This window comes from Paracoccus sp. PAR01, from assembly GCF_014851995.1.
Lineage (GTDB): Bacteria > Pseudomonadota > Alphaproteobacteria > Rhodobacterales > Rhodobacteraceae > Paracoccus > Paracoccus litorisediminis.
The window spans coordinates 1-56043 of record NZ_JACVAW010000019.1 but is presented as its reverse complement, the minus strand read 5'-3'; the positions used below and the strand labels follow the sequence as shown (position 1 = coordinate 56043).

Annotated in this window: 55 protein-coding genes, 1 tRNA gene and 2 pseudogenes (1 of these 58 only partly in view); 41 read left to right on the top strand and 17 right to left on the bottom strand. The window is 63.0% G+C overall.

The window, feature by feature from the left end:
* The 3 genes in view from IB235_RS20355 to IB235_RS20345 are tightly spaced (each overlapping or abutting the next) and all read left to right on the top strand, a layout consistent with a single transcriptional unit that may run on beyond the window.
* Window positions 1–910: the 3' portion of a DUF4118 domain-containing protein gene (locus IB235_RS20355; RefSeq protein WP_192338285.1), read on the top strand. It extends 614 nt beyond the left edge of the window; the window shows 910 of its 1524 coding nt (coding positions 615–1524); its start codon lies off the left edge, out of view; it ends in the stop codon at window positions 908–910.
* Complete coding sequence (locus IB235_RS20350; protein WP_192338284.1) at window positions 907–1605, top strand: response regulator; 699 nt, start codon at window positions 907–909, stop codon at window positions 1603–1605. Before IB235_RS20355 ends, IB235_RS20350 begins: the two co-directional genes overlap by 4 nt.
* Window positions 1602–2156, top strand: coding sequence for a HutD family protein (locus IB235_RS20345; protein WP_225612504.1), 555 nt, complete (start codon window positions 1602–1604; stop codon window positions 2154–2156). Before IB235_RS20350 ends, IB235_RS20345 begins: the two co-directional genes overlap by 4 nt.
* On the opposite strand, the gene IB235_RS20340 is transcribed toward IB235_RS20345, so the two are convergent.
* Together IB235_RS20340 and IB235_RS20335 are read right to left on the bottom strand one after the other, a co-directional pair.
* On the bottom strand, window positions 2153–3172 hold the full coding sequence (locus IB235_RS20340) for an LLM class flavin-dependent oxidoreductase (protein WP_192338283.1): 1020 nt from the start codon (window positions 3170–3172) through the stop codon (window positions 2153–2155). The genes IB235_RS20345 and IB235_RS20340 overlap by 4 nt on opposite strands.
* Complete coding sequence (locus tag IB235_RS20335) at window positions 3169–4101, bottom strand: LysR family transcriptional regulator (RefSeq protein ID WP_192338282.1); 933 nt, start codon at window positions 4099–4101, stop codon at window positions 3169–3171. Before IB235_RS20335 ends, IB235_RS20340 begins: the two co-directional genes overlap by 4 nt.
* A gap of 137 nt (window positions 4102–4238) precedes the next feature.
* Here IB235_RS20335 and IB235_RS20330 point away from each other — a divergent pair, with 137 nt between their 5' ends.
* Window positions 4239–5183 carry a ring-cleaving dioxygenase gene (locus tag IB235_RS20330; RefSeq protein ID WP_192338281.1) on the top strand — a complete coding sequence of 315 codons (945 nt, stop codon included), beginning with the start codon at window positions 4239–4241 and terminating at the stop codon, window positions 5181–5183.
* A gap of 33 nt (window positions 5184–5216) precedes the next feature.
* Here the strand turns inward: IB235_RS20330 and IB235_RS20325 are convergent, their stop codons facing one another.
* The 4 genes from IB235_RS20325 to IB235_RS20310 form a co-directional block, all read right to left on the bottom strand.
* Window positions 5217–5957, bottom strand: coding sequence for a gamma-glutamylcyclotransferase (locus IB235_RS20325; RefSeq protein ID WP_225612503.1), 741 nt, complete (start codon window positions 5955–5957; stop codon window positions 5217–5219).
* Window positions 5958–6581: 624 nt separating this feature from the next.
* On the bottom strand, window positions 6582–7922 hold the full coding sequence (locus IB235_RS20320; protein ID WP_192338280.1) for an antitoxin Xre/MbcA/ParS toxin-binding domain-containing protein: 1341 nt from the start codon (window positions 7920–7922) through the stop codon (window positions 6582–6584).
* Window positions 7923–8364: 442 nt separating this feature from the next.
* On the bottom strand, window positions 8365–9024 hold the full coding sequence (locus IB235_RS20315) for a hypothetical protein (RefSeq protein WP_192338279.1): 660 nt from the start codon (window positions 9022–9024) through the stop codon (window positions 8365–8367).
* Window positions 9025–9925: 901 nt separating this feature from the next.
* Window positions 9926–10738 (bottom strand): aminoglycoside phosphotransferase family protein, encoded by an 813-nt coding sequence (locus IB235_RS20310; RefSeq protein WP_192338278.1) that lies wholly within the window; start codon window positions 10736–10738, stop codon window positions 9926–9928.
* Window positions 10739–11147: 409 nt separating this feature from the next.
* Between IB235_RS20310 and IB235_RS20305 the strand changes: the two genes are divergently transcribed.
* Window positions 11148–11747: a hypothetical protein gene (locus tag IB235_RS20305; protein ID WP_192338277.1), complete on the top strand. Its 600-nt coding sequence runs from the start codon at window positions 11148–11150 to the stop codon at window positions 11745–11747.
* Between the two features lie 16 nt (window positions 11748–11763).
* On the opposite strand, the gene IB235_RS20300 is transcribed toward IB235_RS20305, so the two are convergent.
* Entirely contained in the window at window positions 11764–13029 is a 1266-nt protein-coding gene (locus IB235_RS20300) for a site-specific integrase (protein ID WP_192338276.1), read from the bottom strand.
* 571 nt (window positions 13030–13600) lie between these two features.
* Here IB235_RS20300 and IB235_RS20295 point away from each other — a divergent pair.
* From IB235_RS20295 to IB235_RS20235, 13 genes and pseudogenes are all read left to right on the top strand, one after another.
* Complete coding sequence (locus tag IB235_RS20295) at window positions 13601–13858, top strand: AlpA family transcriptional regulator (protein ID WP_192338275.1); 258 nt, start codon at window positions 13601–13603, stop codon at window positions 13856–13858.
* On the top strand, window positions 13858–14094 hold the full coding sequence (locus IB235_RS20290) for a hypothetical protein (protein WP_192338274.1): 237 nt from the start codon (window positions 13858–13860) through the stop codon (window positions 14092–14094). Before IB235_RS20295 ends, IB235_RS20290 begins: the two co-directional genes overlap by 1 nt.
* The gene (locus IB235_RS20285) at window positions 14091–14486 is read left to right on the top strand and encodes a VRR-NUC domain-containing protein (RefSeq protein WP_192338273.1); all 396 of its coding nucleotides are present in this window, start codon (window positions 14091–14093) and stop codon (window positions 14484–14486) included. The genes IB235_RS20290 and IB235_RS20285 overlap by 4 nt, the downstream gene beginning before the upstream one ends.
* Complete coding sequence (locus tag IB235_RS20280) at window positions 14483–15433, top strand: helix-turn-helix domain-containing protein (protein ID WP_192338272.1); 951 nt, start codon at window positions 14483–14485, stop codon at window positions 15431–15433. Before IB235_RS20285 ends, IB235_RS20280 begins: the two co-directional genes overlap by 4 nt.
* Entirely contained in the window at window positions 15430–16110 is a 681-nt protein-coding gene (locus tag IB235_RS20275; protein ID WP_192338271.1) for a hypothetical protein, read from the top strand. The genes IB235_RS20280 and IB235_RS20275 overlap by 4 nt, the downstream gene beginning before the upstream one ends.
* 111 nt (window positions 16111–16221) lie before the next feature.
* Window positions 16222–16431, top strand: a complete 210-nt coding sequence (locus IB235_RS20270; protein WP_192338270.1) for a helix-turn-helix domain-containing protein — start codon at window positions 16222–16224, stop codon at window positions 16429–16431.
* The gene (locus IB235_RS20265; protein WP_192338269.1) at window positions 16424–19486 is read left to right on the top strand and encodes a BPTD_3080 family restriction endonuclease; all 3063 of its coding nucleotides are present in this window, start codon (window positions 16424–16426) and stop codon (window positions 19484–19486) included. Before IB235_RS20270 ends, IB235_RS20265 begins: the two co-directional genes overlap by 8 nt.
* Entirely contained in the window at window positions 19483–19821 is a 339-nt protein-coding gene (locus IB235_RS20260; protein WP_192338268.1) for a hypothetical protein, read from the top strand. Before IB235_RS20265 ends, IB235_RS20260 begins: the two co-directional genes overlap by 4 nt.
* A 4-nt stretch (window positions 19822–19825) precedes the next feature.
* Window positions 19826–22732, top strand: coding sequence for a site-specific DNA-methyltransferase (locus tag IB235_RS20255; protein ID WP_192338267.1), 2907 nt, complete (start codon window positions 19826–19828; stop codon window positions 22730–22732).
* 11 nt (window positions 22733–22743) lie between these two features.
* A complete protein-coding gene (locus IB235_RS20250) occupies window positions 22744–23694 on the top strand; it encodes a hypothetical protein (protein WP_192338266.1) in 951 nt (316 codons plus the stop codon).
* Window positions 23695–23697: 3 nt separating this feature from the next.
* Window positions 23698–25788: a 3'-5' exonuclease gene (locus IB235_RS20245; RefSeq protein WP_192338265.1), complete on the top strand. Its 2091-nt coding sequence runs from the start codon at window positions 23698–23700 to the stop codon at window positions 25786–25788.
* Window positions 25789–26254: 466 nt separating this feature from the next.
* Window positions 26255–27514, top strand: a complete 1260-nt coding sequence (locus IB235_RS20240; RefSeq protein ID WP_192338264.1) for a site-specific DNA-methyltransferase — start codon at window positions 26255–26257, stop codon at window positions 27512–27514.
* Window positions 27515–27523: 9 nt separating this feature from the next.
* Window positions 27524–28048, top strand: a pseudogene (locus tag IB235_RS20235) (ParB/Srx family N-terminal domain-containing protein); the annotation flags it as partial.
* 50 nt (window positions 28049–28098) lie between these two features.
* Here the strand turns inward: IB235_RS20235 and IB235_RS20230 are convergent.
* Genes IB235_RS20230 through IB235_RS20215 form a run of 4 tightly spaced genes read right to left on the bottom strand, consistent with a single transcriptional unit; the run spans window position 28099 to window position 29614 of the window.
* Window positions 28099–28551 (bottom strand): hypothetical protein, encoded by a 453-nt coding sequence (locus IB235_RS20230; RefSeq protein ID WP_192338298.1) that lies wholly within the window; start codon window positions 28549–28551, stop codon window positions 28099–28101.
* 54 nt (window positions 28552–28605) lie between these two features.
* Entirely contained in the window at window positions 28606–29160 is a 555-nt protein-coding gene (locus IB235_RS20225; RefSeq protein ID WP_192338263.1) for a DUF3489 domain-containing protein, read from the bottom strand.
* Window positions 29161–29172: 12 nt separating this feature from the next.
* The gene (locus IB235_RS20220; protein ID WP_192338262.1) at window positions 29173–29397 is read right to left on the bottom strand and encodes a hypothetical protein; all 225 of its coding nucleotides are present in this window, start codon (window positions 29395–29397) and stop codon (window positions 29173–29175) included.
* Complete coding sequence (locus IB235_RS20215) at window positions 29387–29614, bottom strand: hypothetical protein (protein ID WP_192338294.1); 228 nt, start codon at window positions 29612–29614, stop codon at window positions 29387–29389. Before IB235_RS20215 ends, IB235_RS20220 begins: the two co-directional genes overlap by 11 nt.
* A gap of 118 nt (window positions 29615–29732) precedes the next feature.
* Between IB235_RS20215 and IB235_RS20210 the strand changes: the two genes are divergently transcribed.
* From IB235_RS20210 to IB235_RS20170, 9 genes and pseudogenes are all read left to right on the top strand, one after another.
* Window positions 29733–30269, top strand: coding sequence for a hypothetical protein (locus IB235_RS20210; RefSeq protein ID WP_192338261.1), 537 nt, complete (start codon window positions 29733–29735; stop codon window positions 30267–30269).
* Window positions 30217–32256, top strand: a complete 2040-nt coding sequence (locus IB235_RS20205) for a phage terminase large subunit family protein (RefSeq protein WP_192338260.1) — start codon at window positions 30217–30219, stop codon at window positions 32254–32256. The genes IB235_RS20210 and IB235_RS20205 overlap by 53 nt, the downstream gene beginning before the upstream one ends.
* 1 nt (window position 32257) lies before the next feature.
* A complete protein-coding gene (locus IB235_RS20200) occupies window positions 32258–32473 on the top strand; it encodes a phage head-tail joining protein (protein ID WP_192338259.1) in 216 nt (71 codons plus the stop codon).
* A gap of 3 nt (window positions 32474–32476) precedes the next feature.
* Window positions 32477–33973, top strand: coding sequence for a phage portal protein (locus IB235_RS20195; RefSeq protein WP_192338258.1), 1497 nt, complete (start codon window positions 32477–32479; stop codon window positions 33971–33973).
* The gene (locus IB235_RS20190; RefSeq protein WP_192338293.1) at window positions 33973–35301 is read left to right on the top strand and encodes a S49 family peptidase; all 1329 of its coding nucleotides are present in this window, start codon (window positions 33973–33975) and stop codon (window positions 35299–35301) included. The genes IB235_RS20195 and IB235_RS20190 overlap by 1 nt, the downstream gene beginning before the upstream one ends.
* A 41-nt stretch (window positions 35302–35342) precedes the next feature.
* Window positions 35343–35723, top strand: coding sequence for a head decoration protein (locus IB235_RS20185; RefSeq protein WP_192338257.1), 381 nt, complete (start codon window positions 35343–35345; stop codon window positions 35721–35723).
* 44 nt (window positions 35724–35767) lie between these two features.
* Window positions 35768–36790: pseudogene (locus tag IB235_RS20180) on the top strand (major capsid protein).
* A 10-nt stretch (window positions 36791–36800) separates the two neighbouring features.
* Window positions 36801–37115 carry a hypothetical protein gene (locus tag IB235_RS20175; protein WP_192338256.1) on the top strand — a complete coding sequence of 105 codons (315 nt, stop codon included), beginning with the start codon at window positions 36801–36803 and terminating at the stop codon, window positions 37113–37115.
* On the top strand, window positions 37112–37741 hold the full coding sequence (locus IB235_RS20170; protein WP_192338255.1) for a DUF6441 family protein: 630 nt from the start codon (window positions 37112–37114) through the stop codon (window positions 37739–37741). Before IB235_RS20175 ends, IB235_RS20170 begins: the two co-directional genes overlap by 4 nt.
* Window positions 37742–37753: 12 nt before the next feature.
* On the opposite strand, the gene IB235_RS20165 is transcribed toward IB235_RS20170, so the two are convergent.
* Entirely contained in the window at window positions 37754–38044 is a 291-nt protein-coding gene (locus tag IB235_RS20165) for a type II toxin-antitoxin system RelE/ParE family toxin (RefSeq protein WP_192338254.1), read from the bottom strand.
* Complete coding sequence (locus IB235_RS20160; RefSeq protein ID WP_192338253.1) at window positions 38032–38316, bottom strand: CopG family ribbon-helix-helix protein; 285 nt, start codon at window positions 38314–38316, stop codon at window positions 38032–38034. The genes IB235_RS20165 and IB235_RS20160 overlap by 13 nt, the downstream gene beginning before the upstream one ends.
* A gap of 89 nt (window positions 38317–38405) precedes the next feature.
* Between IB235_RS20160 and IB235_RS20155 the strand changes: the two genes are divergently transcribed.
* The gene (locus IB235_RS20155; RefSeq protein WP_192338252.1) at window positions 38406–38828 is read left to right on the top strand and encodes an acyl-CoA transferase; all 423 of its coding nucleotides are present in this window, start codon (window positions 38406–38408) and stop codon (window positions 38826–38828) included.
* Between the two features lie 19 nt (window positions 38829–38847).
* On the opposite strand, the gene IB235_RS20150 is transcribed toward IB235_RS20155, so the two are convergent.
* Window positions 38848–39264: a thermonuclease family protein gene (locus IB235_RS20150; RefSeq protein WP_192338251.1), complete on the bottom strand. Its 417-nt coding sequence runs from the start codon at window positions 39262–39264 to the stop codon at window positions 38848–38850.
* A 75-nt stretch (window positions 39265–39339) separates the two neighbouring features.
* Between IB235_RS20150 and IB235_RS20145 the strand changes: the two genes are divergently transcribed.
* The 12 genes from IB235_RS20145 (at window position 39340) to IB235_RS20090 (ending at window position 51326) form a co-directional block, all read left to right on the top strand.
* On the top strand, window positions 39340–40278 hold the full coding sequence (locus tag IB235_RS20145; RefSeq protein ID WP_192338250.1) for a phage tail tube protein: 939 nt from the start codon (window positions 39340–39342) through the stop codon (window positions 40276–40278).
* Window positions 40279–40280: 2 nt separating this feature from the next.
* Entirely contained in the window at window positions 40281–40718 is a 438-nt protein-coding gene (locus IB235_RS20140; RefSeq protein WP_192338249.1) for a hypothetical protein, read from the top strand.
* Complete coding sequence (locus tag IB235_RS20135; RefSeq protein ID WP_370576958.1) at window positions 40715–40951, top strand: hypothetical protein; 237 nt, start codon at window positions 40715–40717, stop codon at window positions 40949–40951. The genes IB235_RS20140 and IB235_RS20135 overlap by 4 nt, the downstream gene beginning before the upstream one ends.
* Window positions 40944–43373 (top strand): phage tail tape measure C-terminal domain-containing protein, encoded by a 2430-nt coding sequence (locus IB235_RS20130; RefSeq protein WP_192338248.1) that lies wholly within the window; start codon window positions 40944–40946, stop codon window positions 43371–43373. The genes IB235_RS20135 and IB235_RS20130 overlap by 8 nt, the downstream gene beginning before the upstream one ends.
* 59 nt (window positions 43374–43432) lie before the next feature.
* Complete coding sequence (locus IB235_RS20125) at window positions 43433–44059, top strand: DUF2460 domain-containing protein (RefSeq protein ID WP_192338247.1); 627 nt, start codon at window positions 43433–43435, stop codon at window positions 44057–44059.
* A complete protein-coding gene (locus tag IB235_RS20120) occupies window positions 44056–44940 on the top strand; it encodes a DUF2163 domain-containing protein (RefSeq protein WP_192338246.1) in 885 nt (294 codons plus the stop codon). Before IB235_RS20125 ends, IB235_RS20120 begins: the two co-directional genes overlap by 4 nt.
* Complete coding sequence (locus IB235_RS20115; protein WP_192338245.1) at window positions 44937–45398, top strand: NlpC/P60 family protein; 462 nt, start codon at window positions 44937–44939, stop codon at window positions 45396–45398. Before IB235_RS20120 ends, IB235_RS20115 begins: the two co-directional genes overlap by 4 nt.
* A 3-nt stretch (window positions 45399–45401) precedes the next feature.
* Window positions 45402–49358, top strand: coding sequence for a glycoside hydrolase/phage tail family protein (locus IB235_RS20110; RefSeq protein ID WP_192338244.1), 3957 nt, complete (start codon window positions 45402–45404; stop codon window positions 49356–49358).
* Between the two features lie 13 nt (window positions 49359–49371).
* On the top strand, window positions 49372–50115 hold the full coding sequence (locus tag IB235_RS20105) for a DUF2793 domain-containing protein (protein WP_192338243.1): 744 nt from the start codon (window positions 49372–49374) through the stop codon (window positions 50113–50115).
* Window positions 50115–50354 (top strand): hypothetical protein, encoded by a 240-nt coding sequence (locus IB235_RS20100; protein WP_192338242.1) that lies wholly within the window; start codon window positions 50115–50117, stop codon window positions 50352–50354. Before IB235_RS20105 ends, IB235_RS20100 begins: the two co-directional genes overlap by 1 nt.
* 67 nt (window positions 50355–50421) lie before the next feature.
* Window positions 50422–51090: a D-Ala-D-Ala carboxypeptidase family metallohydrolase gene (locus IB235_RS20095; protein ID WP_192338241.1), complete on the top strand. Its 669-nt coding sequence runs from the start codon at window positions 50422–50424 to the stop codon at window positions 51088–51090.
* Window positions 51087–51326 (top strand): hypothetical protein, encoded by a 240-nt coding sequence (locus IB235_RS20090; RefSeq protein ID WP_192338240.1) that lies wholly within the window; start codon window positions 51087–51089, stop codon window positions 51324–51326. The genes IB235_RS20095 and IB235_RS20090 overlap by 4 nt, the downstream gene beginning before the upstream one ends.
* A 197-nt stretch (window positions 51327–51523) precedes the next feature.
* On the opposite strand, the gene IB235_RS20085 is transcribed toward IB235_RS20090, so the two are convergent.
* Window positions 51524–53614: an inositol monophosphatase family protein gene (locus tag IB235_RS20085; protein WP_225612502.1), complete on the bottom strand. Its 2091-nt coding sequence runs from the start codon at window positions 53612–53614 to the stop codon at window positions 51524–51526.
* 97 nt (window positions 53615–53711) lie between these two features.
* On the opposite strand from IB235_RS20085, the gene IB235_RS20080 reads away from it, so the two are divergent.
* Window positions 53712–54356 carry a hypothetical protein gene (locus tag IB235_RS20080; protein WP_192338239.1) on the top strand — a complete coding sequence of 215 codons (645 nt, stop codon included), beginning with the start codon at window positions 53712–53714 and terminating at the stop codon, window positions 54354–54356.
* Between the two features lie 241 nt (window positions 54357–54597).
* On the opposite strand, the gene IB235_RS20075 is transcribed toward IB235_RS20080, so the two are convergent.
* Both IB235_RS20075 and IB235_RS20070 read right to left on the bottom strand, forming a co-directional pair.
* Window positions 54598–55560 carry a hypothetical protein gene (locus tag IB235_RS20075; RefSeq protein WP_192338238.1) on the bottom strand — a complete coding sequence of 321 codons (963 nt, stop codon included), beginning with the start codon at window positions 55558–55560 and terminating at the stop codon, window positions 54598–54600.
* Window positions 55561–55917: 357 nt separating this feature from the next.
* Window positions 55918–55994, bottom strand: a tRNA-Met gene (locus IB235_RS20070).
* Window positions 55995–56043: the final 49 nt, after the last annotated feature.

Genomic DNA, 56043 nt, shown 5'->3' with positions numbered 1-56043 from the left:
GGGACGGCCGGAATTTGCGGCGGCCCATGGCTGGAACGGATCGCGCCTGACCTTTTATCCACTGTCGGGCGATGGCGGGAAAAGCGCGACCCCGGTTCTGGGTCATGCCCGCATCTCGCCCGACCGGCGGGATCACGGCTGGCGCGAACAGGCGATTGACGTTGTCCTGCAACAATCCGGGCAGGCAATGCAGCGTCTGTCGCTGAGCGAGGCCGCCGAAAACGAACGCCGCCGCGCCACCAGCGAACAGATGCGAGCGGCGCTGCTGGCCTCGCTGTCGCATGACCTGCGCACGCCCTTAGCGACAATTCTGGGGTCGGTGACCACCTTGCGGGAACTGGGCGACACGCTGGCCCCGGCGGCGCAGGACGACCTGCTGGCCGCGATCGAGGAAGAAACCGGGCGACTGGGCCGCTACGTCGAAAAGCTGCTGCAACTGACCCGCCTGCAATCGGGCATGGAAGTGCATCTGGCTTGGGTCGATGCGGGTGATGCGGCGTTGGCCTCGGTCAACCGGGCGCGGCGGGCTTGGCCCAATGCCCGGATCGAGATCGCGATGCCGACGCTGCCGATGATCCGGGCCGAAGCCGGGCTGCTGGAACAGGCCGTCTTCAACCTGATCGAGAATGCGGTGAAATACGCCCCCGGCGTGATCCGGGTGACTGGCGCGCTGGATGACCGGACGCTGGTCCTGTCGGTCGAGGATCGCGGGCGCGGGTTGCCGCAGCCGATCACGGAATGGCTGTCCTCGGACAGCATGACGCGTGCGCCGCAGGGATCCGGCCTGGGTCTGCCGATCAGCAAGGGGATCGCCCGTTCGCTGGGCGGGACCATCGCCGCCCACCGCAACCCGCAGGGCGGCACCGTGATCGAGATCCGCCTGCCGGTCCCCGAGGATCACGGCGCATGAGCGCAAGACAGCGCATCCTGATCGTCGACGACGAGCCCCAGATCCAGCGTTTTCTTGGCCATGCCCTGAACGCGGCGGGCTATGACACGCTGCTGGCCGCCAATGGCCATGAGGCGCTGGCCAGCATCACCGCGCAGGAACCCGACCTGATGATCCTTGACCTTGGCCTGCCGGACATGAACGGCAAGGAGGTGATCGAGCGGTTGCGCCTGCGCTCGGATCTGCCGGTCATCGTGCTGTCGGCCCATGATCAGGAAATGGAAAAGATCATGGCGCTGGATCTGGGCGCGGATGACTTCGTGGCCAAGCCCTTTGGCATCGGTGAATTGCTGGCCCGGCTGCGCGTCAGCCTGCGTCCGCGTCGGGCCGCGCGGGTGGATGTGATCCGGCAGGACGGGCTGACCATCGATCTGGACGCGCATCAGGTCAGCCGAGGCAGCGACCTGCTGAAGCTGACGCCCAAGGAGTTCGACCTGCTGGCGGCGCTGGCCTCGAATGCGGGGCGGGTGATGACGCATCGCAAGCTGTTGCAGCAGGTCTGGGGGCCCGCGCATGTCGATGACGTGCCCTATCTGCGGGTCTTCATCGGGCAATTGCGGCAAAAGCTGGAACTGGACCCGGCGCGCCCGATGCTGATCCTGACCGAACCCGGCATCGGCTATCGCTGGGCGCAGCCCGAAGGGGGACTGACATGAGCATCCGCGTTTTGCGCGCATCCGACCACCGCCGCATGCCGTGGAAGAATGGCCGTGGTGAGACGGTCGAGATCGCGGTTTTCCCCGAGGCTGCGGGCCTGGACGACTTCCAATGGCGCGTCAGCATGGCCGGCGTGACCGAAGATGGTGAGTTTTCGATCTTTCCGGGGATCGACCGAACGCTGGCGGTGCTGAGCGGCGAGGGCATCGAGCTGCATGTCGCGGGACGCGGCCCGCAGCGGCTGACGCGCGACTCCGACCCGCTGGCATTTCCGGCCGATGCGCCGACGGCGGCGCGTCTGGTTCAGGGTCCGATCACCGACCTGAACGTGATGACCCGGCGCGGGCAGTATATGCATCGGCTGGCGCGCGATGCCGGGCCTTGCGAGCTGCGGCTGATCCTTGCCACTGCCCCCCTGACCCTGTCCCTTGCCGGGCAGGTTCACGCGCTTGGCCCTTTGGATGTGCTTTATTGCGACGGCCCCGAGGCAGCGTTGCCGCCGGGGCCGATCACCAATGCCTGGCTGATTGAGATCAGCCGCGCGACCTAGCTCCAGCCAAGCGCCGGGGCGACATGCTTCAGGATGCCCTCCAGCACATGGACGTTGTAATCAACGCCCAACTGGTTCGGGATGGTCAGCAGCAGGGTATCCGCCTCGGCAATGCCCTCGTCGGCGCTGAGCTCCTTGATCAGCTGATCCGGCTCGGCGGCATAGCCCCGGCCAAAGATCGAACGGGTCTGGTCGATGAAACCGATCTGGTCTGCCTCCTTGCCGCCGCGCCCGAAATACATCCGGTCACGGTCGTCAAGCAGCGGAAAGATCGAACGGCTGACCGAGACGCGCGGCACACGCTCATGCCCGATCTCGGCCCAAGTCTCGCGATACAGGCGGATCTGTTCGGCCTGCTGGACATGGAAGGGCTTGCCGTTTTCATCGTCCTTGAGCGTCGAGCTTTGCAGGTTCATCCCCAAAGTCGCCGCCCATTTCGCCGTCGCATTCGAGGCCGCGCCCCACCAGATGCGATCACGCAGACCCGGCGAATGCGGTTCAAGCCGCAGCAGACCGGGCGGATTGGGGAACATCGGGCGCGGATTGGGCTTGGCGAAGCCATGACCCTGAATGACGTTCAAAAACACCTCGGCATGGCGACGGGCCATATCGGCGTCGGTCTCACCCTCAGTAGGGGCATAGCCGAAATGCCGCCAGCCATCGATGACCTGCTCGGGAGAGCCCCGGCTGATCCCCAGTTGCAACCTGCCCTGAGAGATCAGGTCCGCCGCGCCCGCGTCCTCGGCCATGTAAAGCGGGTTTTCATAGCGCATGTCGATGACGGCGGTGCCGATCTCGATCGACTTGGTGCGCGCACCCACCGCAGCCAGCAGCGGGAAAGGCGAGCCAAGCTGGCGGGCAAAGTGATGCACGCGGAAATAGGCACCGTCCACGCCCAATTCCTCGGCGGCGACGGCAAGATCGATGGATTGCAGCAGCACGTCTTGCGCGCTTTGGGTCTGCGAGCCGGAATCCGGCGTCCAATGACCGAAGGAAAGAAAACCGATCTTCTTCATGTTGTCCTTTCTAGGGCGGCTCTGTGCCACGGCGGATCGCGAAGTTCGGCCGCAACATGGTCGATGAAGCGGCGAAGCTTTGCGGGCATCGGATTGACGGGCGGCCAGACGGCCACGATGGGCAGGGCCTTGGTCGGATGGGCGGCAAGGATGCGCTCCAGCCGGCCATCGGCCAGCGCGGCGGCGACGATGAAGCCCGGCAGCATCGCCAGACCCAGACCGGCAATGGCCATGTCGCGGATCGCCTCGCCATTGTTCAGCGACAGCCGCCCCTCGACCAAGGGCGAGACATAGCGGTCACGATCCTGAAACTGCCACAACTGACTGTTCGGGATATGGCTGTAGCCGATCACCTGATGGTCGCGCAGATCGGTCAGGGTTTCAGGTCGGCCGTGCCGATCCAGATAGGCGGGGCTGGCGCAGGCGATGCTGTCATCCTCGCACAGCTTGCGCTGCATCAGCGCATTGTCACGGGACTTGCCGATGCGGATGCCGATATCGAACCCCTCGCGCGCCAGATCGCGGCTGCGGTCGTCATAGCTGACATTGATCGCCAGATCCGGGTTCTGCGCCGCAAACCCGGCGATGATCGGTCCCAGATGCATGATCCCGAAGCTCATCGGGGCCGAGATCGACAGGCTGCCGCGCAAGGGCGCGACCCCGTCCATGTCCCATGCCGTGCTTTCGGCGGCGGCAACCAGTTCGTTCAGCGCCGGGCGCAGCCGTTCGGCCAGTCGCAACGCTGCCTCGGTCGGCGTAATCCGGCCCGCATTGCGGCGAAATAGTGCCGCGCCCAAGGTCGCCTCAAGGTCGGTGATGCGTTTGCTGACCACGGATTTCGACAGGTTCAGCCGCGCTGCCGCGGCGGTGACCGTGCCCAGTTCAAGCACGGTCAGGAAAGTCTCAAGGTCGTTCAGATCATAGCGCATGCGCCACAAGATAGGCGAGCGACGCTTCCCCGGCTAGACCAAGATGTTCGGCTGTAGCGAACACGAGGTTCGCAACTGCGTCAGTGGCGGAAACGACCGGACCCGCCGATATTCGACCCAACGAAAGGAGGCCCGTCATGGAGCTCACCGGAATTCACCACCTGACGGCGATCACCGCCAAGGCCCGCGAGAACAAGCAGTTCTATACCGATGCGTTGGGTCTGCGGCTGGTCAAGAAAACCGTCAACCAGGACGACACCAGCGCCTACCACCTGTTCTATGCCGACGGGCTGGCCAGTCCCGGCAGCGACCTGACCTTCTTTGACTGGCCGGCAGCGCCCGAACGTCGCGGCACCCATTCGATCAGCCGTACCGGGTTGCGTATCGGCAAGGACAGCTTCGATTTCTGGGCCGCACGGTTGAAGGATCGCGGCTTGAGCGCAGGTGAGATCACCGAACTCGACGGCCGCGCCAGCCTTGATTTTGACGACCCCGAAGGCCAGCGCTTCCGCCTGACCGAGGATGTCGCCGGCATCACCGCCAACGCATGGGCTAAAAGCCCGGTCCCGGCGCAGCATCAGATCAACGGGCTTGGTCCGATCACCATCTCGGTCCCCGATCTGGCGCCGACCGAAATCGTGCTGACCCATGTGCTGAACATACGCAAGACCCGCGAATATGCCAGCCCCGACGGGCAGGGCAGCGTCCATGTCTATGAAATGGGCGCGGGCGGTCCCTCGGCGGAACTGCATGTCGCGGTCCAGCCGGATCTGCCGGTGGCGCGTCAGGGCGCGGGCGGTGTCCACCACGTCGCGTTCCGCGTGCCGAACCAGCCCGCGATCCATGACTGGGCGCAGCGCCTGAACGAACTGCGCATCCCGAGTTCCGGCGAGGTCGAGCGCTACTATTTCCGCTCGCTCTATTTCCGCGAGCCGGGCGGCAACCTGTTCGAGCTGGCCTCGGATGATCCGGGCTTCGCCGTCGATGAGCCGCTGGAGACCTTGGGCGAATCCCTGTCGCTGCCGCCCTTCCTTGAAGGTCGCCGCGAACAGATCGAAGCCCGACTGAAACCTCTGGATTGACGAAAGGGCCGCCGGCATCCCCGGCGGCCTTTATCATTCGGCAGCCTTGTCCTGGCACGGGCCGTGAATATCCTCGATCTCGCGCGCCACCAACTCCTGCAGCCGCCACAGGTTGCGGTCATGGATGCCGAATTCCTGCAAATGCAGAACGGTATTGAACAAATATTCCGCACAAGAGCCCACCGGTCCGCAGGCCCGCGCCAGCACATGGGCGACCTGTTCCAACGGCAGCTTGCTGAGGATGCGCGGACCCGTCGGACCCGCCCAAAAGACCAGCGCCCGCATCCGACCCTTAGGCGTGTGCACCGGAATCCAGCGCACCATGCCAATATTCTCGCGAAAGCGGATCTCGCGTACGATCATGCGGCGGATCTGGGCCAGCCGATCACCCTCGCGCACGCGATAGATGACCCCATCGCAGCGCCCGCCCCGCTCCAGCGCCATCATCAGCCCCAATTGCTGCGGCGAGCCGCGCCAGCGATGCATCTTGAGACAAAAGGAACGGTGCCAGCCATAGGCACTGGCCCGCACATGCTCGACCGCGTCGAAATCCGGCTTCCAGATCAGCGAGCCATAGGCAAAGACCCAAAGCGGTGCCTCACCCAGATCGGTGTGATAGTGCCGCGCCAGTTCCTCGATCCCGTCATCACCCAGCGGCGTCCAACCCGGCTCGGGCCCAAGATCGGGCTCGTCGCGCAGCGTCAGGGCGACATGGTCGGCGGTCAGAGCCATCCGTCGCAGCGCGTCGCTATCCGGTGTTGGAACGATTACCATTCGTCTCTCGAAGGGCTGCAGTCTGATGCTTCAAGGGAAGAACAAACTTGGCTTCGATGCAACCCGTTAGGCAGTCTAGCTCCCACGCTGGACAGTTCGAGTAGGTTTTCGATGCCGATTGAGCCCAAATCAAACGCTCTTGATGTCGATTTGCGCTCATCATCTACAAGTCTGGGCTGAAGTCTCTAACGCCTTTAGCAGGGTTCTGACGAACTCGGACCAAGCGTCATTTTCTGGCGATGTGCCTGGTTGTTTCCGGGCTTTTGGGTTCAGGATTGGTAATTTGTGTGGGGTTTTCTGTCCAGCATTGGGGTTTTCGGGAGCTGGAATGCAGAAAGCCGCCCTTGGGCGGCTTGGTGTTTTGGATTGGTTGCGGGGGCAGGATTTGAACCTGCGACCTTCAGGTTATGAGCCGAAAGCCTAGCGATTACAATAAGTTAAAAAAAGCAGCTACTTAGAAGACATGTCTTTGTTTAAGCGGAATTTTCGTCTCCGCGCACCTCCGCGTTCACAGACATTCACATGCAAAACAGGCGTTAAGCGCACAGTCGCAGGTTGATGTGGCGTTGATGTAGCCAGCGCACCCTCCCGGCAGATCATCATCTTGAAGCTTCACGTCGGCCTTCATTTCCGATGCGCATGAAGCCCAAGCTCGGCCCACATCCAGCCGAAATCGTACTCGGCAATCGGACTCTCCCCATGCCCGGCACTGCGGTTTTCAAGCATCTTCAGCCAATCGATGACCTTCTCGCGCCCCGCAGCCGTCCGGACCGCTTGGCGAGGTGATTTGCCGCCCAGTGCCGGGATCGGCGTGTCCAGGGTTTCGCGGTAGTGCTTGTCGAGGTAATCCCGCAGGAGCTGGCGCGCAATCTCGGGCGGGATTTCGTCGGCTGCCTCGCGTGGCTCGTCACGCTGCTGGTCGACCCGCATCTGCTCCACCGTCCGGATCGTGATCAAAGGCGACCTCAACAGGTCTCCGGCGGCCGCGCCGATCAACGCCTGGACCTTGGCCGCTCGCTCGGCCGAGTTGACGGCCATGTGCAGCGTCTTGCCTTTCAGTTCCACGGAGCCCAGAACGGTCGCCCCCTCCATCTGCGTGTCCAGCATGATGCCAGCAGGCTCTTTGCCGTCACGCCCCTTCCGCGTGGCCAGCCAGTTCCAGAACTTGGCGCCCTCGGGAAAGAAGCCCTTCACCCGGTCCAGCCGCTCCGCCACAGCTTTCTGCGTGACGCCACTGGCAAGCGGGTAACGCAGGTCGTGGAACAGCACATCGTCGCCGTCAGAATTGGTGAACTTCGGCTGCGCCCGGGTGAGGGCGCGGTCGATCTCGATGAACAGCCAGGCGGAGGTGAAGATTGGTGCGCAGCCCAGGAGCTGGTCGCGGGTGAGCCGCAGCACATCTCGCTTCTTCAGCTTCAGGGCGTCGCGCAGCCCCGCAAACAAAAAATCCACCGCCTCGGCGCGAAAGGGCAACAGCGCCCCGGAGATGACGTGATGATCCCGCTCGGGTACCACCCGCACGGCGATCCGATCCCATTGCTTCAGCGTGCGCGTGGACGATTTCTCCCTCACCGTGACCGGCGCGGCATCCGACAGCAGATCGCGCAGGACCATTGAGGTGCCGGGCTGAATCTCGCTGACTTCATACAGGCTGACCGGTGCATCCCGCAACGCGGCGAAATACTCCCGATTCAGGGCCGTTTCCTTCCAGCCGCGCCGCTTCAGGTAAAGATCGACCATGTTGCCGTCCTCATACCGCTGGCCAAGGAAATCCTCGAACCCACACCCCCAGAGGACCCCTGACCACTGCTCACCCAGCAGGTCGGCCAAACCGTCCTGGTCGATCTCGAATTCCTCCAGCGCCGGCATGAGATGTTCGGCAATCACATCCTGCAACCGCTCCCGCCAGTCGCCTTCCCGGCCAATGAATGCCAGAATATCCGAGATGTCGTTGCGTTCGGCCATTACCTGTGCGCTCTCCGTCTGCCTAGTGACCGATCTCCGCTGGATGTCATCGCGCTGGACGGTCATTGCCTCAGCGCGCCCATCCCCTGCATCGAATTGGCCGGCCTCGTAAAGTCGGCCGGTGAGCCGCATTGCGACCATTATATACTCTGCTGTTTGAAAGCGTGCCACCCCCCGGGCGGCGGCCAAAATAGTCCCCGAGGCCGTTCATGCGGATATGATGTTGCAAAGCCGCCACCCAGGATGTTGGCCACTGATTATGATGGGAAACCGCCACCCTGACAGTGCGACGGGAAATCGGTCATGCGTGACAGACGCAGCGATTGACAGGTCAGAGCCCAAGGCTGCCATTCGAAGCTTGCCGATGCTGCGCGGCGACACTCCATTCCGGCCGCTAGTCTAGGATGCGCCGAGGCTTGGCGCTGCCCGTTTACGATAAAGACTAGAACTGATTCAGCGCTATCTCCACGCGCGACAGGTCGAAGACAGAGACGCCTCTGCTCTGCGCCAACCCCGCGGCGTCGTTCCAAATCGGGTTCGCTTGGAGCTTTACCGGCTGAATCAGTGGGATGCCGACAAGCATCGCTGGTTCTTCATCCCCCTTTCGGATTCGCTCCTGCAAACGAAGCAGCGTATCAACTTCGGCTTGGGTGCGAACCTGGAGAAGGCCGAACTTCGTAACCGCGACGGCGATGAACGCGCTGGAGAACAAAGCCGTTTGACCTTTATGTGGATGAAGCAGTCGGCCATCCTCATATGGGGACGCCTCTTTCAATGGTTGCTCCCGATCTTCGGCACCTTCTAACTTCGCCTTATCTGTCGGATTTGTAGCCAGTTCGGAAACGGTGTCGTTGGAAGGTTTAACCACACTGTCGTCTGCCTCTGGCAACTGATCGCTCCAGCCAAGCTGTTCTTCAGACAAATCGACGTCCATGCCGCCCGGCTCTGCAAGGATCACCAATGCTCGCTGCGCGCTTCTTTCTAGTGTAAAATCACTGGCGCTTGTCAACGCAAACCCGGGTGCGATGCTCGTCAACCAAGCCTGATGCATCGCTTGCTGATGCAGCATCGCCTCGCGGGGCGAGAAGGGAACGTCATCCACAGGGGGATCCCAGAGGACAGTGACGGGTTCCTCCGCTCGAACGTCCGTTACCCATCGCGTTGCGGCTACCCATTGTAGCGGCCGCACTTGCTTCGATCCTGCGAAAACTTGCACGCGACCGAATTGCCTTTTGCCTTCGGTCACGCAACTCGGGACTCCGGTGCCGAGAAAGTCCTTTCCCGTCAGCGAACCCTTAGCCTCGGCCAGTACATGCCTTTGGCGCGTGGGGCACCACGCGAGCCAGTCCGGTATGTCGCCCGGCCCTGATCGTCTGACGTCAACCGAGCCCCGAACGGTAAGACCGTGCCGCTTTAGTGAGAGGAAGCTGGTAAAGCCCAGATGCTGTTGAAGCAAAGCCCGAGCAAAGAAGCGCCCATACAGCCCGGAATAGGCGCGACGCAATTCGGCGCTCTCGGCGAGGTCCCCAGCCCACCTAAGCCAGTGCCCGTCGCTCGTGCTGAGCTGAGATCGAAAGAGTCCGAGCCAAGCCGTTGCCAATGGTGACCCTTGAAGCGTTTCCTCAGCGGCTGCGGCCGCGATCCACAGAAGATTTATCGGAATTTTGCCCCGATAGGAGCGCCCCAGGCCGTCGTTGAAGCGATGGTGGGTCCATCGGTGGTATCGCATCCAAAGAACCCCAATATTCGAACAACATAGCCGCCAGAACATCATAGAAAACTGAACAAGGTGCAACCTGTTGGTCACACTGCATCGCCGAAGCCCGTCATCTTTCCGCCCAGTGCCAGTTGAAGTGCGGTGTCGTCTCTGCGAGAGGCGTGAATGATCAATCTATAAGGTTGCCGCGACCGTTCTGTCGCAACGCTATCCGTTCGCTTGCCGTGACCGCGAGCTGCTTTCGACTGGCAGGTTTGTCCGCTTGCCGGTCATTCCTTCCCCCAGTTCACCGGGCAAGCTCCGATGCAGCGATCGCTGCAATCTCCAGGTCAACTTTTGCTAGCGGATCGTCGTCCTCCAGAAACCAAGCTGCCGGCAATCCCGTCCACGCGAGAATCCACTGCAGCAAGCGGTAGCGTTCCAGACCTGCAGCTTCCGCCACCACATTCAGCCTTTTATGGAAGCGTCCCGGCTTAGTGGCGACCGGGCGGTCAGGATCGCTAAGATCCGGATTGGTAAAGATATTGGCAAAGTCGAAGCCGCGTTCACCGATCAGACCGTGCGGGTCGATTGCGCGCCAGCCGCGATCACGGAAGTCGAGCACATTGTCGTGGTGGAGGTCACCATGAAGGACGGACTGCTCTCCTGGATCAGCAAGCAAGGTCTGTGCTGTCTGGAAGCTTTGGACCAGAATGCCCCCATGCCTTGCAGCGGCGGTTGCAAGGTCATGGAACCAAAGGTGCAGAGGAACCAGATCGGGCAATGTGCCGGGACGCTGGCGATGCAGCCGGTCAGCGGTCGCACAAAGAATGCAGCAGGCGTCATCGTCCTCACCAGAACGAGCCATATCGGCCAATGACCGCGTGCCCGTGGCACGTTCGATCAGAACGGCATACTTGTCGCGTGCAAAGACCTCGGCCGCGCCATCGCCGGCCCACCACTCCATCAGGGCCGCTCCTCGCTGCTGATCCGGCTGCGATGACAGTTTCAACATCGCAGGCGCGCCCCGCCGCAGCACCGGAAGAAGGTGGGCAGTCGGGGTGATAATCGGTTTGCCATCGGCAACCAGACCCCAGCGCTGCAAGTAGGGCTCAAACATGACGTTCTCTATAAGCCGTCATGGGTGCGGGCGCCATGTGAGCAATGGCTGAGGCTCACATTTGTCGGCCTGGTATACCTACCGTGCCGCCGGCCGGATTCATGAGGGGTGGCAGATTTCAGCATAGTATCCCAGTTCATGAACGCGCCCCAGACCGGCCTCCCTACTTGCAACTTACCGAATGTTCCTGACTTGTTCTCACCGGCAGGAACGTGCAGAACTCCGCGCAAGAGGAGAATCGAACTCAACCAGAAGTAGCGTCACCGGAATAAAGTTGACTGCCAGGAACTCGGGCGCGACGATGCGCCCTGCCCTATTTGCCGCCAATTCCACTTCTCCCGCGCCGTCTTGGCGCGGGCTACGTCGGGTTTGAGCAAAGACGATCCTCTTATCACGAGAGGAGAGTTTCATGGCCCTGCCACCCCGCACACATTATACGCTGCACGAAGTCACCGCCCGCTGGGGCTGCAATATTGCGGACATTGCCGGTTGGGCCGACTCGGGCCGATTCAGAATTGTGACCGGCATTACCTTGGTGCAATGCGGAACCGAGATCGTGGCGGGAAAGGTTGTGCTTTCGCCCATGGAATTGCTGCCGTTGTTCAGACGGTGCGGCACAGGCCCCACCGAAGGTTCTGTGCGGAGAATTCAACTACCTGGCAGATCGGACTGGTTGCAGATCACCGATCCGGCGGGTGGAGTGACGGTGGCCATCGCAGACATGCTGGTCCTGGCCGAGGAGGTGCATGCCTTCGAGGATGAGAATGACATGGTGCGCCGGGTGACTTCCGGCCCGGGTGCTACGACGCCCTATGATTGGGAAGGAATGAACGTCGCGCTGATCCGACGCATCCATGATGACGGCCTGCCGGGCACACAGGCCGAACTGGTAGCCGAGATGCAGGACTGGTTCGCCGATCAGTCGGACGGCGAGAGGATCCCTGACAGCCGCACCATCCGCCGTCGGATTACACCAGTCTGGAAGGCGCTGCGGCGCGAGGTGGAATAAGCCACTTTGGACGAAATCAGGCCGTCCTGCGATCACCCTGATCGTCAGCATCATGGACCAGCCGTGGCTTCGGCCGCAACGCGATGGCGACCGCGTCGACGCCAGCGCGCAGGGGTGAGTCCATCAAGTGGGCATAGCGTAAGGTGGTCTGTATCTGGCTGTGGCCCAGCAGCTTGCCGATCATTTCCAAAGATGCTCCGCCGCTGACCAAGAGCGAAGCGAAGGTGTGACGCAGGTCGTGGATGCGGACGTCCTGCAACCCGCATCGCTTCTGGACCTGCGCCCAAAACCGGCGCACCTCCTGCACCGGCTGGCCGGGGGTGTCGCCGGGAAAAAGCCATGGCGTGCCCCTTGGCACCTGCAGCATCCGCCGGCGTACCACGGCGGCAGTCTCGTCGGAAATCGGCACGCGATGCGCGCGACGCTGTTTCGTCATGGTGGGCGGTTTCGACCAGCTCATATGTTCGAGGTTGAACTGCTCAAACCGGGCCTGCCGCACCTCGCCCAGCCGGGCGCCGGTCAGCATGCACATCCGGATGATGTCGGCCGCGCGCCGGTCTTCAGCCGCATCCAGCGCCTCGCCGAGGCTGGCGATTTCTTGCTTTGACAGGAACCGTTCGCGCGGGGTTTCCGTGCGGCGGTGAAAGCGCTGGGCAGGGTTGTCCTCGCACCAGCCCCATTGGACCGCCAGCGTGAACATCTTGCGCAGGATTTCCCCGATGCGGTTTGCACGCACCGGCGTCGGTTTTGCCCCTTGCAGCTTGCGGGCCCGGTTGTTGGGCTTGGCCTTGTGCGGCCGCGCCCGGCCCTCGGCCACACGGTTGAGGAACTTGTCGACATCGCTGGCGGTGATTTCGGTCACAAGCTTCCGGCCCCATACCGGCGCGACCATCTTGCCCATCACCGATCGCTGGTCTGCCGCGCTGCGTTCCGACAGTTTTGGCAGGTGCTCGGCACAATAACGTTCGATCAGGTCGTTCACCCGTGGCGCATCACGCTTTGCTTCGCGCAGAGCAAGCGGGTCGGACCCGGCATCGATCTCGCGCCGGAGCTCCTTGGCCCGCTCCCGTGCCGCCGCCACCGACCATTCGGGCCAGCGGCCGAAGGTCATTCGACGCTGCCGGCCGGAATGCCGATAGTCGATCGTAAAGGCCCGTCCGCCACCGCGATAGATGCAGACGGCAAAGCCCCGCAGGTCGGTGTCGAAGATCTGAAAGTCCCGTCCGGGCACGGGCTCCGCGTCCCGCATTACTTTTTCCGTCAGTTTGATGCGTTCGGGCATGAGTTGGATCCTTCTTGCATCCGACATGAGGCGTGGTTTCGCCTGGTTATCAAGCCAAGCATGGGACCTCGGGTGGCGGCGAGGCGGAGGGTGGCACGACGGACGCCAGAGCTGCGCCACCCCTCGTTTTGTTGGGGTTCGTGCGCTGGGCGGAGCGATCGGCAACAGGGGACGACACGCGTCATAGGCAGTCATGAGCTGCAGGCCCGTGCGTCGCGTTGCAAATCCAGCCTGCAAGGGCCCGCAGACAGTGAATCTCCAGGAAAATATGGGGTGGCGCTAGCGCCGTGCCGGGTGCCACCCCCTCTTTGCCCGTCAATGCCGGTCAAACCGGGTAGATCCGTCTGTTCGCGAGTGGGTGCGGCCTTGGCGTCCGTTTCGCCCCTCTGCTCGACTCGGGCCCTGCGATCGGGAGCGGCCCGGTTGCCTCTTGATAATCCAATAAAACAAGGGTGGCACAAAGGTGGCGCCCTTTCCGCCACTCTCCGCCTCGCCGCCACATACCCGGCTCTGCGCTCACTGGTCCCTGCGAGATACCCCGGATCATCGGGGCCAGGACCAGGAGACACCGATGCAGCATCTCGGATCGATGCCAGACCCCAACGAGAAACCCCGCACACTTCTGGTCGGCTGGATCAGTCGCCTTGACCTTGCACTGGAACTCGACCTCTCGGTCGACACCCTCCGGCGCTGGGAGGCGATGCGGACGGGACCGCCCTGCGTGCGCGCCGGGCGCAAGGTCTTTTACCGCCGTGCTGCCGTCGAAGAATGGCTGGAGGAACAGGAGCAAAACGCCCCACGCCGCCGCCGTGCCGGAGGACGCCGGTGATGCAGAACCGTTTCCCCTCCGACTGGCCCGCCGACCGCGTGGCCGAGGCGCGCGCCGTCATCGCTGATGTCGTGCATCACAGCGACCAAATGATCAGGCTCGCCTGCATTCTGCTCGCCCGGCACGGCGAAACCGCTGAGGAACGCGCTGACGCGCAGCGGCTTCTGGCGGTGGTTGACGCGCGACGCCCGGTTCAACGCGCCCAGCGCGAGGACCAGGGGAGGGCCGAGCGATGAAGCGGCGCGGCACCCCCGAGGCCGATCTGCAGCGTGCCGTCGTGCAAGCGCTGCGCATCGCCCTGCCCCGCTCAGCCATCATCCATCACTGCGCCAACGAGGTGACCGAACCCGGCCCCCGCGGTGCCAAGCGCCAGGCGATCCTTGTCGGCATGGGTGTCCACGCGGGCTTCGCCGATCTGATGATCCTCTGTGATGGCCGCATCCTGTTCCTCGAGTTGAAATCGCCCAAGGGGCGATTGCGACCGACACAAGAGGCGTTCCGCGACACGGTGCAGGTGCAGGGGTTCGGCTGGGCGCTGGTGCGCAGTCTCGACGATGCGATAGGCGCGCTGGCCGATCACGGGTTCACCACGCGTATCGCCCCTCCCCTGCGGAGGCCCGCACCATGAGCCATCGTGCAACTATCTGGGCCATACAGCAGCGTGGCTTGAAACCGGCGACCAAGATCGTGCTCTGGTTTCTCTGTGATCGGCACAACCCGGATTTCGGCTGTTTTCCGACGCAGGCCAGGCTGGCCGAGGATGCGGAAATGTCGGTCTCGGCATTGAACGAACACCTCGCCCGGCTCGAGGAATTGCGGTTGATCCGCCGCGTTCGCAGCCATGATCCACGCACACACAAGCGGCAGGCGACCCGCTACATCCTGGGGTTCGAAGAAGGCTTCTCACAAGAACCGACTCCGGAAAGCGGAGATGGTTTTGCAAGAGCAGAAAGCGAACTTCCGGATAACCCAACTCCGGAATCCGTACATGGAGCCATCTCCGGATTTCCGGCAAACCCATCTCCGGATTTTCCCGATATCCATCTCCGGAATCCGGAGACTAACCTTGTAAGAGAACCTCTAAGGGAACCAGTAAAGGAGGAGGAGGACACGCAGGCACGCGTGCCTATTTCCGAAGACAGCTTTGGCGATCTTCTCACCGCGCTGGGCCTCGAACCCGCTGCCCTCCCCAGCTGGTGGCAGGGCTGGCCGCCCCGGCTGCACGCCCAGCGCTGGCGCGACGAGCTCGGCCTGACCGAGGCGGAAATCATCGCCACGGCCAGGGCCTCCCGCAACGGCCACCCCCAGCCTCCCGATGGGCCAAAAGCACTGGACCGAGCCATGCAACGGGCCGCCCAGCGCAAGGTCGAGGATGCAGCCGGGAAGCGGCGAAATTCGAGGGCCGCCCCTGCCCCTGCCGCCGCGCCAACCACCGACCTACCCGCCTTCTATGCCGACCTCGTCAATTCGGACCGTTTCCTGCCCACCAGCATGATCTCCAACAGCATGCGCGACGCGATGCTTGCCCGGGGACTGGTGACGGCCGAGCGCCTCAGAAAGCGGGGCGTGCAATGACCCTGCCTCGACCGGTTAGCCGCGCCGGCGGTACGAAAGTCAAACGGGCGCTGGGCGTTCAGGCAGCCTTGGAATGGGCGTTCCGGGTCGAGAAGGCCCAACTCGAACTTCCACTCCGCCAGGACATGAACGAGGAAGGGTCTGGCTTTGGCTTGGAGTATGTTCTGCTGCAACGCGCCGCGCTGGGCTGCAAGATCGACGGCGGGCAGCACAAAATTGGCGGCTACACCCACGAGGACGCCGAGGTGATCGCCGCCACTGTAGCCGGACTTCCCGACAGCCTCGGCGGCAAGCGCATGGCGATCCGCGTGGCGGAACTGGCGCGTGCTGGGCTAACCCCGGACTGGATGCCCAGCGCCGTTCCTCGCTGCGTGCCAACCATCGTCAAGAAGAACCAGCACGGCACGCATGCCGGGACGGTCGTCGTCGGCACCGTGCGCATCCGAACCCGCAGCCCGAGAACGCGCGACAACTGGAAAACCGTTGAAATCCTCGCCTGCCCTGTCACGTTTTCGCCCCACCCCAAGCAAATCGAAGCAGCGCGGCGCGACTACGACACCTGGCGGCAAGCGCTGGGCTGCGTCCGAGACGGGCTGATCGCGGGCGGGATGCTGCGGGAGGTCGATGTGACAGAGACGATGCCGAGGGACCGGCCTTGGCAGAGACGGTGTGCGTAGAAGGTCGCAGAAATTGTCTGAACTGAGTACAGGCAGCAGAAACCGTATCCTAGTAATGTCTAGCAAACTCTGGCAGGGTCACCCCAAACATATTCGAGAGGGAGCAAGTCCATGACCGACCCCATTCTCACTTTGCCAGAGGTCGCCCTTTTGCTGAAGGTTGCAGAGAAGACAGTCTATACAATGGCGCAGACCGGCCAGATCCCGGCATTCAAAGTTCGGGGCCAATGGCGGTTCAAGCACGACGACATTGATCGGTGGATCGACGAGCAGAAGGCTGCCGTAAAGGGGAACGTCGGAAAGGACACCCCAAATGTCTGAGCAGTTTTTTGAAAAACCGATCCTCAACTCCCCCTACGAGTATCCGGGTCGCCATTGGGAACTGGACATCGACGGCCAGCCGACAAACCGAATTCTGGAGACGCGGCGGCGTTCCGACCTTATCACTCCTGTCCCAAAAACCAAAAAGCAGCGCCAAAGTAAGAAGCAGGGTTCCCTGGTCCTCGGTGCGGACGACGAACTTTCGTCCGCAGATCAGGAATACAATCCCACGCCAATCATCAACGAAGTTCGGGGATATGTCGAAACCTGGCGCAACCTTCCGAATCCGGACCAGTGGCTGGTTACACCGGAAACGGCCCGCCTGCTGCAACACTGGAGGCATTACAAATTCGAGGGCGTCCGCCCGTTCTTTTGCCAGATCGAGGCCGTCGAAACCGCGATCTGGTTGACAGAGGTCGCACCAAAGATGGGACCGCGCGTCGCTAAGTTCTGGGCGCATATTAAGGGGGCCAACGAACAGGCCAATCCCGAACTGATGCGCCTTGCATTGAAGCTCGCGACCGGCGCCGGAAAGACCACTGTCATGGCGATGCTGATCGCCTGGCAGACGGTCAACGCAGTGCGTCACCCGAACAGCAAGCAATTCTCCAGCCGGTTCCTTATTGTCTCGCCCGGCATCACGATCCGAGATCGGTTGCGCGTCCTGCTGCCGAACGACCCCGAAAGCTACTATCGTAGCCGCGAGATCACGCCGCCAGACATGCTGCGGGATATCCAGGCCGCCAAGATCGTCATCACCAACTATCACGCGTTTAAACTGCGCGAGAAGCTGGTGATCGCCAAAGGCACGCGGCAAGCTCTCGAAGGCTGGCGCGGCGACAAAGTCCAGACGCTGGAAACCGAAGGCGAGATGATCCAGAGGGTCATGGGCGACCTGATGGGCCAGAAGAACATCGTCGTTCTGAACGACGAGGCGCATCACTGCTATCGTGAGCGGGTGAAGGACGCCTTTGGCGAAACCGAACAAGACTTGAAGGGTGACGACAAGAGCGAAGCCAAGGAGAACAATGAAGCTGCCCGGATGTGGATTTCCGGTCTGGAAGCGGTCAAGCGAAAGCTCGGCATCAGCCTTGTCTATGACCTGTCGGCAACGCCGTTTTTCCTGCGCGGATCCGGTTACATCGAAGGCACCCTGTTCCCCTGGACGATGTCCGACTTCTCGCTGATGGACGCCATCGAATGCGGGATAGTGAAGCTGCCGCGAGTGCCGATTGCCGATAACGTTCCAGGCGGAGACACACCTAAGTTCCGTAATCTGTGGGACTACATTGGCAAGAAACTCCCCAAGAAGGGACGTGCGGCAGGCAAGGCCCTCGATCCTTTCAGCCTCCCGGTCGAACTTCTGACGGCCCTTGAAGCCCTCTACGGTCACTACGAAAAAACCTTTGAGCTCTGGCAAGACAAGGGGATCGGCGTTCCGCCGGTATTCATTGTCGTCTGCAACAATACGGCAACCTCGGAGCTGATCTACAAGTACATCTCTGGCTTTGATCGGGTGAGCGATGACGGTACGGGGATCACCCTCGAAAACGGCCGCCTCGCCCTCTTTCGGAACTACGACGACTTCGGCAACCGGATGGCCCGACCGAACACGATCCTGATCGACAGTGCCCAGCTCGAATCCGGCGAGGCGCTCGACAAGGATTTCCGCGAAATGGCGGCGGTCGAGATCGAGCAATTCAAACGCGAGATGGTCGAGCGGTCGGGCGACATCACCGCGGGCGACAAAATCGATGAATCCACCCTGCTGCGCGAGGTGATGAATACCGTCGGCAAGAAGGGCCGCCTTGGCGAACAGATTCGCTGCGTAGTGTCTGTCTCGATGCTGACCGAAGGTTGGGATGCGAATACTGTCACGCATGTGTTGGGCGTGCGGGCTTTCGGCACCCAACTTTTGTGCGAACAGGTAATCGGGCGCGCTCTGCGCCGCCAATCATATGAACTGAATGACGCGGGGCTATTCAACGTCGAATATGCAGACGTCCTGGGCATCCCCTTCGACTTTACCGCAAAGCCAGTGATCTCGCCCCCTGCTGCCCCGCGTGAGACTGTACGTGTCCATGCGGTCAAGCCCGATCGCGACGCACTGGAAATCACTTTTCCTCGTGTCGACGGATATCGTGTTGAGCTCCCCGACGCGCGGCTTGAGGCCAACTTCGGACCCGATCACATTTTGGAACTGACGCCGCACCTGCTCGGACCTTCTACGACCACCAATCAGGGCATCATTGGCGAAGGTGTTGACCTGACGCTGGAGCATCTGGAAGACATGCGCTCCTCCACGATCCTGTTCCATTTGGCGCGGCACCTTCTCTACACTAAGTATCGCGACCCGGGCGAGGAACCAAAGCTGCACCTCTTCGGCCAGCTCAAGCGTATCACACGCCAGTGGCTGGACGGCGGCTACCTGAAATGCACCGGCGGCACATATCCGGCCCAACTGGTCTACAAGGAAATCGCCGACATGGCCGCCGAGCGGATCAAGGCAGCCATCACCGAAACCCTGAAGGGGGAAAACCAGATCAAGGCGATCCTCGATGCCTACAACCCCATCGGCACGACCGCATTCGTCAACTTCACCACCTCCAAGGAGTTGCGCTGGCAGACCCGGCCCGACAAGTCACATGTCAACTGGGTGGTCTGCGACAGCGACTGGGAGGCCGAGTTTGCACGCGTCGCGGAAGGCCACCCGCGTGTGCTGTCCTACGTCAAGAACCAAGGGCTGGGCCTCGAGGTGCCCTATCTCTTCGGCTCAACTCCGCGCAGATACCTGCCCGACTTCATCGTGCAGGTCGACGACAGCCGCCGCACCGAAGACGGCAAGCCCGACCCGTTGAATCTGATCGTCGAGGTCAAGGGCTACCGCGGCGAGGACGCGAAGGACAAGGCCAACACCATGCGTTCCTATTGGGTGCCCGGGGTCAACAACCTGGGCAAGTTCGGACGCTGGGCCTTCGCCGAATTCACCGCCGTCTACGAGATGGAGAAAGAATTCAAGAAACTGATCGGCGAACACGTCGGAGAATCGCTGTGAATACTCCCAATCAGCCCCGTCGGATTCTCGGTGAAGTCACGCTGACTGCTGGAAACCTTAGAAACAGCCATATCTACGTCACGCCGTTCAAGCATCTGCTGCCCACAGACATCTTCGGCGGCTCAAACAAAGATGAACCGGCATCTCGTATGGCTGTGATCCATTACGGCGCTGTAACCCCCGTCGAGAGCGATATCCCGAACGACAAGAACCTGTTCCGCAATCGTAGCTGGGCACGGGAGTTTCTGGCGCGAACGGGTGCTCGTCCCGGGGACATCGTTCGGTTCGAAGCAAGCGAGCCACACACCTACCACATCTCTCTCGTGAGGAGCTGACCCCATGGCCAAGAAACCCATCGAGGTCGAAACCCTCACCCACGACGCCACGCGCAAGAACATCCCGACGGCGGAATTCGAAAGCCTGATGCGCGATCAGGACAAGACGCCGATCCAGCTTGCCTACGAACGCCGCAACCGCGATCTTGACCCGCAGCTGGTCTGGCGCGGCAAGGATGAGCAGGACTGGTCCGACCTGATCGTTCAGGCCCCGCCGCTGTATATTCAGGAAAAGGTCCACCCCAAGGTCATCATCGACGATCTGAAACGCGAAAGCGCGAACCGCGCCAAGGCGACCAAAGACGCCCCGCAGTTCGACATGTTCGCCGACTTCAACGGCCTGCCCGATGCCGAGGCGGCGACCGAGTTCTACCAGCACGATCAGCACTGGTCGAACCGGATGATCTCGGGCGACAGCCTGTCGGTGATGGCCTCGCTGGCCGAGCGGGAGGGGCTGCGCGGTCAGGTGCAGTGCATCTATTTCGACCCGCCCTATGGCATCAAGTTCAATTCCAACTTCCAGTGGTCCACCACCTCGCGCGATGTGAAGGATGGTGACAAGACCCATGTGACGCGCGAACCCGAACAGGTCCGCGCCTTTCGCGACACCTGGAAGGATGGCATCCATTCCTACCTGACCTACCTGCGCGACCGGCTGACCGTGGCGCGCGATCTGCTGAGCGACAGCGGCAGCATCTTCGTGCAGATCGGCGACGAGAACGTCCACCGCGTGCGGGCGCTGATGGATGAGGTGTTCGGAGAGGGGAATTTTGCTGGTCAGATTACGTTTTCAAAGACATCCGGCCAGACGACCCAGCTTCTGGCCACAGGTGTCGATTACATCATTTGGTTTGCAAAGGACCGATCCAGTATCAAATTCCGCCAGCTATTCATCGAAAGACCGGCGATTGACAAGGTCGACGAGCGCTATGTTTGTGTGGAAGAGCACATTTCTAAAATCACCGACCTTTCACTTCGCCAGAAGATGGGGATTGATCCAATTCCGGAAGGCAGGTTCCTCAAGCTCGAAAACTTGACTTCACAAACTGGTTCTGACTCGTCCCGAGTTCCGTTTTCTTATGCTGGGCGGACCTTCAAGCCCGGCGGCAGTCGCGGGTGGTCCACCCATTTGGCTGGTCTCGCGACTGTGTCGCGGGCAGGTCATCTCTGGATTCAAGGGAACACCCTCTGGTGGAAGAGCTACCGAGACAAGGGACGTGTGACTCCACGAGTTTCTGAGTGGCACGACACCCGATCAAATGCATTCGGTGACGAGCGCATTTATGTCGTGCAAACAAATGTGACCGCAATCCAGCATTGCATCCTGATGACCACCGATCCCGGCGATCTGGTGCTCGATCCCACCTGCGGTTCCGGCACCACGGCCTATGTCGCCGAAGAATGGGGGCGGCGCTGGATCACCATCGACACCAGCCGTGTCGCCGTGGCTCTCGCCCGGTCGCGCCTGATGGGCGCGCGCTATCCCTACTACCTGCTGGCCGACAGCCCCGAAGGCCAGCAGAAAGAGGCCGAGGTCACCCGCTCCGTCCCCAAATCCACCCCCACCCACGGCTCGATCCGCCAAGGCTTCGTCTACGATCGCGTGCCGCACATCACGCTGAAATCCATCGCCAACAATGCCGAAATCGACGTGATCTGGGACCGCCTGCAACCCGCCGTCGAGGACTCGCTTGCCGCCCTGAATAACGCCCTCAACGGCCACGCCACCCCCTTCAAAGTGGAAACCGGCGGCCGCAAGGATGCCAAGATAGACTTCCGCGCCAGCGGTCAGGTCAAACTCCCCTCCGGCGAGATGGCCCCGGCGAACGGCCTGATGGAATGGGAAATCCCGCGCGAGGCCCCGGCCGGTTGGCCCGCCAGCGCGCAGGCCGCCCTGAACCACTTCTGGGAGGCGCGCATCAGTCGCCAGCGCGAAATCGACGCCAGCATCGCGGCCAAGGCCGAGTTCGAATACCTCTACGACAAGCCCTACGAGGACAAATCCAAGATCCGCGTCGCAGGCCCCTTCACCGTGGAAAGCCTGTCGCCTCACCGCACGCTTGCGGTCGACTGGAACGACGAACTGGTCGATCTGCACGAAGCAGCCGAGGACAGACGCAAGGCTACCGAGCGCGCCGAGCGGGTCGAGGATTTTGCGCAAATGATTCTGGAAAACCTCAAGGCGGCCGGCGTCCAGCAGGCGCACAAGGAAGACCGGATCACCTTCACCTCGCTGACCGGGTGGCCTGGCCGGTACATCTGCGCCGAGGGACATTTTATGGAGGGCGAGGCGCAGCGCCGCGCGGGCGTCTTTGTCGGCCCTGAATTTGGCACCGTCAGCCGCCCCGATCTTGTCGCCGCCGCGCGCGAGGCGGGGGATGCCGGTTTCGACGTGCTGATTGCCTGTGCGTTCAACTATGACGCCCATTCGGCCGAGTTCGACAAGCTTGGCCGTATTCCCGTACTAAAGGCCCGAATGAATCCCGACCTGCATATGGGTGGCGAATTGAAGACCACCGGCGCAGGCAACCTTTTCGTCATATTTGGCGAGCCTGATATCCGGATTGATGAGTTGGATGACGGCCAACTGACCGTCCAGGTCTTCGGTGTTGATGTGTTCAAGCCACAGACTGGCGAGGTGCAGTCCGAGGGCACTGACGGTATCGCCCTGTGGATGCTGGACAGTGACTACAACGAGGAATCGTTCTTTGTTCGCCATGCCTATTTCCTGGGGGCAAACAATCCGTACAAGGCATTGAAAACCTCCTTGAAGTCGGAAATCGACGAGGATGCATGGGAGAGCCTCTACTCCGACAAATCCCGTCCGTTCCAAAGGCCGAAATCCGGGCGGATTGCGGTGAAAGTGATTAATCACCTTGGTGACGAGGTGATGAAAGTGTTCGCGGTGTAAGGGGCAGGAAAATGAAAGAACGCTGTCGAATCTGGGACACGATTGCCACTGCGCAACCGACTCATCGCGACGGATACGAGATCGACTCCCATCGGGTTGGGGGGCGCTATTTCATCAGTAGCACTGCGGCAAAGGTTCTCGAAAGCAGAGACGACAACTTGCGCCCCCGACTGACCACATGGCTCATTGATCAGCGTCGGCACGGGACAGAAGTGCCAAAAATTGTCAGCGGGACCATTGACCTTGTCAAACGTGCTCCCGCGCTTGGCGTGCAGGAGAGAGCTGAGCGACTTCTGGAATATTTTGAGACTGAGAGTTCATTCATCGGGGATGAAGTTTGCTATGCCGCCGATGAAGCCACCTCTATGGAAATGCTTGCCTGGACCGAATCGCTCCAGAAGGAGGAGGTGGAATTCCTCCTTGAGTACCTGAAGACACGTGGCTTCATAAGCATTGAGCACGTGGGAGATTTCTCGGGGGAAGTTAAGGTTACAATAGATGGCCACGTCCATATGGCCGATCTGCGCCAAAAGTCCGTTGCATCGACCCAAGGCTTTGTCGCGATGTGGTTCGACGATTCTATGAGATCTGTATACGAAGACGCTATAGCTCCTGCCATTCGCGATTCAGGCTACGACCCTGTCCGAATTGACGGGAGAGAGCACAACAACAAAATTGACGACGAGATAATCGCCGAGATTCGCAGGTCCCGCTTCGTGGTTTCTGATTTCACCCAAGGTGATAGCGGCGCCCGCGGGGGAGTATATTATGAGGCGGGATTTGCACATGGCCTGGGTCTGCCGGTAATTTTCACCTGCCGATCAGATGTTTTAGAAAAAATCCATTTTGACACTCGACAATACAATCATATTGCGTGGTCAACGCCGGAAGAATTAAAAGAACGACTGGCGAAGAGAATTTCCGCGACTCTTGGCGACGGCCCAAAGCGAAAGGCCGGATGACAAATGGAATTCCGGATCGCAGACACCTTCACCGACAGCCTCGGCCGCCTGACGGCGCAGGAGCAAAAGGCTGCAAAGACCACCGCTTTCGATCTGCAGCTTGACCCTAGTTCAAACGGTCTGTCGTTTCACAAGCTCGATCGCGCCAAGGACTCGAACTTCTGGTCAGTGCGGGTGAATGCGGACATCCGGATCATCGTTCATCGGACGGCCGCCAGCATCTTGCTAGTTTATGTGGATCACCACGACGATGCCTACAAATGGGCGGAACGGCGCAAGATCGAACGCCATCCGACGACGGGCGCCATGCAGCTGGTCGAAGTGCGCGAGCGTGTCGAAGAGATAGAACTCTTCAAACCCAAGGAGGTGACCACCACACCAGCGCCCGCAGCCACGCCTGCCGTCCGCCTTTTCGACAACCTGCGCAAATTCGAACTGATGGCCTTTGGCGTGCCTGAGGAATGGGTGAACGACGTTCGCTCTGCCACGGAAGACACGCTGTTCGACATCATTGAGCACTTGCCGCAAGAGGCGCAAGAAGCGCTGCTGAAGCTGGCCGTGGGCGAAAAACCGCAACCGCCAGAGCCTGCGACCCCCGAGGCCGACCCCTTTGACCACCCGGACGCACAGCGCCGCTTCCGTGTTCTGACCAATGCAGACGAACTGAAGCAGGCGCTGGACTATCCATGGGACAAGTGGGCGGTGTTCCTCCACCCCGCCCAATCAGACCTCGTCGAGCGGTCCTTCTCTGGCCCAACGCGGGTTTCAGGTTCTGCAGGGACGGGAAAAACCATCGTGGCGCTGCACCGTGCTGTCCATCTTGCCTGTGCAAATCCTTCCGCAAAAGTACTTCTAACGACGTTCTCGAAACCGCTGGCTAACTCCCTGCGCAGCAAATTGGCCAGCCTCGTCGGCAACGAGCCCCTGATTTCGGCACGGATCGTCGTCAAGGCCGTCTCGGCAGTTGGGTATGACCTTCACTCTGAACGTTTTGGACAACCCCAGATTGCCCCCGCTGCACTGGTCAAGTCGCTGATCGTAAAGGCAGCGACCGAGGTGGATGGGCACCGATTCTCAACCCAATTCCTGATCGGAGAGTGGAACGACGTCGTAGACGCCTGGCAACTTCGGTCGTGGGAGGATTACCGCGACGTCTCGCGGCTCGGGCGGAAGACCCGGATCGGCGGCAAGCAGCGCGAGACCCTTTGGGCCATTTTTGAACGCGTCCGTACGGGGCTAAGAGAACGCGGTGTAATGACGTGGTCAGATGTCTTCGGCCGTTTGGCGGATAGTTTCAGCCAAGGCGGCGCGCGCCCCTACGACTTCGCTGTAATCGATGAGGCGCAAGATTTGGGTGTAACCGAGGCGCGGTTCTTCGCTGCCCTGGCAGCCGGGCGCACCGAAGGCCTCTTCTTCGCCGGTGATCTCGGCCAGCGCATTTTTCAACAGCCCTTCTCTTGGAAGGCACTCGGCCTTGACGTCCGCGGCCGCTCTTTCACGCTGCGCATTAACTACCGCACGTCACACCAAATCCGCACACATGCCGATCGGCTCCTGCCGTCAACGGTTTCGGATGTGGATGGGAACACCGAAGGGCGGCGCGGCACGGTATCGATGTTCGACGGACCTCCGCCCACCGTGATGGCTTGCAGCGACGAGGATCATGAATGCCGCACGGTTGCCGGATGGATCACAGATCGACTTAAGGAGGGCTGCGCGCCACGCGAGATTGGTGTCGTCGTCCGGTCGGACGCGGAACTGAAACGTGCACGTGCGGCCACGAAGTCCGCGGGTGTTCGCGCGGTCGAACTGAGTGAAAAGGTCGAAGTGGAGGACGGCGCAGTAGCCATCAGCACGATGCACTTCGCCAAGGGGCTGGAGTTCCGGTCGGTGGTGGTCATGGCCTGCGACGACGAGGTGATCCCGCAATCAGAGCGGATCGAGGCAGTGGCCGACGACGCAGACCTAGAGGAAGTCTACAACACTGAGCGGCACCTGCTCTACGTCGCTTGCACAAGGGCGAGGGATCACCTGCTGGTCACGGGCGTCACACCGATCTCCGAGTTCGTCGACGACTTTCTCAAGGGGAGCTGACCGGAAGTCGGACGCCCCCAACCAATGGTTCCTCCCCGGCCCCGAACGTATGCGGGGGGGCGCAGCGCGGCGTTTCGCTAGCGACAGGCAGTTTCACCGGGGAATCCAGGCGGAAGCCACCTGCCGGGCGATCTTGGAAAAAGCGACTCGTTATCAAAGGCTTGCGGAATCACGATCTTGGCGTGCTGGATTCTTTTGCGGAATCCAGGGAATCCAGTTTGCGGAAGCCACGTTGCCGGAAGCCAGCCAGTGGAAGCCACCTGCCGGGAAGCCATTGAATCCGCGTGCATTTTTCGTTTGACAAAGCTGCCCCTCTTGACCTACCCCTTGACCATCGAAGAATTGCGCCCGGAGGAACCCCCTCGCGGGCGCTTCTCATTTCCCGACATCGCGGATCCCGATCCTGACGTTGGCATCGCCCAGCGTGCATCGGCTCGCCCGCCCTGCCCAAAATGAAAGCCACCCCATGGACCTGGTCTTTGCGCCGAGCCAGATCGAGACTTGGCCTCTCGACCGGCTGCGCCCTTACGCCCGCAATGCCAAGATCCATGGCACAGATCAGGTGGCGAAGATCGCTGCCAGCATGGCGAAGTTCGGCTGGACCGTGCCCTGCATGGTGGCCGACGATGGCGAGCTGATTGCCGGGCACGGCCGGGTGCTGGCCGCGACCATGCTGGGGCTGAAGGACGTGCCGGTGATCCGGCTCGGCCACCTTGATGAAGCCGAGCGCCGGGCTTACCGGATCGCTGACAACAAACTGACCGAGCTGGGCGAGTGGGACGAGGCCATGCTGCGCGACGAGATCGCGGGGCTGCTGGCTGAGGATTTCGACCTGTCGCTGCTCGGGATCACCGACGAGGATCTGGACGCCCTGCTGCGCGATCCGGATCAGGTCGAAGGCGGTGCCGTCGAGGGCGAGGATGACATTCCGGAACCGCCGGTCACGCCGGTGTCAGTGGCGGGCGACCTCTGGCAGCTTGGGTCACACCGGCTGATCTGCGGTGACAGCACGTCTGCCGATGTTGTTGGCCGCTTGCTGGGCGATGTTCGCCCGCTGCTGATGGTCACCGATCCACCTTACGGCGTGGAGTACGATCCGTCCTGGCGCAACCAGGCGGGTGCGGCCAAGACCAAACGCACCGGCAAGGTGCTGAATGACGACCGGGCCGATTGGCGCGAAGTGTGGGCGCTGTTTCCCGGCGACGTGGCCTATGTTTGGCATGGTGCGTTGCACTCCTCGACCGTAGCCGAGAGTCTGGTTGCGGCGGGTTTCGTCGTCCGGTCGCAGATCATCTGGGCGAAGGACCGGCTTGTGCTTAGCCGCGGCGATTATCACTGGCAGCATGAGCCTTGCTGGTATGCGGTAAAGAAGACCGGCAAGGGCCATTGGGCTGGCGACCGCAAGCAGACGACGCTCTGGCACATCTCCGGCAAGGATCAGGATGCAGCCACGGTGCACGGCACGCAAAAGCCGGTCGAGTGCATGCGCCGCCCGATCCTGAACAACTCCAGCCTGGGTCAAGCGGTGTTCGAACCCTTCATGGGATCCGGCACCACGCTGATCGCGGCGGAAACCACGGGCCGCGTGTGCTTCGGGATCGAGTTAAACCCGGCTTATGTCGATGTGGCAATCGAGCGCTGGCAGCAATTCACCGGCGCGAACGCCGTCCTGGCCGACACCGGCGAAACCTTCACCGACCTGAAGACCAAGAGGCTCGCGGCATGAAATGCGCCCCTGCTGCCGGGCCGGATCGAACATTGGCCTCTCGCCCGGCTGAAGCCTTACGCCCGCAACGCCCAGACCCATGACGCCGATCAGGTAGCGAAGATCGCCGCGAGCATGGCCGAGTTCGGCTGGACCGTGCCGGTGCTGGTGGCGGCCGATGGCGAACTGATCGCTGGCCACGGTCGCATCCTCGCGGCCGCCCACCTCGGCTTGTCCGAGGCCCCTGTCATCGTGTTGGGTCATCTGACTGAAGCCCAGCGCCGGGCGTATCGCATCGCCGACAACAAACTGACTGAGTTGGGCGGCTGAGACGAGGCACTGCTGCTGCAGGAATTGCAGGCACTGCTGACCGAGGATTTCGACCTCGGGCTTATCGGGATCCCCGAGGATGACCTGGACGCGCTGTTGGCCAATCACGACGACCGCCTGGCGATATCTGACGATGCGGCCGATGCCATCCCGGAACCGCCCGCCGAACCGATCACGAAGCCGGGCGACATCTGGGCGCTGGGCACGCATCGGCTGTGCTGCGGTGGGAGATGGCGACGAGGCAAATCGCGCGGTTGCAGATGGTCGATGATGCGCTATAGCCTTGGAACCGAGAAGATCAGGCCGCGCACGACTTCTTTGCCATCCACATCAATTCGGCAAACTGCCTCGAATCGAGCATTTTCCACTTGGCGTTTGAAGTCATCCGGCATCCGTTCGAGATCGACTTTCTCTTCGTTTGTCGGTGCTTTGCACCACGACCATGCCTCCTTAAACCAAGGCTGGACATCAAATGGGATACCCAAATACTTTCGATCTCGGTTGACCACACCAAGCGACCGAAGAAACTTCGGCGCATTATCACCGATTCCATCTGAGACATCGGCGTCCAAGACGATAGCCCTAAAGCCATTCTTAAATGAAAGCGTGTACGCCCCGTTCGGCAGATCGGGAAGGCTTAGGTACCCTGCGCGATAAGAATCATAGGCCCAAAAAGAGGCATAACCCAAGACCCCGAGGTCAATAATCCGAAGAATCCATCGCTTCATGTCGCCCTCGAACCCAACCTACGTGTTGTTTCAAGACGAGCGCAGCGAGTCAACTCAAAGGCAAGCTCTCCGGTCGCCTTCCATTTGATAGACAGTGCCCCTGCCTTCGATTTTTTGCGCCGTGATATTTAGAGCAAGCTTTTTCCTAAGCACCCCTGAGATCGCGCCCCTTGCAGTGTGAGCCATCCAGCCCGTCGCCGTTACGATTTCAGCGATTGAAGCACCTTCGGGTGCCTGCAGCATTTCGATCAACATCGCCTGCTTAGTTCCGGCGCGCTGGGTCGGCGGCTTTGAAGCGGCGGCCTTGGCGGCATGTTCGCGGATAGCAACCACGGCTTTCACCACCACCGGCTTGATCCCGATGGCCAGCAGCCCGGCGTCGGTCACCACCAGCGTGGTACCATGCCCATCACCGGTTTCGCGCCAGAGCGGTTCTTTGCGCCGCAGGTTGGCGTCGACCTCCTGCAGCCAGCCGTGCTTGATCATCTTGGCGACGGCCATCTTTGCCGCCGCCCCGGCCAGCCCCTTGGGAAGTGGCAGGGCGATGTTTTCGGGGCGCTGGGCCCCGGCGCTGAGGATGATGGTCTGGGTTTCGGTCAGCTTTGTCATCTTGGGTTCCTCCTACTGGTCGTGGGTGGCAAGGAGGGCGGTGATGCGCGCCATCACGTCGTTGTGGCCATCGGCGTCCGTGCCGATGATCACGTCGCCATCGTCGTCGCGGTCCAGATCGGCGATCTCGCGCAGCAGGGCGATGGCCTCGTCGCAGGCGGTGCGGCGTTCGGCCTCCCACGCAGCGGTGATGGCATCCTGTTCAATCTGGTGGCGCTGGGCGGGATCAAGCGGCATGTTCGCTCTCTTTAAAGGCCGCGTCAGTGATCTGGCGCAGCAGGCTGGCGTAGTGGTCCAGCGTGCCGACATCACCCCAATTGATCCCGTCAGGGTGGGTCTCGAAGTGGTCGTCACTCAGCGCCTTCAGGCGTTCCAGCGTCGCGTCAATCTGGAACTTGGTGGTCATGAATGCGTCGAGGGCTTTGGAATTGTCACTGGTGCGGCGGGTGGTCATGGCGTGGTCGTCCTTCGGTGAGTTGCATCGTTCTGGTGCAATCAGAATCGCTCTTGTCCGAAGTGTAATCAACTGAATAACAAGCAATTCCATTGCTTTAGAAGCGGCGAGGACAAGCATGGAAGGTATGTCCGAGCGGGAGTATTCCGCGCATTCCGGCCTCTCGCGCGGGGCGATACAGAAGGCGCGGAAAGCTAGTCGGCTGGTGGTTTACAGCGATGGGTCTATCAACGCCGCCGCGTCCGATGTGCGCCGGGCCGACATGACCGATCCCGCCCAGCAGCGCCGCAGCACCGGCGGCGACAGCGGGTTCAGCGGTCCCGCAGACAGCTCGTCCTACCTGAAAGCCCGCACCGCGCTGACGGTCTACCAGGCGCAGGACAAGCAGCTGGGCATCCAGAAGAAGAAGGGCACGCTGGTCGACCGGGCCCGGGCGGAAGCGCTGGTGTTCCGGTTGGCCCGACAGGAACGCGATACTTGGGTCACTTGGCCCAACAGAGTGGCAGCGCTGATGGCGGCCGAAGTGGCCTTGGGGGTGGAAAAGCAAACCGGCAATCCGGTGATCATCGAGACCGCGATCCTGCAGAGGGTGTTGGAAGCCCATGTCAGACAGCACCTCGACGACCTCGCCGATCTCCGAGTTTCCCTCGGATAGCGATGATCTGACGGTCGATCTCGACCTTGGCTTTGACGGGGCCGAGGACATCCTGCGCTCCTGGCGCAAGGGCATGCGTCCGGACCCAGATTTGACCGTGTCGGAATGGGCGGATGAACATCGCTGGCTGTCGTCTCGCGGTGCAGCCGAACCGGGACGCTATCGCACGGCCCGTGCGCCCTACCTGCGCGAGATCATGGATGCGCTGTCGCCGCGGCACCCGGCGCAACGCGTCACCTTCATGAAGGCCGCGCAGGTCGGGGCCACAGAGGCTGGCAACAACTGGATCGGCTTTGTCATCCATCATGCGCCGGGGCCGATGCTGGCGGTGTTGCCATCGCTGGAACTCGCCAAACGCACGTCGCGGGGCCGTCTTGATCCCCTGATCGCGGACAGCGCGGCTCTGCGCGAACGGGTTAACCCTGCCCGGTCGCGCGACGCGGGCAATTCGATGCTGTCGAAGGAATTCCCCGGCGGCATCCTGGTGCTGACCGGCGCGAACTCCGCGGCCGGTCTGCGGTCGATGCCTGCGCGCTACATCTTCCTCGACGAGGTCGACGCCTATCCGGCCTCAGCCGACGAAGAAGGCGACCCGGTCACACTGGCCGAGGCGCGGACCACCACGTTCTCGCACCGGCGCAAGGTGTTCATGGTCTCGACCCCGACGATCCGGGGGCTGAGCCGGATTGAGCGCGAATTCGAGGCATCGGACCAGCGCCGGTACTTCGTGCCCTGCCCGCATTGCGGCGCGATGCAGTGGCTGCAGTTCGAACGCCTGCGCTGGGACAAGGGACGGCCTGAAACGGCGGCGTACCATTGCGAGGGCTGCGAAAAGCCCATCGCCGAGCACCACAAGACGAAGATGCTGGAAAATGGCGAATGGCGTGCGACCGCCGTTTCTGCCGATCCGCATTCCATCGGCTTTCATCTCTCGGCGCTCTATTCGCCCTTGGGCTGGAAAAGCTGGCAGCAGATCGCGCGCGAGTGGCTAGCGGCGCAAGGCTCGGAAGAGATGCTGCGCGTCGCGCGCAATACCCTGCTGGGCGAAACATGGGTCGAAAGCGGCGACGCCCCCGAGTGGCAGCGGCTGGCCGAGCGCCGCGAAGCCTATGGCGGCGTGCATATCCCCGTCGGCGGTCTCTTCCTCACGGCTGGCGTCGACGTGCAGAAAGACCGGATTGAGGTCGACGTCTGGGCGTGGGGCCGAGGCTTGGAGTCTTGGCTCGTCGATCACATCGTGATTGCAGGTGGCCCAGACGATCCGGCCTGCTGGGACAAGCTGACTGCTTTGCTTGGCCGCACATGGGCCTGCGCCAATGGCGCGGTGATGGTGATCGGCAAGATGGCCATCGACACAGGCTATGAAGCCCCGGCGGTTTACGCATGGGCGCGGAAACAGGGGTTCGACCAGGTTGCACCGATCAAGGGCTTGGAAGGCTTCAACCGCGCCACTCCGGTGTCGGGGCCGACTTTCGTCGACGCCACCATCGGCGGCAAACGTCTGCGCCGGGGCGCGCGGCTGTGGTCCGTGGCCACGGCGACGTTCAAGACAGAAACCTACCGCTTCCTGCGGCTGGAACGGCCAAGCGACGAGGACCGGGCACTGGGCGTTCTGGACGCCCCCGGCACCGTGCACTTGCCCGACTGGATCGACACCGAATGGCTGAAGCAGCTGGTGGCGGAACAGTTGGTCACCGTGCTCAACAAGCGCGGCTACGCCCACCCCGAATGGCAGAAGATGCGTGAACGCAACGAGGCGCTGGACACCCGCGTCTATGCCCGGGCGGCGGCCTGGATCATGGGCGCGGATCGCTGGGACGACGCAACCTGGCGACGGCTGGAAGCGCAGGCCGGGGTGGAAACCCGACCACCAATGCCGGTGCAGATCGCTGAAGCTGCAAAGGACACGGCCCCGCCCAAGGCCGGAACACCGACAACGCCACGGCGCAAACGCCGGGCCTACACACCGAACTTCATGAGGGACTAAGATGGATTTGGAACGGATGCGCGCGCTTCTGGCCGCGCTGCAGGAGGCCCGCTACGCGGGCGTCCGCTCGGTCAGCTATGACGGCAAAAGCATCAACTATGGCTCGGACGCGGAACTGGCGAACGCCATCAGCGATCTGGAAACCCGGATTGCCACCGCCACCACCGGCACAGCACGTCGTCGGCGCTGGGGCACTGTCGCGTCAAAAGGTCTGTGATCCATGGCGTTCGAGGCCTTTCGCCAGCGCATCGGCAGCATCATCGGTGGGTTCGACGCGGCCCAAGCCCACCGGCGGCTGCGCGGGTTCCGGGCCAGCCGCGCCCATGTGAACACCCTGATCGCGGCCTCGGGCGACACGATCACCGCCCGCGCCCGCTGGCTGGTCCGGAACAATGGCTATGCGGCGAACGCTGTGGAAAGCTTCGCCAGTAACGTCGTCGGCGATGGCATCAAGCCCTCATCGATCCTCGCCGATGCCGCCAAGAAGGAAGAACTGCAGGCGTTGTGGCTCGCCTGGACCGATGATGCCGACGCCGAAGGTTTGACGGATTTCTACGGATTGCAGCGCCGGTCTGCGCGCGAGGTCTTCCTGTCAGGCGAGGTCTTCATCCGCATCCGACCGCGCCGGGCCGAAGACGGTCTGACCGTGCCGCTGCAGTTGCAGATGCTGCCCGCCGAGATGCTGCCCCTCGACATGAACCGGACCTTGCCCGGCGCGGGGCTGATCCGGCAGGGCATCGAGTTTGACGGCATCGGTCGCCGCGTCGCCTATCACTTCCTGCGCCGCCACCCCGGTGATCTGACCGATCTCGGCCTTGCGGGCGAAACCGTCCGCGTCCCGGCCGGCGATGTGATCCATGTCCTCGACCCCGTCGAGGCTGGCCAGCTGCGCGGCGTCTCGCGGTTTGCGGCCGCCATCGTCAAGCTGTTCACGCTGGACCTCTATGATGATGCCGAACTGGAGCGGAAGAAGATCGCCGCGATGTTTGCGATGTTCATCACCTCGCCGGCCCCGGAAACCCCATTGGAGCCGACCGAGGAAGATCTGGAGGTCGAACCGGGCCAAGTGGTGCGGCTCGATCCCGGCGAGGATGTTTCGACCCCGGCCACCCCGGACTCTGGCAGCACTTACGAGCCGTTCCAGTACCGCACGCTGCTGCAAATCGCGGCGGCGCTGGGCGTGCCCTATGGCTATCTGACCGGCGACACCGCGAAGGGCAACTTCTCGAATACACGGATCAGCTTGATCGAATTCCGGCGCCGCATCTCGGCCTGGCAACATGGCGTGCTGGTCTATCAGCTCTGCCGCGCGGTCTGGGTGCGCTGGATGGACACGGCCGTTCTGTCGGGAGCGCTGGACCTGCCCGGCTATGACAACCAGCGCCGCGAATATCAGACCTGCGCCTGGCTTCCGACCAAATGGGACTGGATCGACCCGATGAAAGACGCCTCGGCCGAAATCCTGCAGATCGAAGCCGGCCTGAAGTCTCGGACGCAAGCCTTGGCAGAGCGGGGATACGACGCCGAACAGGTGGATCGCGAAATCGCTGCCGAGCGCAAACGCGAAGCGGCGCTGGGCCTCGACTTCCGGCGACCGGGATCCCCGGCGCAGGGGCCGGGCGAAGGTGAGGCCAAAGATGTGGATCAGGACAGTGGCAAAGACGATGAGGCCGACGACACCGGCGACGAGAAACCCGACCCCAAGGAGGGCGCATGATGCACCACGCCCAGATTGCCCAGCGAGCCTTCAACACCCCGCTGATGGTGGACCCGGCCAAGGCGCTGGCCTTCCTGTCAGGACTGGGCCCGCGCATCACCGGGCAGGAAATCAGCTTCCAAGGGCTGGAGGTCGAAGCCGCTGAACAAACCGCCGCCAACGTTCCCGCCCGCGTCTCACTGTTCGGGAACGATCTCGCCCAGCGCCACCAGCGCAATGGCACCCAGCCCTTCGCGATGATTGATGGCATAGCGGTGATCGAAATCGCGGGCACACTTGTGCACCGTGGCGCTTGGATCGGGCAAGCTTCCGGCCTGACCTCATACGAGGGCATTACCGCCCAGCTGCAGGCAGCGCTGGCCGATCCCGGCGTGCGCGGCATTGCCTTGGACATCGACAGCTTTGGAGGCGAGGTCGCGGGCGCCTTCGATCTGGCCGATCGCATCCGTGCCGCTCGGGCGCAGAAGCCGGTCCACGCCTTTGTCGCTGAACATGCCCTGTCGGCAGGCTATGCCCTCGCCAGCCAGGCCGATCGAATTATCCTGCCGCGTACCGGCGCTGTCGGCAGCATTGGTGTCGTGGCGCTGCACACCGACATGAGTGGGGCCCTTGATCAGAAAGGGATCGCTGTCACGCTGATCCATGCCGGGGCGCACAAGGTCGACGCCAATCCTTATCAGCCTCTTCCGCAAGCCGTGCACGATCAGATGCAGCGCGAGCTGGAGGTGGTCCGCTTCCTCTTCGCAGAAACTGTCGCTGCCGGTCGCGGTGATCGGCTGACCCACGCATCGGCACTGGCCACTGAAGCTGCCGTGTTCCGCGGGGCCGACGCCATCGCTGCCGGTCTGGCCGACGATCTCGCCGATCCCGTCACCGCCTTCCACGCCTTCGCCGCCGCACCCCGCGGCTCCAGTTCCTCCAACAGAAAGGGTCCACAGATGACCACCACGCCCACCGACACCCCGAACCCGACACCAGTTGCCGCTCCTCCCGCCGCATTGCCCACGGTTGCAGCTGCACCAGAGGCCCCGGCTTCGGCAGTAAATCCGATGTCTGCCAACGCAACCATGTCCGCCGACGCCATTCGCGCCGAGGCCGCCGAGGTGGCGCAGGTTTGCGCGCTGGCCGCCCGGCTCGGCGTGACCATCGACGCCGCCGACGCCGTCGCCAAGGGGCTGAAGCCCGAGGCCCTTCGCGCCCGCGTGTTGGCTGATCTCGCTGCCCGCAGCGACGCGGCAGGCATCATCGCCACCGCCCCGGCCGGAGCCGCCAAGGAAAGCCCCATCGTGGCCGCTGCCAAGAAAACTGCGACCGACGCCAAGCGCTGAACCAGCGCCCCTTCCCCACCCCAAACCATGGAGACTGACCAATGCCCGTCCTGACGGAACCGCCCAGCATGGGCGATGTCCTCAAATATGAGGTCAACCCGAACTACACCCGCGAGGTGATCACCCTGCTACAGGGCATGCCCTATCCGGTCGGCTCCGTGCTGGGGAAGATCACCGCCAGCGGCAAATATACCCTGTCACCCGCAACCGGGGCGGACGGTTCGCAGGTGGCCAGCGCAGTTCTGCTTAACGCCGTCGATGCCACATTGGCGGATGCGACAGGCATTATTGTCGCCCGTGGCCCCACGATCGTGTCGCGCGCGGGCCTCGCCTACGGCGCCACCGTCGATGACGGCACCAAGATCACCGCCAAGATCGGCCAGCTTGCCGCCGTCGGCATCATCGCCCGCGACGGCGCCTGACGCTCGGCGTCGGCTTCCACTTCCCCAATCCCCCGGAGCACCCCATGACCATCGTTCGCAATCCCTTTGACGCTGGCGGTTACTCGCTGGCCGAGATGACGCAGGCCATCAACATCCTGCCCAACCTCTACACCCGCCTTGGCCAGATCGGCCTCTTCCGCTTCGAGGGCGTCACCCAGCGGTCGGTGATCATCGAGCAATACGAAGGCGTGCTGAACCTGCTGCCCTCGGTTCCACTGGGTGGCCCCTCCACGGTGGGCACGCGGGAAGGCCGCTCGATGCGATCCTTCGCTCTGCCATGGATCCCGCACGACGACGTCATCTTGCCCGGTGACATTCAGGGCCAACCTGCGCTGGGCGTGTTTGACGCGGCCGATCCTCTGGTCGAGGTGATGAACCGCAAGCTGCAGCTGATGCGCCGCAAGCATGCCCAGACCCGCGAATAAATGGAGATGAACGCTCTGCGCGGCATCGTGAAGGATGGGGCGGGCACGACTCTCTACAACTACTTCACCGAATTCGGCCTCGCGCAGATCTCGGTGGATTTCCTGCTGGGAACGGCGGGCACCCTCGTGCAGGCCAAGGTCCGCGAGGTTTTGCGGGCAATCGAAGACAACCTCCTCGGCGAAAGCATGACGGACGTACATGCCCTCGTCAGCCGCGAATTCTTCGACAAGCTGATCGCGCACCCAAAGACCGAGGAGGCCTACAAGTTCTACGCCGCGACTGGCGCGCAGCCCCTGCGCCAGGATGTACGGCGCAACTTCCCCTTCGCAGGCATCGTGTTCGAGGAATATGCGGGCACCGTCACCCTCTCGACGAAGGCCACCGAACGGCTGGTCCCGGCGAACGAGGGCATCGCCTTCCCCTTGGGCACGATGGACACCTTCACCACCTATGGCGGCCCGGCCAACCTGCTCGAGGCGGCCAACACCCTCGGCCTGCCGCTCTACGCCCGCCAGCATCTCGACGAAAAAGGCCGCTGGATCGACCTGATGACCGAGGCCTCGATCCTGCCGGTGAACAAGCGGCCGCGCATCGCGATCCGCATCCACACCTCGAACTGACGGCGCCGACATGAACGTCTTCGCCACCGCCATGGACCGGATCTATGCCAACCCGTCCATGGCGACGGCCGCCGTCTGGATTTCTGCCACCACTTCAGAGGAACGCCCGATCCGGGTAATCCGCCGCGCCCCGGACCGCATCACTGAATTCGGGGCTGGGCGGTTTGTCAGCGACACCATGATGGTGGATGTGCGCCTGTCCGAACTGCCCGATCCCCGCCCGGGCGATCTGGTTGTCATCGGGGCAGACAGCTTCACCATTCAGGGCGAGCCGGTGCGCGACCGCGAACTTCTGATCTGGACACTGGACCTGCGTCCATCATGAAGCTGAAGATCGCGCTCGATCCCGACCTTGTTGCCCTGATGCAGGCCGAAATCGCCGCCGGCGAAAAGGCGGTGTCCGCCGCCATGCGCGAGGCAGGCACCGCCCTGAAATCCGCTTGGCGGTCGCAGATCACCGGCGCCGGGCTGGGCACCAGGCTCGGCAACAGCATCCGCCTCGCCAGCTTCCCCAAATCCGGCGACAGCCTGAACGCGGCGGCCTTCGTCTGGTCCAACGCCCCGGTGATCATCGGCGCGCATGACACGGGGCCAATGATCCGGTCCAAAGATGGGTTCTGGCTGGCGATCCCCACCCCCGCCGCTGGCAAAAGCACCAGGGGCGGCCGCATCACCCCCGGCGAATGGGAACGCCGAACCGGCTTGCGCCTGCGATTCATCTATCGTCGCCGTGGGCCGAGCCTGCTGGTGGCGGAGGGAAGGCTGAACTCCAAAGGCCGGGCCGTGGCGTCGAAGTCAAAAACCGGGCGCGGCGTGGCGACCGTCCCGATTTTCCTTCTGGTGCCGCAGGTCAAACTGCGCAAACGGCTGGATCTGGCGCGGGATGCAGAGAGCGCGGTAGATAGGGCGCCTGGGTTGATCGTTGCGAAATGGGTGGCAGGGAAGATCTGACGCCCCTACCCGTCAGTAGCCAGCCTCGCGCTGATGGCGCACGGCCAAGACCACCGCCGTTTCGCCGTCGAACCGATAGAGCGACACATAGCCACTGTCGCCAAAGGTGATGAACCACTCGCGGAATTCCGGTTCCATGTCCTCGACCGGTCGCCCGGCGCCCGGTTGATCGCGCAGGATGAGCATGCCCTCGCGAATGGATTTTGCGGCTCGTCGGGCTGCATCGGGGTTCTTTTCGGCAAGAAACTTGTAGAGCCGCTCGACGTCCCGCAGGGCGGCGGGCGACCAGATCAGTTGTGGCATTCAGGAACAGCCGCCTCTTCCCCTGCTTCCAGCTTCGCAAGCCAGGCATCGGCTTCGTCATGGGTGACGTGCTGGCCAGTCGCCTGATACTCCTGCCATGCCTGAAGTCCGGCCTGACGAAACGCTTCGCGCTTTTCTTCTCGCTCGACGAACTGCGCCACGGCTTCCCGCAGCATCCAGTGCGTTGAGCGATCCTTGGCATCCGCCAGCCGCTTGAGGCGGTCGCGGATATCCTGATCGAGCTTCACGGCAATGGGGCGGACGGCATTCATTCGGGCGACTCCGGGTGAGTATTCACAGGTATTACCTTTAGCACTTCGACCGCCATCGCAGAAGTCACAATTGAGCCAAAGGCCGTGAAATGCCAACCACCCGCGAAACCATCCTCGCCGCGCTGCACGCGCGACTGCAACCGCTTGCCGCGCTGATCTTGCGTGAAGAGGTGCTGCCCGAGCGGATCCCGCCTGCCGGTTTGATCATCCTGCGTGATGGCCAGCCGGGCGAACCCCAGGTCACACTCTCGCCCCTGCTCTATCATTACCAGCATCGCGCCGAGCTTGAGGTCATCGTTCAGGCCGGAGCGGGCCGGGCCAGCGCCTTTGACGCGCTGATCGCGAACATCGGTACGGCACTGGAGGCTGACCGCACGCTGGGCGGCCTTTGCGACTGGGTCGAACCCGAGGCTCCGGCCTCGGTCGATCTGCCGGTCGAGGGCGCCGCGGCACTGAAGGCGGCGGTGATCAGCGTCGTGTTGCATTACACCACCACCAGCCCCCTGGGCTGAGCTTCCTCGTCCACCGGTTTCAGCAGGTGCCGTAATAGCCCCGCGAGAAACTGCAATATTCGGTCGCGACACCCGCCCGGATCATCTCGGCGGCAATGTCGCGGCCATCGGGCAGAAAGCATTGCGCGACGATACGCTCGTAACGATCAATGTCGCGCAAGTTGCACTGCAGCCATCTGCCCGCAACCATCTGCCGCATCGTCGCGGTGGCATTGGACCCACCCGGCCGGTTTCCCTCCGGTGCGTCCAGGCCCCAGACCCGGACACGGCGGCTCTCGCCCTGAAGCGTAAAGGTATCGCCGTCGACAACTCGGCCGACAGAACCGGCAAACGCGGCCGGGCTCTGCCGGAGGTCGGTCTGTTGCGGCAGCAGCGGCGCGCAACCAAACAGAATGGCAGCAAGGACAACCGCCCGAAGAAACGAGAATGGCTTCATGCGCCGGGAATGCCCTCGGATGGGCCCAGAACGCAAGCCGCATCGCGACAATGATTCAATCGAAAGGAACACCCCATGGCTCGCGCACAAGGTGCGCGGTCGCAGCTTGCGGCCGCGTTCGAGACTGTTTACGGCACCCCGCCCGCGACCGGCTTCAAGCGGATGCCCTTCGCCGGGTCCACGCTCAGCGCCGAACAGCCGCTGTTGTCCTCGGAACTGCTGGGCTATGGCCGCGATCCGCTCGCACCGATCAAGGACGCGATCACGTCGGATGGCGACCTGACCATCCCGATCGATGCCGAGACGTTCGGCGTCTGGCTGAAGGCGGCATTCGGATCGCCGACCACCACCGGCACCGGGCCTTACGTCCATGATTTCGAGACCGGTAACTGGACGCTGCCGTCTTTGGCAATCGAAGTCGGCATGCCAGAGGTGCCGCGCTTCGCCATGTATTCAGGCGTGATGCTGAACCAGCTTTCATGGACCATGCAGCGTTCCGGCCTGCTGATCGCGAGCGCCGCGCTGGTGGCACAGGGCGAAACCATCGCGATCACGTCGCAGGCAGGTACCATCGCCGACCTCGACCTGATCCGTTTCGGCCATTTCAACGGATCGATCGAGCGTAATGGCACGGCGCTGGGCAACGTGGTCTCGGCCCAGATCACCTATGCCAACAACCTCGACCGCATCGAGACCATCCGCAACGACGGCATGATCGATGGCGCGGACCCGACTATCGCGGCCTTGACCGGATCGATCGAGGTCCGCTTCGCCGACACCACCCTCGTGCAGCAGGCGATCAACGGCACCCCCTGCGAGTTGGAATTCGCCTATGTCCTGCCGGGCGGCCAGTCGCTGACGATCACCGTCCATGCAGTCTATCTGCCCCGCCCCCGCGTCGAGATCAGCGGCCCGTCAGGCGTTCAGGCAACCTTCGACTGGCAGGCTGCGCTGGACCCGGCAAGCGGCTGCATGGCGACGATCACCCTCACCAACGATATCGCGAGTTACTGACCATGCTCAGACTGAACCTTTCGACCGAACCGCGCTGGTTCGAACTCCTGCCCGGCCTGCGCATCAAGGCCGCGCCGGTCACCACCGCCATCATGGCGGCGGCTCGCGCCGATGTGGTCAGCGAGGATATCGGCCCCGACGCCGCCAAAGAGGAACTGGCGGTCATCATGGCACAGGCGGTCGCGGGGCGCGTGGTGACCGAATGGGAAGGCGTCGGCGACGAGGACGGAAACGCGCTGCCGATCACGCCCGAAGGCATCCACGCGCTGCTGAATGTCTGGCCGGTTTTCGAAGCCTTCCAGTCGCAGGTGCTGGCACCGCATCTGGTTCTGGATGCGGAAAAAAACGGCTGCGCGCCCTCGCCGAATGGCACTTCGGCGGCGGCGACCGATACTGCGAAGCCTGCACAGGACCGTGCCCCGACTGCCCCGCAAGCGTGAACTATCCGGTAACGCCGGAAGGTTCGCAGGTCTGGGATCTGGCTGGCCGGATTAGCGGTCAGGTCCGGGCCATCCCCGGCGCCGTCCTCGGCTGGGACATGACCGCTGCCCTCGCAATGGGCAGAGCCCTCGGCATCGCCCCGCTGGTGGTGGCCGAACTGCTGCCGGTCATTGAGGCCGAAATGATCCGCAAGACGAACGAGAAGATCAGAGAGGGTGCCGAAGATGGCTGAGAGGAAGGTATCCGTGCGCCTGGTGGCCGAGAATGGCCGTCAGGTTCGCGCCGAACTGCAGGGCGTCGGCGAGGCGGGTGCGCGCGGTTTCCGCACCCTCAAATCCGAGGTGGACGTGGTCAGCGTCGTGCTGGCCAAGCTCGCCGGTATGGCGACCGCAGCCCTCGGCCCTGCCCTGACCCTTGTCACCACCGCGACGATCCGGGCGGCCGCCGAGGCGCAGCAACTGGCGACGGTCGCGAACGCGGCCCCCGATCAATTCCAGCGTTGGGCCGGGGCGACCCGCGCCGTCGGGATCGAGGAAGAGAAGCTGGCCGATATCCTGAAGGACGTGAACGACCGGGTCGGTGATTTCATGGCCACGGGCGGCGGTCCCATGGCCGACTTCTTCGAGAACATCGCGCCACGCGTCGGTGTGACCGCCGAGCAGTTCGCCCGCCTGTCCGGGCCTGACGCCCTGCAACTCTATGTGGACAGCCTCGAAAAGGCGGGCGTCGGCCAGCAGGAAATGACCTTCTACCTGGAGGCCATGGCCAGCGACCTGACCCGGATGCTGCCGCTGCTGCGCAATGGCGGCTCTGAGATGGACCGGTTGGGCCAGCGCGCCGCCGATCTGGGCGTCGTCATGGATAACAGCACCATCGCCACCATGCAGAAGGCGCAGATCGCGCTGTCGGGCGTCGGCATGGTGTTCGAGGGGATGCGCAACCAGATCGGTGCCGCGCTGGCACCCGCCCTGACCGACCTCTCCAATCGCTTCGTGGATCTCGCCTCGACGGGCGGCATCATCCACAGCGCCTTTCAGAATTTCCTGATCAACATGGAGCGCGTCGGCACCTATGCCGCCACGCTGGCCGCCTTCATGGGCGGGCGCTGGGTCGCGGGCTTCGTCGCCGCCCGCGTTGCCACCTTCAGCCTTGCGACCGCGCTGACGGCCCTGCGCGGCGCGCTGATCCGCACCGGCATCGGTGCGATCATCGTGGCCGCAGGCGAACTGATCTACCAGTTCACGCGGCTGGTCGAGCGCGTCGGAGGCATGGCCGATGCCTTCCGGGCGCTTGGCGCTCTCGCCGCAGAGATTGGCGGCAGGATCGGCATGGCCTTTCAGGCGTCCTTTGCGCTGATGGGCGCGGGATGGGAGGGGTTCCGTGCGCTCGTGTTCACGGTTCTCGATGGCATCGTGGCCGGGACCGCGATATCCATGGACCGATACATCGCGCTCTATGCCGGGGCGTTCGAAGCGGTCAAAGCGATCTGGGGCGCGCTGCCGGGTGCCATTGGCGACCTCGCATTTCAGGCGGCGAACGGCCTGATCGCGGGCGTCGAGGCGATGCTGAACGGCGTCGTCACCCGGATCAACAATTTCATCGGCGGAATCAACGCCGCACTGGCGGTCCTGCCCGATTGGGCGGTCGGTGAGGGTGGCGCGCAGATCGGGCAGCTGGACCCGTTCAGCATCGGCAGAATCAATAATCCTTTCGCGGGCGGCGCAACCGAGGCTGGCGCATCGGCGGCGGATGCTTTCGCCGACGCGTTCGGTCGCAGCTATGTCGGGGCCCCGGACCTGTTCGGCAATCTCGCTGACCAGGCAACCACCGCCGCCGCAGGCTATCTGGATCAGGCCGCGGCGCTGGGCGAAGCCGCCACCCGTCCTCTCGAAAGCTGGTCGGCGCTGACAGAGGTCGTCACCACGGCGGGCGAGGAAGGCGCGGCCGCAATGGACAGCGCGGCTGGGGCTGCTGACCGCACCGCCGAGGCGTTCGATGGCGCAGGCGGCGCGGCAGGCCGGGCCGCGGCAGCAGGCAAGAAGGCGGGCAAGGACGCGAAGGAAGGTGCCGACGAGGCAAAGACCGGCTGGGATGCCGTCGCCGCCTCGCTGACCGATTATGCCAATCAGGCCCGCGACATTGGCGGCGGGATTGGCAACGCCCTCGCAGGGGCATTCCAGAGCGCCGAGAACGCGGTCGGCGACTTCGTGACGAAGGGCAAGATCAGCGTCAGCGAGTTGGCGACCTCGATCATTGCAGACTTTGCCAGGATCGGCGCCCGGCGCTTCCTGCTCGGTCCCCTCGCCGGCGCGCTGAACGGCGCGCTGGGAGCTCTGGGTGGCGGGATCATGGCCAGCGTCCTGCACTCGGGCGGGATGGTCGGGTCGGGCGGCACAGGGCGCAACGTGTCCGCGATGGCCTTTGCCAATGCCCCCCGGATGCACTCTGGCGGCTGGGCCGGGCTGCGCTCGGATGAGGTGCCCGCGATCCTTCAGCGCGGCGAACGCGTTCTCTCGCGGCGGGAGGCGGCAGGCTACGGCAGCCCGGTTACTGTCAACATCGCCGCCCGCGATGCCGAATCCTTCCGGCAATCCCGCGCCCAGATCAGCACCGACATTGCCCGCGCAGTCGCGATGGGCCGGAGGAGCATGTGAGTGCTCCCCCGCAAGTGGGAACCGGTTGCGGGGAAAAATCACGAACCATGGAGAGTCTTATGGCGTTTCACGAAATCAGGTTCCCCGACAATATCAGCCGGGGCGCGCGGGGTGGTCCTTCGCGCCGAACGCAGATCGTTGAACTGGCATCCGGCGACGAGGAGCGGAACGCATCCTGGGCGAACAGCCGTCGCCGATACGACGTGTCCTATGGCATCCGTCGCGCCGATGACCTGGCCGCCGTCGTGGCCTTCTTCGAGGCTCGCAACGGCCGCCTGCACGGCTTCCGGTTCAAAGACTGGTCGGATTACAAGTCGGGCCTGCCTTCCGCTGTGCCTGCGCCGACAGACCATCTGATCGGCACCGGCAACGGGGCGCAGACGGCGTTCCAGCTTGTGAAGCGATACACGTCCGGTTCGCAATCGTGGACGCGCACGATCACCAAGCCCGTCGCTGGCACCGTCCGCGTGGCCGTGAACGGCGTCGAGGCCACCTCCGGCTGGTTGGCCGGTTACACCACCGGCATCGTCACGTTCGCCACCGCCCCGGCCAATGGCGTCACTGTCCGCGCCGGCTTCGAATTCGATGTGCCCGTCCGCTTCGACAGCGATGCGATGGACGTTACCCTCGATATCGAGCGCCTCGGCTCGATCACCTCAATCGGCCTCGTGGAGATCAGGCGATGAAAACGCTGCCCGCCAGCCTGCAGGCCCATCTGGACGACGGCACCACCACCCTCGCCTGGTGCTGGAAGATCAGCCGCGCCGACGGCGAGGTTATGGGCTTCACCGACCACGATCAAACGCTGACCTTTTCTCACACCGACTTCGAACCGGACAGCGGCTTCGCTGCATCCGAGATCCGGGGCGGTGCCGATCTGTCGGTGGATTCGCAGGACGCGGAAGGCGTTCTGACCTCCGACCGGATCACCGAGGCCGATATCCTTGATGGCCGCTGGGACAATGCCACCGTCGAGGTCTGGCGCGTGAACTGGAACGCGACCGGCCAGCGGGTGCTGATCCGGCGCGGTTCCATCGGCGAGTTGCGGCGCGGGCGCATGTCCTTCGTGGCAGAGGTCCGCAGCATGGCGCATGTCCTCGGCCAGACCGTCGGGCGCGCGTTTCAGGGCACCTGTGATGCGGCGCTGGGCGATGGGCGCTGCGGCGTGACCATCAGCGACCCGGCCTTTTCAGGCACGGGCAGCGTGACCGACGTGCTGCGTGACCGCGCCTTCACAGTCAGCGGCATCAACAGCTTTGCCGGCGGCTGGTTCGCCTTCGGGCTTCTGGAATGGATCACGGGCGCGAACGCCGGAAAGCAGGCCGAGGTGATGCTGCACGACAAGGCGTCCAGCATCGTGACCCTGACCCTGCTTGGGGCCCCCGTTTACGGAATTGCGCCGGGCGATGGCTTCAGCATTCAGGCGGGCTGCGACAAGCGATCATCGACCTGCCAGACCAAGTTTGCCAACATCGCGAACTTCCGCGGCTTCCCGCACATTCCGGGGCAGGACACCGTGATCCGCTACGCGAAGAGCGATGGCGGGCATGACGGGGCCGTCCTGTGAGGTCCGCCGATCCTCGACGCGTCGTTGCCGCCGCGCGCGGCTGGCTGGGCACCCCCTACCACGATCAGGCGAGCGTTCGCGGTGTCGGCTGCGACTGCCTTGGGCTGGCACGGGGCATCTGGCGCGAACTGGTCGGCGACGAGGCCATCCCCGTTCCGCCCTACAGTCGCGATTGGGGCGAGGCGGGCGGCCGCGAGTTGCTAGCTGAAAGCGCGGGCCGCGTCATGATCCCCGTCGCGGCAGGCGAGGCCGGGGCCGGCGCGGTGATCCTGTTTCGGATGCGCGCCTCCGCCGTGGTGAAGCATGTCGGCATCCTGACCGGGGAGGGCACCTTCATCCACAGCTATGAACGGCTGGGCGTGATCGAGGAACCTCTCACCACCGCATGGCGTCGGCGCTTCGCCTTCGCCTTCCTGTTTCCCCGCCCGACCCCGCGCCCGCGCAAGAAGAAGTCCTGATCCATGGCAACAATCGTTCTCGGCGCAGTCGGCACCGCCATCGGCGGCGGCATCAGTGGCGCGGTCCTCGGGTTTTCCGGCGCGGCCATCGGCGGCATGATCGGCTCCACCGTCGGTTCGATGGTCGATAGCTGGATCGTGTCCTCGCTGCAGCCCGGCCAGCGGATCGAGGGCCAGCGCATGGACAACCTGCGCGTCACCTCGGCCACCGAGGGTGTCGTGATCCCGCGCCTCTATGGCCGGATGCGGATTGGAGGCAACGTGATCTGGGCCACCGATTTCCGCGAGGAAACGAACACCCAACGTCAGGGCGGTGGCAAGGGCGGCGGGCAGAAGGTCACAACCACCGAGTATCTCTATTACGCGTCATTCGCGGTCGCGCTCTGCGAAGGCTCAATCACCGGCATCGGGCGTGTCTGGGCTGACGGCGAGCTCGTGGACCTGACCGAGGACACCTGGCGCTGGTATCCCGGCAGCGAGACGCAGCAGGCCGACCCCTTCATCTCCGCAAAGATGGGCGCGGGCGACACGCCCGCCTATCGCGGCACCGCCTATGTGGTGTTCGAGGAACTGGCCCTGTCGCGCTTCGGCAACCGCATCCCGCAGTTCTCGTTCGAGGTGTTCCGCCCGCTGGATGATGCCGACACCGCCGAGGGCCTCGTGCCCGCCGTGACCATCATCCCCGCATCGGGCGAGTTTGCCTATGCAACGCAGATGGTGCGCAAGACCGATGGCGAGGGCAGCGGGGCCGAGAACGTCAATGCGCTGGCCCAGACCGCCGACATGATCGTCTCGCTCGACCGGCTGGAAGCCATGGTGCCATCGGTCAGAAGCGCCTCGCTGGTGGTCTCATGGTTCGGCGACGATCTGCGCGCCGGCAACTGCAAGATCAGGCCAAAGGTCGAGCTGCCGCAGAAGAACACCTCGCCGGAATGGTCGGTCAACGGCGTGGATCGCGGCGATGCGCTGGTGGTCAGTCAGGACGACGAGGGGCGCCCGGTCTATGGCGGCACCCCGGCCGACTTCTCGGTCATTCAGTCGATCCGCGAAATCAAGGATCGCGGGCTGAAAGTGACTTTCTATCCGTTCCTGATGATGGACATTCCGGCTGGCAACACATTGCCCGACCCGTATTCCAACAACGCCTCGACCATCGGCCAGCCGGTCCTGCCGTGGCGCGGGCGGATCACCTGTTCGCCCGCCGCTGGAGTCACCGGCACCGTGGACAAGACCGCAGTCGCCGCAACGCAGGTCAGCGCCTTCTTTGGTGCCGCCCAGCCTTCCGATTTCACCGTCTCGGGTGATACCGTAACGTGGACCGGCCCTGCTGGTGATTGGGGCTTCCGGCGCATGATCCTGCACAATGCCCACCTCTGCGCAGTCGCGGGTGGCGTGGACGCATTTCTGATCGCCTCCGAAATGCGCGGGCTCACCCAGATCAGGTCCGGGGCCGCCGCCTATCCCGCCGTGGAGCAGCTTCGCGACCTAGCGGCCGCCGTCCGCTCGATCCTCGGCCCAGGCACGAAGATCAGCTATGCCGCCGACTGGTCGGAGTATTTCGGGCACCACCCGTCCGACGGATCGAACGATCTGTTTTTCCACCTCGACCCGTTCTGGTCAGACGCGAACATCGACTTCGTCGGCATCGACAATTACATGCCGCTGTCCGACTGGCGCGATGGCTGGGACCACCTCGACGCGCAGGTGTGGCCCTCGATCTACGACCGGGCCTATCTGCAATCGAACATCGCGGGCGGCGAAGGCTTCGACTGGTTCTACGCCAGCGAGGCGGATCGCGCATCGCAGACCCGGACGCCGATCACCGATGGCCTCGGGACGCCTTGGGTGTTCCGCTTCAAGGATATCCGCGCATGGTGGTCGAACGCGCACTGCAACCGTCCGGGCGGCGCCCTGGGCGGCTGGACCGCGTGGGTGGCTCAGTCAAAGCCGATCTGGTTCACCGAACTCGGATGCCCCGCAATCGATCGGGGCCCGAACCAGCCCAACGTGTTCTACGATACTAAATCGTCGGAATCCTTCGCACCCTACTTCTCGCGCGGCTGGCGCGACGATGCCGTGCAGCGGGCCTACCTCGAAGCAACCTATCTGTTCTGGAAGGACGCGGCCAACAATCCGACCTCCACCCAATATTCCGGGCGCATGGTCAACGTCGATGAATGCGCCGCCTGGACCTGGGATGCCCGGCCCTATCCGTTCTTCCCCGAACTGTCGTCCGTCTGGTCCGACGGCGCGAACTGGCGGCTGGGGCACTGGCTGACCGGGCGGCTGGGTGCCGTCTCGCTCGCGGCGCTGGTTCGGCACCTGTGCCGCCGCGCAGGCATGCCGGATGCATGGATCGACGTGTCGGGCCTGACCGGCGCTGTCGATGGCTATGTGATCACCGCGCTGGAATCGCCCCGCACCTCGATCACGATGCTGGCCCGGCATTTCGGGTTTGATGCCGTCGAGACCGAAGGCCGGATCAGGTTCATGATGCGCGGCCGGGCGCCGGTGGCGACCATTTCGCCGGAAGGCATGGTTGCGACCGGGTCCGAAGGCGACGTGATGGAACTGGCGCGCGGGCAGGAGACCGAACTGCCGCAGGCCCTGAAATGGCAGGTCGCGCGGGCGGATGAGGATTACGACGGGATCACCGTCGAGTCGCGCCGGATCACGGTCGAAGCCAGCCGCGTGTCCTCGGACAGCTTCCCGATGGCGGTGCCGCCTGAAGAAGCCGACCGCCGCTGCCGCCGCGCGCTGATGGAGGCATGGGTCGGCCGCGAGACCGGCTCGTTCCAGTTGCCGCCCTCGCGCCTCGCGCTGGACCCCGGCGACGTGATCCTGCTCGATCATGACGGGCGGCTGGCGCAGATGCGCATCCTCGCCACCTCCGACGCGGAGGCGCGCGGCATCGAGACCATCCGGCAGGATCGGGATGCCTATGACCTGCCGCCCGGAAGCCCGCGCCCGGCATCGCTGGCCCGGCCCGTGGTGTTCGGCCAGCCGCTGGTCGCGTTCATGGACCTGCCGCAACTGCGTGAGGATCACAGCCCTCACCAGCCGCTGATCGCTACCTTCGCAAAGCCGTGGCCCGGCCAGATCGCGGTGCTCCGCAGCGCCGAAGACTCCGGTTTTGAACTCCTGACCGCGTTCCGCGGCCGGGCGCGCATGGGCGAATTGGTCGCGGACCTCTATTCCGGGCCGACCTCCCGGTTCGACTATGGCAATTCGGTCTATGTCGAATTGCTGTCGGGCACCCTTGAGAGCGTCACCGACGCCCGCCTGTTCAGCGGCGAGAACTCGATCGCAGTCGAGCAGCCATCCGGAGCATGGGAAATCCTGCAATTCGGGGATGCCGAACTGATCGCGACCGGCAGGTATCGTCTGTCGCGCCTGCTGCGCGGTCAGCGCGGCACGGATGCGGATATGGCCGAGATGGTTGCGATCGGCGCGCGGGTGGTGCTGCTGGACGCCGCGGTCAATCCCTTGCCGGTCACCGAGGCAGACCTCGGACTGCCATGGAACTGGCGGGTCGGCCCGGCATCCCGCCCGGTCAGCGACGAAAGCTATCTCGCGAAGACCTTCACGCCGCGCGGCATGGGCCTGCGCCCGTTCGCGCCGGTCCATGTCGAACAGCCATGGCGGCGCGCGCGCGAGATCGGCGATCTGACCATCCGCTGGAAAAGAAGGGATCGGTCCCTCGCCGCGGATAACTGGAATGCTGCCGAGGTGCCCATGAGCGAGGTATCTGAGTCCTGGCAGGTTGACATAATGAACGGATCGGTTGTCAGGCGCATCCTGACCAAAACTGGATCAAGCAGTGTGATTTACACCGCCACGCAGCAGGTGGCCGATTGGGGCGCACCGCTCGGCCCCGGCACGTTCCTCGATATCCGCATTGCCCAGATCGGGCAGGCCTATGGCGCCGGTGCCGCGCCGATCACCACCCTCTGGTTCTGAGCAGGAGACCATCATGTCCGAGACCACGGCGCATCTGGCGCTGCCTTTCATCATGGCAGCACAGGCCCAGAAACATGTCACCCATAATGAGGCGCTGCGCCTGCTCGACGGGATCGTCCAGCTTGCCGTCCTTGACCGCCACCTGACCGCGCCGCCCGCCAGCCCGGCCGAGGGCGACCGCTACATCCCCGCCAGTGGCGCCACCGGTGCATGGAGCGGCTGGGATGGCAGCCTGGCCTACTGGATCGACGGGGCTTGGATGAAGATCCTGCCCGCGCCGGGGTGGCTGGCATGGGTGGTGGACGAATCCCAGGCGATCGTCTGGACCGGCGCGGCCTGGATCCCCGTCGCCAATGCCATGGGATTCATCGCCCAATCTGCCAGCGTGGCCGTCGCCCGCGGCCCGAACAATGGCACCACGGGAATTTCTGTGCTCGAGGAGACCCTGACCGGGCTCTCTGGCGCCACCCGCGACAGCAGCATTGCGATCCCCAATCGCGCCATCGCTCTCGGCGTCTCCGCGCGCACGGTGACGGCGATCACCGGCGCCACTTCCTATGACTGCGGCATTGCCGCTGAGGCCTCGAAATTCGGCGGCTCGCTCGGCGTTGCCATGGGCAGCACCAACATCGGCGTCATCGGCCCGCAGGCCTTCTACGCCAACACCCCGATCCGACTGACTGCCAAAGGCGGGAGCTTCACCGGCGGCGCGGTGCGCATCGCGATTCACTGCCTGACCTGTGGGGTGCCGAATTGATGGACACTATTCGTGAATGGTGGGGCGCGATCATGGCGGCCTGTGGGCTGGGCGTCTGGCTGATCCGGCTTGAGAGCACCTCGCGGACCGCCCTGCGCGAGGTCGAACGGCTGGAAAAGCAGATCGACGCCGAGCGCCACACGATCTCCGAGACCCGCAAGGAGCAGAACGAGATGCTGCGTGAGATGCGCGGTGACATCAAGCGCCTCCTGGAGCGCAGCGGCCCCACCCGCGACTGACCCACCCGACAACCCGATCCCGTCCCCTGCCCCGCGCCCTCGCGGGGTCTTTCGCATGGAGAGATGAATGGCCTTTTATCAGCACTGGCGGAACGTGCCGAAACGGGTATGGAGCTGGCCCAGTTTCTCCCCGGCCGAGATCGCCTGTCGCGGCACCGGCAAGATCCTGATCAACGAGGACGCCCTCAACAGATTGCAGGACCTGCGCACCATTTTGGGCAAGCCGATGATCGTGCACTCCGCCTATCGCAGTCCCGAACACAACAGGGCAGTCGGCGGCGCCAAGGCATCGAAGCATATGGAAGGCACGGCTTTCGATATCTCGATGGCGAACCATGATCCGGCGAGTTTCATCGCTGCTGCCCGCAAGGCCGGTTTCCAGGGCATCGGTACCTATCCGAGGTCGAACTTCATCCATATCGACACCGGCCCGGGCCGCGCCTGGGGCGATCCATTCCCGGCGCGGGCCTCGTCCTTCGCGCTCGATCAGGCCCCGGCGCGGGAACGTCTGGCCGACAGCCGCACGCTCAAAGGCGGCGGTGCGGCCAGCATCGGCACGGTCGGGGCGGCAGGTATTGAAGTGGCCCAGCAGACGCTGGCCGAAGCACAGGGTGCGATCCAGCCGCTGATCGGACATCTGGACACGCTTCGCTGGCTGTTCATTGCTCTGGCACTCGGAGGCATCGCGATCACGATCTACGCACGGATCGACGACTGGAAACGGGGACGGCGATGATCGTCCTCCTTGCATCGCTGTGGCGGCGGGCTCTTCCCTGGCTGGCTCTCGCCACCGCCATTCTCCTCTTCATGTTCAGCGCCCGGCGCAGCGGGGAGAGAGCCGGGCGCCTATCCGAGCGCATTGAAACCACCGAAAGGAGCAATGATGCCCTTCGTCAGATGCTGGAAGCCGGAGCTGATCGTCCTCGCGACCGTGATGATCTTGTCCGGAGGCTGCGCGAGGGTGGCTTTTGACCCCACCACCTGTCCACCCGTTGTCGATTATTCGCCCGAGGACCAACAACGCGCTGCGGCGGAGATCGAGGTCCTGCCAGGAGGTTCGGTCGTCGCGGGGATGATGGCAGACTACCACGTTATGCGCCGGCAGGCCGTGGCCTGCGGGTGACAACGTTCTTGCTCGGGCCTCAGATTCGGAAAGCTTCGGCGCCGGCCTAGTGAACCCAGCGGGGCAATCTGATTTCCTGCTCGGGATAAATTGGTTTCATCGCATTCGTCCAGATTTCGATGAGTTGCTTGTGAGAAATTGAATGGGCAGAGAACTCCCGCAGGAGCGCGGTCGTTGCCAATGAAAGGGCATCGGCCAATCCGAAGTTCTGGACTCGCGCGGCCAATACCGCCGCTTCAGCGTAGCCGTCGAGCTTTGCTTGCAGAAGCAACCGCCGCTGATCGACAGGCTGGCAGCTGACTGCATGATTCTGCCCCCGTGTTGTTACTCGCTTCGGCGTAATACCTCGTCCTTCCCTTCCGGCTGCAAGCAGCGCCTCGGCCAGCTCCATCGCATCGTCGGGCCAGTATTCCCGAGGGCGCGGATGCCGGACACCTCTCCCATTTACCGGTCGGCAGGAGAGGATTGCGTTGCGCCACTGAAGAGGAACCGCCTCGCGTCCCTGTAGCGCGCCAAGCAGCGCTCCACAGATCGCCGCATTGGTGTCGGTGTCGCCGCCGCGCCCCACGGTGGCAGTTAAAGCCTCGGCCAAGGGGGTGCCGCGCATCAAGTGATGAAAGGCATTCTGAAACGCGATGAGGACCCAACCCATCTGGAGCTGGAATTCCGCGGGTGCGCTGTGCCGAGAGGCATTGAGCAACTGGCGAATCTGATACGCCTCCCGTCCATCGCCGGCATGTCGATCAGCAGCGGCCCACATTTCCTCCGCATCTCCGCCGGCGATCCCGGTCGCGATTGCCGCGGCATAGGCTGCGCTTGCAGCCTGGCACACCGCATTCGGATGGGTCAGCCGAGCATCTTCGGCCGCGATTTTCGCGGCGAGTGCAGGTTCACCCTTGGCGAAGATTCCGATCGGGCTGACCCGCATCAGCGCACCGTTTGCTTGGCTTAGATCACTTGTTGCTGGGGTTCCCGCGGCAATCGCAGCGATACCGTTGCGCGTCGTGCCGCCGATGTCGAAAGGGCCGGAGCGCTCCCATCGAACATAAGCCCGCCCTACATGTGCGGCGTCAAAACCGCGAGTTGCCACAAGCGACCTCGCCAAAGCCAACGCCATCTCGCCATCATCGGTCGGCTGGCCGGCGATAAGGTTCCAGGTTCCCCCATCTGTCAGGCGGGTGACCCCGCTCGGATAGCACCGGCTTATGTCGGCGGCCGAGCGGAACTCGACAGCAGAGCCAAGTGCATCCCCCGCAAGCTGGCCGAGCAAGACCCCTTGCGCACGCGCGAGCTGCCCGGCATCTCCAATCCGAGCGACCGGACGAGCTGGTCGGCGGGGCTCTCGTGGCCCTCTTGTCGGACCGTGAGCGGCAAGGCCTGACACCGTATCCGCATCCCCGCCAATGCAGCCATCGAAAGTCGGCCGACTGTAGCAGATCGGACGACCAGCGCGTTCAACCAACACGCCTCCGGCCCCGACAAGCAGAGCATGACCACCAGCCAAGTCCCAGTGACAAAGGCCACGAACCAGGCTGATCGCAGCGTCGACCTCACCGACCGCGGCGAGAGCCAGTCTATAGGCGGGACTTGGCATTCCGATCATGCGTATTTTCGGCAGGGTCTCGTAGTTGTGCCTGGCATGATCAGCCACATTGGCATTCATCGCAACGGTGATTGGAAATTTTGGCGCCCGGCGCACGATAGGAATGCCGTTGCGGGTCAAGGTCGCGCCTTTAGCCCATGCGATCAGATCCCCACGATCGTCCGGGGCAAGAGGCGCAAAGACCACACCAAGAATAGGTTGGCCATTGCGAACAAGCGCCACCGAAATAGCTGATCCGCGGTGGCCGGTAAGAAAGTCGGCCGTGCCGTCCAGCGGATCGACCACCCAGCTGTCGTAGCCTGCGACACATGTCTGACCGGTTTCCTCGCCGATAAAGCTGCAGCGGTGAAGATGCAGCAACTGCTCTCTCAGGAACGTCTCAATCTCGGTGTCAATAAGAACCTTGGCGTTGCGGCTCCGCGGTCCTTCCGGACGATGAAATTCTGCCCGCAGCATCGCACCACCTTCAGACACCAGGTTGATCACGGCGGGCAGTAGTTCGACAGCTGCGATTTCAGCATGGGACTCGATCATTGCGTTCTCCTTCGCTTCGTTGAAGCATGGATACGCCGGGACGAAGGTTTGCGGCGATCACTCGGGATTTTCCGGTTCGGCGTTTTGGGGGCGAAGAATGCAGGTTTTGCGTAACGCGGTCGGGTTCTACTGGACGCTGCCGGTTCCGTGGGCGGGGTTCAGGGAACTGCCAAAGGATATCGAAGCGGCGGCAGATGAAAGCCGTACAATCCGCTACCAACGCGAGATCATCCGGCGTCGTGCCAAGGAGAGGAACTACAAACTTATCAGGGAAGAGGTCTTTCTTGAGATTGAGCCTGATCGGGGCAGCAAGCAGGTGCTTGACGCCTTGAAGCCAGTCACCAGAATCTGCCAGGAAAACGACGCCGTCCTGCTGCTCGTCGATTTTTCCGAAGTACAGGGCTGGCGGAGCCACGGGCCGCTTTCAGATTGGGCGCAGCAGACGCCTATCGATATAGAGACCGTTTATCCGGACGAGTTTGTGGTCGACCGCAAGCTGTTCGATCCTCATGCGCATTTCGCGCAATGGCGTGTTCGGCAGGAAGAGTGGTCTGCGGGGAAAGGCGCGCGCATGGTGGTCGCCTCTCGAGAGGCGCGGAGACTGCGTGCGCAGAAGCAACCCTACAAGGCGATCGCCGACGTTCTGAACGATCGGTCGTTGCGGAGTGCAACCGGCAAGCCTTGGACGGAAGATAGCGTCCGCAAATTGCTGAGGCCAGAAGACCTTCAAAACAACGAGTAAATGGCACGGCGGGAAACGCAACGCACTGTATTACGGCCTGACTCGTGATCCGGCGACAGTTATTTCCTGCTTTCGTCCGCCCCAAACGAAAGAGCGCGCACCTACGCGGGAGACGAGAATGTCGGAGGAGCACCGGATGGGCGATCAGATCATTCGTGCGTGCAACCGCTCCAGCGCGTGATGCGGGGAACGGACGAGACGAGCTGATCTCTACTCAGCTATCGCGATCCTGAGGACCGCACTATTCTTCGTCGCTCTTGGTGAATCGCGACAGGAACTGCAGCATCTCTTTGTTCGGTTTGGGCCAGCTATAGACGCCCCGACGCCAGCTTTCGGTATTCATGGCATTGGTGTTCACAGATACCCATGCAAGCAGATCGTCGTGAAGCACCGAATACCGATGGCCCATGACCTCTATGTCGAGAAGCGTGTCGGTCCCAATCAAGGACTTGGAAATCATTGGTCGCATCACGGCTCTCACATGGGATGGTCGGTCGGCGACACTGGCGACTGAGGCGGATTGAAGTCTTGAACTAAAACGCGCCACGCCACTACAAAATGAATATGGCATCGCGCCATCAAACTGACAGCAATCAGCATCATAGGATACCGACTTGAGAAATCGGCACATGCAGTCGCCGTAGAGGTCCAAATACCGGCCTTGCACCCATTTGAGGATGTCCCGCCTGCCACCATGTAAATGCCAGTCCGACTTTGCGAGCAACGTCATGTTGCACGGGTGCAGGTTCAGGAGCATCCGTCGCGAAAGCTCGTCCTTGGTCCAGGTTCGCCAAAGCAAGTTTCGGTCTTTCACGTCGACAAGATGTGCAGCGTGAAAGCCAGCGCGGTTGAGATTGGCCCTTCCCCGCATCTGGAAGAAATGGACAGGAAGGCTTGAGAAGAAGCCCTCAGCATCTTCTTTCAATTCTGCACCCGACAGCAGTGTGACATGAATCTGCCAGACCGGAGAGTTATCGCAGGGCATCACCCGGTTGTTGTGATCGGTCAGCACAACTTCACCACGCGTTAGGCCTCGCAGCTGTCGGACCAGGAACAGTGGATCTTCACCATCGAGATAGTCCCGGAGGTAGCTGTCAAATCGATCAACGACCTCGCGGGAAGGGAGGTTCGGCAAAATGTGCTTCTCGAAAAACTCCGGGAAGAGCCCCTCGAATTGGGTTGGGCAAGTGAACATCTTCGACACCCAAGGTCTTTTTTGTCCAGAAATAGGTGGCACATATTGGCGATTTGCCGCGGTCATAACATAGGTATGTCGACCTCTATTGCGAGCGCAACCGCCTGTCGTTCGTAGGCGTGCGTGGAAGGCCGTCTTTGGATGAAAGGGCGATCAGTCGCCTGGGAACTTCAACCCGTCAAGCTGAAGGAGGGTGGAGCGCAGCGGTCACCGCTTAAACTTCACCCGCCAGTTCATATGTTTGCCCGCGTATGCGCGCGCTTGCGGTTTTTCTGTTCTGGTGTTGATGTGGCGTTGATGTAAACGCGGAAGCGCCGGTGGTATATGAATACCATCGGCTTATGTGTTTGATATGTGGTAATTTTTTGGTTGCGGGGGCAGGATTTGAACCTGCGACCTTCAGGTTATGAGCCTGACGAGCTACCGGGCTGCTCTACCCCGCGCCATTTGCGCTGATCGGGAGATAGCGCTGGTTCATCGTTTCGAGAGACG

Excerpts from the sequence above, each read along its gene's own strand:
- IB235_RS20110 (WP_192338244.1), top strand. The coding sequence starts at position 45,402 with ATGGCAACAATCGTTCTCGGCGCAGTCGGCACCGCCATCGGCGGCGGC.
- IB235_RS20190 (WP_192338293.1), top strand. The coding sequence starts at position 33,973 with ATGCACCACGCCCAGATTGCCCAGCGAGCCTTCAACACCCCGCTGATG.
- IB235_RS20250 (WP_192338266.1), top strand. The coding sequence starts at position 22,744 with ATGAAAGAACGCTGTCGAATCTGGGACACGATTGCCACTGCGCAACCG.
- IB235_RS20150 (WP_192338251.1), bottom strand. The coding sequence starts at position 39,264 with ATGAAGCCATTCTCGTTTCTTCGGGCGGTTGTCCTTGCTGCCATTCTG.
- IB235_RS20205 (WP_192338260.1), top strand. The coding sequence starts at position 30,217 with ATGTCAGACAGCACCTCGACGACCTCGCCGATCTCCGAGTTTCCCTCG.
- IB235_RS20300 (WP_192338276.1), bottom strand. The coding sequence starts at position 13,029 with ATGCCCGAACGCATCAAACTGACGGAAAAAGTAATGCGGGACGCGGAG.
- IB235_RS20295 (WP_192338275.1), top strand. The coding sequence starts at position 13,601 with ATGCAGCATCTCGGATCGATGCCAGACCCCAACGAGAAACCCCGCACA.
- IB235_RS20245 (WP_192338265.1), top strand. The coding sequence starts at position 23,698 with ATGGAATTCCGGATCGCAGACACCTTCACCGACAGCCTCGGCCGCCTG.
- IB235_RS20280 (WP_192338272.1), top strand. The coding sequence starts at position 14,483 with ATGAGCCATCGTGCAACTATCTGGGCCATACAGCAGCGTGGCTTGAAA.
- IB235_RS20265 (WP_192338269.1), top strand. The coding sequence starts at position 16,424 with ATGTCTGAGCAGTTTTTTGAAAAACCGATCCTCAACTCCCCCTACGAG.
- IB235_RS20195 (WP_192338258.1), top strand. The coding sequence starts at position 32,477 with ATGGCGTTCGAGGCCTTTCGCCAGCGCATCGGCAGCATCATCGGTGGG.
- IB235_RS20185 (WP_192338257.1), top strand. The coding sequence starts at position 35,343 with ATGCCCGTCCTGACGGAACCGCCCAGCATGGGCGATGTCCTCAAATAT.
- IB235_RS20175 (WP_192338256.1), top strand. The coding sequence starts at position 36,801 with ATGAACGTCTTCGCCACCGCCATGGACCGGATCTATGCCAACCCGTCC.
- IB235_RS20335 (WP_192338282.1), bottom strand. The coding sequence starts at position 4,101 with ATGCGCTATGATCTGAACGACCTTGAGACTTTCCTGACCGTGCTTGAA.
- IB235_RS20080 (WP_192338239.1), top strand. The coding sequence starts at position 53,712 with ATGCAGGTTTTGCGTAACGCGGTCGGGTTCTACTGGACGCTGCCGGTT.
- IB235_RS20105 (WP_192338243.1), top strand. The coding sequence starts at position 49,372 with ATGTCCGAGACCACGGCGCATCTGGCGCTGCCTTTCATCATGGCAGCA.
- IB235_RS20305 (WP_192338277.1), top strand. The coding sequence starts at position 11,148 with ATGGCCCTGCCACCCCGCACACATTATACGCTGCACGAAGTCACCGCC.
- IB235_RS20320 (WP_192338280.1), bottom strand. The coding sequence starts at position 7,922 with ATGGCCGAACGCAACGACATCTCGGATATTCTGGCATTCATTGGCCGG.
- IB235_RS20165 (WP_192338254.1), bottom strand. The coding sequence starts at position 38,044 with ATGCCACAACTGATCTGGTCGCCCGCCGCCCTGCGGGACGTCGAGCGG.
- IB235_RS20255 (WP_192338267.1), top strand. The coding sequence starts at position 19,826 with ATGGCCAAGAAACCCATCGAGGTCGAAACCCTCACCCACGACGCCACG.
- IB235_RS20100 (WP_192338242.1), top strand. The coding sequence starts at position 50,115 with ATGGACACTATTCGTGAATGGTGGGGCGCGATCATGGCGGCCTGTGGG.
- IB235_RS20120 (WP_192338246.1), top strand. The coding sequence starts at position 44,056 with ATGAAAACGCTGCCCGCCAGCCTGCAGGCCCATCTGGACGACGGCACC.
- IB235_RS20095 (WP_192338241.1), top strand. The coding sequence starts at position 50,422 with ATGGCCTTTTATCAGCACTGGCGGAACGTGCCGAAACGGGTATGGAGC.
- IB235_RS20160 (WP_192338253.1), bottom strand. The coding sequence starts at position 38,316 with ATGAATGCCGTCCGCCCCATTGCCGTGAAGCTCGATCAGGATATCCGC.
- IB235_RS20200 (WP_192338259.1), top strand. The coding sequence starts at position 32,258 with ATGGATTTGGAACGGATGCGCGCGCTTCTGGCCGCGCTGCAGGAGGCC.
- IB235_RS20220 (WP_192338262.1), bottom strand. The coding sequence starts at position 29,397 with ATGCCGCTTGATCCCGCCCAGCGCCACCAGATTGAACAGGATGCCATC.
- IB235_RS20230 (WP_192338298.1), bottom strand. The coding sequence starts at position 28,551 with ATGAAGCGATGGATTCTTCGGATTATTGACCTCGGGGTCTTGGGTTAT.
- IB235_RS20270 (WP_192338270.1), top strand. The coding sequence starts at position 16,222 with ATGACCGACCCCATTCTCACTTTGCCAGAGGTCGCCCTTTTGCTGAAG.
- IB235_RS20210 (WP_192338261.1), top strand. The coding sequence starts at position 29,733 with ATGGAAGGTATGTCCGAGCGGGAGTATTCCGCGCATTCCGGCCTCTCG.
- IB235_RS20155 (WP_192338252.1), top strand. The coding sequence starts at position 38,406 with ATGCCAACCACCCGCGAAACCATCCTCGCCGCGCTGCACGCGCGACTG.
- IB235_RS20285 (WP_192338273.1), top strand. The coding sequence starts at position 14,091 with ATGAAGCGGCGCGGCACCCCCGAGGCCGATCTGCAGCGTGCCGTCGTG.
- IB235_RS20215 (WP_192338294.1), bottom strand. The coding sequence starts at position 29,614 with ATGACCACCCGCCGCACCAGTGACAATTCCAAAGCCCTCGACGCATTC.
- IB235_RS20325 (WP_225612503.1), bottom strand. The coding sequence starts at position 5,957 with ATGGTAATCGTTCCAACACCGGATAGCGACGCGCTGCGACGGATGGCT.
- IB235_RS20310 (WP_192338278.1), bottom strand. The coding sequence starts at position 10,738 with ATGTTTGAGCCCTACTTGCAGCGCTGGGGTCTGGTTGCCGATGGCAAA.
- IB235_RS20330 (WP_192338281.1), top strand. The coding sequence starts at position 4,239 with ATGGAGCTCACCGGAATTCACCACCTGACGGCGATCACCGCCAAGGCC.
- IB235_RS20140 (WP_192338249.1), top strand. The coding sequence starts at position 40,281 with ATGCTCAGACTGAACCTTTCGACCGAACCGCGCTGGTTCGAACTCCTG.
- IB235_RS20145 (WP_192338250.1), top strand. The coding sequence starts at position 39,340 with ATGGCTCGCGCACAAGGTGCGCGGTCGCAGCTTGCGGCCGCGTTCGAG.
- IB235_RS20345 (WP_225612504.1), top strand. The coding sequence starts at position 1,602 with ATGAGCATCCGCGTTTTGCGCGCATCCGACCACCGCCGCATGCCGTGG.
- IB235_RS20090 (WP_192338240.1), top strand. The coding sequence starts at position 51,087 with ATGATCGTCCTCCTTGCATCGCTGTGGCGGCGGGCTCTTCCCTGGCTG.
- IB235_RS20085 (WP_225612502.1), bottom strand. The coding sequence starts at position 53,614 with ATGATCGAGTCCCATGCTGAAATCGCAGCTGTCGAACTACTGCCCGCC.
- IB235_RS20170 (WP_192338255.1), top strand. The coding sequence starts at position 37,112 with ATGAAGCTGAAGATCGCGCTCGATCCCGACCTTGTTGCCCTGATGCAG.
- IB235_RS20125 (WP_192338247.1), top strand. The coding sequence starts at position 43,433 with ATGGCGTTTCACGAAATCAGGTTCCCCGACAATATCAGCCGGGGCGCG.
- IB235_RS20340 (WP_192338283.1), bottom strand. The coding sequence starts at position 3,172 with ATGAAGAAGATCGGTTTTCTTTCCTTCGGTCATTGGACGCCGGATTCC.
- IB235_RS20130 (WP_192338248.1), top strand. The coding sequence starts at position 40,944 with ATGGCTGAGAGGAAGGTATCCGTGCGCCTGGTGGCCGAGAATGGCCGT.
- IB235_RS20275 (WP_192338271.1), top strand. The coding sequence starts at position 15,430 with ATGACCCTGCCTCGACCGGTTAGCCGCGCCGGCGGTACGAAAGTCAAA.
- IB235_RS20350 (WP_192338284.1), top strand. The coding sequence starts at position 907 with ATGAGCGCAAGACAGCGCATCCTGATCGTCGACGACGAGCCCCAGATC.
- IB235_RS20240 (WP_192338264.1), top strand. The coding sequence starts at position 26,255 with ATGGACCTGGTCTTTGCGCCGAGCCAGATCGAGACTTGGCCTCTCGAC.
- IB235_RS20290 (WP_192338274.1), top strand. The coding sequence starts at position 13,858 with ATGCAGAACCGTTTCCCCTCCGACTGGCCCGCCGACCGCGTGGCCGAG.
- IB235_RS20225 (WP_192338263.1), bottom strand. The coding sequence starts at position 29,160 with ATGACAAAGCTGACCGAAACCCAGACCATCATCCTCAGCGCCGGGGCC.